The sequence below is a fragment of the Enterobacter sp. HK-058-C-ECC genome, assembly GCF_047531125.1.
GTDB lineage: Bacteria > Pseudomonadota > Gammaproteobacteria > Enterobacterales > Enterobacteriaceae > Enterobacter > Enterobacter quasiroggenkampii.
The window spans coordinates 1-56797 of sequence record NZ_JBLKCH010000006.1; the positions used below are offsets into that span (position 1 = coordinate 1).

A 56797-nucleotide genomic window follows, 5' to 3' on the forward strand; every position below is an offset into this window, starting at 1 on the left:
ATAATATATCGCTAAATACAAGTAGTAATATTTATTATTCCCAATTTTTAGCATCTGACTTACCCAAAAATGAAGAGCATGAAATAAATAAATCTATAATTATAAAGCTAGGTAAAGACATTCAAAGTGGTAAAAATGTTTTATGGGAAATAGAAAATACGTTATCTACCATGAATACTAATACTGGTATCATCGGTACAATGGGAACTGGGAAAACCCAGTTCACGAAGTCCTTAATCACGCAGCTAACAAATAATGATGTAGGTAACTGTCAATTATCAATCCTTATATTTGATTATAAATCAGATTATATAGATGATGAATTTGTTAATATTAATAAGGGTAGAAAGTACAAACCTTATCGTTTGCCGTATAATCCACTGAGTTTATATGGTGAAATTCCTTTGTTACCAGTACATACGGCACGTGTTTTTTCAGAGACTCTTGGCAAAGCCTTTAATCTGGGTGTTAAGCAACAACTTAAATTACGTAAAGTTATCGCCGAAGCATACGAAATGAGAGGTGTTAATAAAGCTGATCAGTCGACATGGTCTAATCTACCACCTACTTTATATGATATATGGGCACTGTATTTAGAAAAAGATCCTGAACAAGATTCTCTTTATGCTGCTTTGGAAACTTTGGCCGATCTTGAAGTGTTTGAGCCTGATGCAACCAAATGTTTATCACTTTTCGATTTTATATCAAATGTGACTATTATTGAGCTTGCTCAATACCCTTCTCAGATTCAAAGTTTAGTCGTAGCCCTAACTTTAGATCAATTTTATTCTCAGATGCAGAAAAGCCCTAAACCACAAGTTAAAGAAAATTTTCGACGATTATCAAAAATGATTTTAGTTGATGAGGCTGATAATTTCATGTCAGAAAATTATGATAGTCTTCGTAAAATTCTTAAAGAGGGTAGAGAGTACGGAGTTGGTATGATTCTCTCGACTCAAGATATAACTCATTTCCAAACGGGAGATAATGACTATTCTAATTATATATTAACGTGGTTTGTACATAAGGTTTCAAAAATTAAGAATCAAGATATTAAAGCAATATTTAATGTTGGCGATAAAATTAGTCAGGATTCTTTGATGGGAAGCATTAATACTCTTGAGACTCATCATTGTTTGTATGTAGATGGTAAAAAAGACATCATTAAGCTTAATGATTATGCTTTTTGGATGTTATTAAATGAGTTGTGATTAATTACTGATAGAGGTGAATGTTAGTTCACCTCTGCTGTGAATGTATTTATATATTTAATGCTAATTCTAAGAGACTACGGTAGTTTCTTAAACTAGATATTCCATCTTCAACATGAGCAGCCCATGCTCTGACGAAATTTTTTTCATCTATTTCTGGATAAATCATTTTCAATATAAGTTCCGTAGTCTGAAGTGTTTCACCTAGCCAAGTTATCTTATCTAAGATTAAGGCACCATCAAGTTTTCGATTGTCTCTATCTGCAAGGAAACGAAAATCACCTTCGACTGAGCGGAAAAAAGCTAAACGAGCCGCTACATTAGGTGTTATTCCAGTATAACTTTTTAGTCTCTTGAGTTGTTCTTCCGTTTGTCGACTAAGTTGCATTCTATTCGGGAGCATTAAATCACCTCCTTAGTTAATTCCCAGAAGTATCCTGGTTTAAGTGCAGATGACTTTGTCCGAGCATTAAACACGATCTCATATGCATGAGAAATATCATCTCTAAGCTGATCAACAAAATATCTTTCATCCACTTCTGTATCCGTCGAAAGCAACACAACTTGGTGGCTTGCATAAGGGAAGTAATGATTAATTAGTTTATCTCTATGTTGAGAGTCTAAACGCCCCAGTGGAGTATCAATTATTACAGGCAAATCTCGTCCGGATGTCTTCGCAAGAGCTTCAAGAATCGCTATCGCGTAAATTTGCTTCTCTCCTGCAGAGAGTAATTTACGGTTTATAACTTTGTTGTTCTCATCCACCAGTTCAACATCAAAGGTTTCTGGGTTGATATGCGCATTCAGCTGCAAATCTTCTTTTCTGGCTAACTTGCGGTAAGCAATTTCGAAGTTAGCAGAAAGGGTTTTTACTCGCGCCTGAGTTAATAATTCACTGTAGCGATCAAGCAAGCTGATCGTCTCTTGCGCATTATTGAACGCACTATTAAAGCTATGCTGGTTGCGCGCTGCGTCGTGAGTCTTTTGAACCAGGCGAGCGCATTCAAGTTGCTGTTGTTTGGTACTTTTTGCTTCTTCAAGCAATGAGCGATACTCCTGCCGCTTAGCTTCACGTTGACGATCTAGCTCTCGGAGTCTTTCAAAAATATCCATCAGCTGATCATCTTCCGGCGCTCGGGCGATGTTTGCTGCAGCTTGCTCTAACTGTTCTTCTACTTCTGCCAGCTGGTTACGATAAAGATCGAAGCGTTGCCAGGCTTTCTTACTATCCTGTTCGATGGCCTGCTGAATCATCCCTGCTTCACGTTCAGATATGTCAAACAGCAATTCACCTTTTGGTTTATCAGCAAGATATGTTTTAAGGTTATCTTCTATAGCCTCAGCAGCAATTTTACCTGTGCTTCCTGAACGGAAGGATATGTCGCTTTTGAGTTGCGTAAGGAATTGATTCAATTCCTTCTCGAAGCTATTTGCCTGTTTTATTTGCGTCTCAGCACTAATCTGTTTTAACAAAAGGCCCAGAGTTTTTGGAGCTAAAGCATACGGTAGTGAACTATCACACTCATGGCGAAGCGCTTTTTCCAGGCGTTCTTTTTCTTTTAAAAGCGTCTCGACCTTCTGTTTCTCCTGGGTTTTTGTTTGAGCAAAAGCACCCCCTTGTGCATTTAATAGGGTCTCGTTCTGCACGATTTCTTTGGAGATCAGGTCAATACGCAATTTAACGAAATCAGCCTTTTCAAGTATTTGCTCTGTCTTGAAGGAAAATTCTTTAATCTGTTTCTCAAGTTCGAGCAACTTTTGCTGTTGAGATTCAGCCAGTTGACCAGATTGTTGGCGCTTAACGAAAATCGTTAAATCGTTCCGGAGCTTCTCAATTAGATCCAGACCCAGCAGGCGACGCACTGCCGTACGGAGAATGTTTCCCGATTCGTCCTCAGCAAGTTCCGCAATTTTTTCACCATCGAAGAAAAACAGGTCGGCAATGCCGTGGGGGATTAATTCATTTAAAAAACCCTGGCACTGATCATAGCCAAGTCCTTCAATGAGTTTGCCATCCTGCTGTAAGGACAGTTTGTCTCGCTTACCTTTTTGCCAGGTGCGGGTAACGGTAAATTCAGCCTCCTGACCACCTTTGTTGTATGTAAAAATAAGCTCGACTGAGGCCTCATCGGGCTGTTCACCCAAAGTTGAGCCGTTGTGTACCAGGGCACTAAGCTCTTCCACATACTCTCGCTGTTGAGTAGTTGAACCAAATGCAAGCCTTCCGTAAAGGGCCAGGCGGATAGCAGAAAGTATTGATGTTTTACCTGCGCCGTTTAACCCACCGAATAAAACGATAGGGCGGGGGTTATCGTCGTTCTGTCGTTTTTTAGGGGCCAGATCGATAACATGGGTTCCATTGAATACCCGATAATTACGCAGTACCAGCTGTTTAATTAACACGTTCTTTTTCCTCACTGGTAAGCAGGCTTGGCTCGCTGACTTCGGCAATTCTCCGCTGCAGTATCTGCAGTTCAGCTTCTATGCTTGCCACTTCTTCCTGATGAACATCACGCTCATTACGTTTCTGCAAAGCTTCCTGCTGTTGTTTTATCTCTTCAAGACTTCCCCAGTCTTGCTTGAGGATCGTCCCTAGTTTGTCGAAGATCCCCTGTCGGCGGCTAAGGCCTTCCATCGAAACTTCGAGCTCAATTAATTTCATCACCATTTCAGGGACAACATCAAACCCTTGTGCAATTTGCTCAAGAAGTTCGGCATCGCTGGCGTCGAAACGTGATTGATCGTCTATAACCCAGTCTAGATCCTTGCCATAAACATCACGATAAATACCCGGCAATGTGTCGTACCAGTCGGGTTCATTAGGATCCTTCAGCCATTGCTGACGTATGGCATGCAGCTCAGGTTCTGTGATTAATGTAATGGAGTGACCTTGCGCGTTCATATCACGCTCAATCGTCAGCAAATCCTTTAACCATTCCTGGCGATACTTAAGCCAGTAAGGGCCCGGCACATGTTTACGCTCAGCGGTAAGTTCTTCGCCATCCTTCGCATACTGATAGCTCACTTTACCTGTGCGTCGTTTATAGTTGCGGTAAGTATCTTTATTTACAGGATCGGTTGTGAAAGCCAGCAGGTCGCGGTATTTCAAAAGTGGCGACATCCACTCTTCACCGTTCTGTATTAAGCTTTCCATCGCTTTATCTTTTGTGACCACAGTGCATGTCCAGCAACCAAAGCGTGAGTTACCGCAGGAAGGCGTGCTGTCATCAATAACTAGCGGGCATTCACCCTGAGCTGAGGAATCCATATAAAGAGTCCACAGCGGGCGGTTATTGCCACCCCAAGGGCTTTCCCACTCATCTATGTCATCAGGTGCATATCTGAATGCACCACGAAGCAATTTCCATACATCTTCTACATCCCAAGTATCAATTGGGGTGTAAATAAATGCATTAGACAGGGTGGTATGACGCGCAAGGCGCGAGCCGTCAATCTTATGCTTTGCAATAACCTGAGCACGTGATGCACTTTCACTGCTGCGCGATCCAAGAACGACAATAACTTCCTCAAACTGGCTGACCTTATCTTTGATAAAGTCGCTTACCGGGTTGATTTTCATGCGTTCTGTACACCAACGGAAACTACGAGTAGGCGCTGGATAGCCTTTACCAAGCAGGTTTACCCAGAATGTCTCGTTGGTTTTTGGGGTTACAGCATGTTGTGTGATCGGTAAGCCGTCGCGCTTAGCGCCAGCTTCAATCTGGAGCATCGTTTTTTTAATGAGATCTACTACAACCGGCGTCTCTACGAGCGTGTCAGAGGAAACGACAAACACATCCTTCGTACGCATCTCCGGCGGAAGACCCATCAACGCCAGGTAAACAAGGGTAATAACTGCTGACGAGTCTTTACCGCCACTGTAGCCAATCACCCAAGGGCGTTTATCTGCGCAGTAGACACGCTGAACTTCTGAGACAAAATCGGCGAGAGTACGCCCAGCAAATTGCTCTTCGTTTATGAAATCTTCATAGTCGGCCAGATCATAGGCCTGAGTTAATGTACTCATGATACAACCATCTGAGCTTCAAGCTCTTGTTCTTCAGGAGAAAGGGGGAGTGACAGCGCAATTTTTAAAGCGTTGCATGTTAGCTGAATGGCGGTACCGGTTTTGCTCAATTTTCCATGCTGCATTGCGCGCTTAATCATCTCAGGATTGCTTTTACGCCAGTCAAAGGTTTTTAGCTTCGTCAGTTTTTCCTGCCAGTGATCAGGTTCTTCAGCCAGTAGTGAACGGCCCAGAAGGCCCAAAGCCTGCAAACCGATACCATGGGCATGCACATAATCCTGGCGGAGCTGTGCCGGAGATACTTCTTTGCGTGCAGCAAGCTGCCAGTCTGGCATGACTTTGAAAATAGCCTGCCAGTATAGCGTAGCGATATGCGTATTGTCCTCAATGCTGCCTACTTTAGGGTCTTTACCAAGCAGGGCGCGTGTTGCCTGTTTAATGCTACTTAGCGTAAACAGTTTATTGGAAAGCAAACTGATACTCGATTTCTCAAGTTCAGTAAGTCCAATAAAGGGCTCGATAGACATAGCAAGATAGCGAGCAAGGTTCGAGCTTACGTCGCGATGATCGTACAGCGCGGATAATGATGGGCTGGGGCGTATTGCGTATTTATTTAAGTCAGCAAACATCTGCTGACTACGCCTTAAACCTTCATCAACAAAGAACAATACGGGGATGTTGTCCTGCCCTAATTCAGGACGCTCCGAAAGGGCATCCTCGATAGCCTTACGGCGATGTTGACCATCATTGATCAGAATTTGCGCATCCATCGGTACGCGAAGCGTTCCAAGATTGTTGGAGTTTTCGAACTCGTCAAACTGTACATCGACCGCAATGGATGCAGTTAATGCAGAGAATACGTAATCTTTAGGGTTTTCAAGTAAGTAACGCACCATCTCTGGGATGCGTGATTTATTCAAGATACGCTGAGCGCGCAGCTCCGGCGGCACGTCTGTCTCATCGAAACTGAAGATCTTCGGAATGATGCGCATAGGGCAAGTGGCGATATAGAATGGCCGTCCAGCCTGGACGCCCCTCACTGCGGGGAAAGAGTAGCAATAATCTGCATCAAAGTTAGCCATGTTCTAGTCCCTGTTTTAAAGACGCAATTACGTTATATTTTACGTAAAAAATTTCTTAGAAAGAAATTTTTATGATGATAAAACACGAATTGTTAAAGATTTACGTATGATTTGACGTAACTCTTTGCTGTGCTTGATTCTTCTTCCATGTAAGCTTCGGTCCGCAGATTTAAAGGTACGACGTGGCCCTATGAGTTCAGGATTGATGCCAATTGATCCTGCAAAGAAGAATTTTACTTTGTGTCACGGTCTCTTAAGAGCGTTAATCGTTGTGTAGGCGCTGAGACCGAAGGTGGCAAGCGAAATCTTGTTTCTTTTTGAGAGCAGCTAAAACGCAAGCTTTGTACCAAACCATTCTTCATATCTCCTTGTGGGAAGTTGACTAACGAGACACTACGTTATTCGTAGCTTCTTTGGAATCTATAAAAACTACGTTTTACGTAGTTTTGCGAGGATGATCGAGAATTTTTGAAATTCTTACGTAAAAAACAATCTAGTGTTTTCACTACGTAAAACGTAGTATCTTCCTTGGACATTAACTACGATTATCGTAGTTATGAAAACATCTAGTTCCCACAATCAGCTCTTCAGTCGACGCCTCAAAGAGGTGCGCTTAGACATGGCGTTATCGCAAAAAAACCTGGGTATTTTGGCTGGCATAGATGAGTTTGCAGCGAGCGCGCGTATCAACCGCTACGAGAAAGGGGTTCACCAGGCAAGCATTGAAGTCGTCCGGCATCTCGCTAAAGTTCTCGAAGTGCCTGTAGCATACTTCTACACAGAAGATGATGAACTGGCCTCTTTAGTCCGTCTTTGGCCGAAATTGGACTCGGAGAAGAAAAAAAACATCCTTCAGCAGCTCTAAACAAAAAAGAGTGCTTCGCTGTACTTTCTCTTCTCGAAAGGCTTTGCAGTGATTTAGAACCAAAACCTTGCATTAGAATCTTGCTTCAGTTCGTCTGATTTCATTTCCTGAATCCTCCTCGCAAATTCCAAATTTAACCCACGCCAAAACGCTGTATTTATATTCAGCCCTGTATAATGAGCACCAGGAATTACGCCGAACGGCAAAAGAAGTATTGACGAATATTTAACGAAAAATTCGCGATATGAAGGTGCTGCAACACCCCCATACCGCTAACCACAACCAACTAGACAGGAGTTGAAAATGGCTGCGACGAATTTTAAGCCAGAGTTTACCGTTTGCAAAACACAATCAGACGCTTTCACCGGCATGATTGAAAACCGCGAGCTGGTACGCAAAAACAGCGCCCGCCGTTTACACGGCAACCAGCTCAACGCGGCGCCCGTCCATCCGCGCGCGGAAACGCCGCAGGACAGTGCCGCCTGCTGCGAACTCTATTCCCGCATAGATATGAAATACCTTCTTTTGGGCGGCGAGTGGTTAACCCGTGCGGGCTTTATCGACGGCATGCCCGTAAAAATCCGCGCCATGAAAGACTGCATTGTGATTACGCCCCAGCATACAAGAGAATTATGGGGATGCCTGGAAGGTATGAGCGTGGTGAATATCAATAAGCAGAAAGTCGCGCAGTGGTTAAAAACATTTCCGGGCGCGTTAAATGACACCGGCGATATTCCGGTAATTAAGCGTAACGCCTGATAAATATCCCGGCCCTGCGCCGGGATTATTATTTAAGCTGCGTTTTAAAACACCGGCACCCCCAGCCCCTCCTTCACCTCCCTCAACGTCGCCTGCGTCACCCCCTGCGCCCGTTCCGTTCCGCGCTTCAGCATCGCCATCAGCTCCCCCTTGTCCTGCATGTACATCGCCCGCCGCTCCCGCATCGGTGCAATCAGTTCCTGCAAACACGCCTCCAGCTCGTTCTTACACGCCCGGTCGCCCAGCCCGCCCGCCTGATAGTGCGCCTTCATCGCCGCCACTTTCTCCTTGTCCGGATGAAACGCGTCGAGGTACGTAAACACCACGTTCCCCTCAATCTGCCCCGGGTCGCTCACCTTCAGGTGGTTCGGGTCGGTGTACATGGCGCTGACGGCACGATGAATCGTCTCTTCGCTGGCCGACAGGTGCAGCGTGTTGCCCAGCGATTTCGACATCTTGGCGCTGCCGTCGATGCCGGGCAGGCGGCTGGTGTCGCTCAGCATCGCCTTGCAGTGGCGCAGCACCGGAGCAGGTAGCAGGCTGTTCATCTTGTGCACAATCTCGTTGGTCTGCTCAATCATCGGCAGTTGGTCGTCGCCGACGGGCACGCACTCGGCCTTAAACGCAGTGATGTCCGCCGCCTGGCTGATGGGGTAGGCCATAAACCCGACCGGCAGCGAGCGGGCGAAGCCCTTCTGCGCAATCTCGTTTTTCACCGTCGGGTTACGCTCCACGCGGGCGACGGTGACGATGTTCATATACAGCATCGTCAGCTCGGCGAGGGCGGGCAGGGCGGATTGCAGGCAGATCGTGGTCTGGTTCGGGTCGATGCCGGCGGCGAGGTAGTCGGCCAGCACTTCGGGGATGTTGTCGCGGATCTTCTGCGGGTTGCTGCCGTTGTCGGTCAGCCCCTGCAGGTCGGCAATCAGCACAAATTGATTGTGCGTCTGCTGGAGCGCCACGCGCTGGCGCAGCGATCCGACGAAGTGGCCGAGGTGCAGCGGGCCGGTTGGGCGGTCGCCGGTGAGGATGGTTTGCTTGTTCATAAAGACTCCTTAACGTTGTAATGCCGAAAGGGGTCTTAGATGTGTGAAAGCCGCCTTTCGGCGGCTATCTGAAAATGGGGAAAACTACTCCGTGCCGCCTTTAAGAAGGCAGCCACCAGCGGTTTACGGTGAGGACGGCGTGGTTTATGTTCATCTCTTTACCGTATCACGTCCGGCGCGAAAAACAAAAGGGCACGTCATGCTGCAATCTCTCAATCATCTGACCCTCGCGGTCAGCGACCTGCAAAAAAGCGTCACCTTCTGGCACGAGCTGCTGGGGCTGACCCTGCACGCCCGCTGGAATACCGGGGCCTATCTTACCTGCGGCGATCTGTGGGTCTGCCTGTCGTACGACGAGGCGCGCCAGTACGTGCCGCCGCAGGAGAGCGACTACACCCACTACGCGTTTACCGTGGCGGAAGAGGATTTTGAACCGTTCTCGCAAAGGCTGGAGCAGGCGGGCGTCACCGTCTGGAAGCAGAACAAAAGCGAGGGAGCGTCGTTCTATTTTATCGACCCGGACGGGCACAAGCTGGAGCTGCACGTGGGCAGCCTCGCCGCGCGGCTGGCGGCGTGTCGCGAGAAGCCCTATGCGGGCATGGTGTTTACCTCAGACGAGGCTTGAGGCGCGCACCTTCAGCCTGCCCGCCAGCGTCACGTGCGTGGCGGCATCTTCCTGATTGCACAGGTACTCCACCGCAAGCCGTCCCAGCTCGCTGTAGGGCAGCTGGATACTGGTCAGCGGCGGGGTGAGCTGCTCGGAGATCTTCTGGTCGTCGTAGCCCGCCAGCAGCATGTCCTGCGGGATGCGCACGCCGTTCACCGCCAGCGCCTGATAGCAGCCGATCGCCAGCCAGTCGCTGGCGCAGAAGATGGCGTCCGGGCGCTCGGCCAGTTCCAGCAGGGAGGTGGTGGCGGTAAAGGACTCGCTGAACTGCCAGTTGGTCTGGCGCACCAGGCCGTCGTCGCACGCGAGTCCGGCCTGCTGCAGCGCGGCCTGGTAGCCCGCCAGACGCTGGCGGGAGGCCTCCATCCAGCTCTCCCCGGTGATGTGGGCGATGCGCGTGGCCCCGCAGGCGATGAGGTGTCTGGTAACCTGGAAAGCGTTGGCGTAATCGTCTGGGATAAACGACGGCAGCAGCGGCGAGCCGGGGTCGCGCTGGTTGAGCAGTACCAGCGGGATGCGGGTGCAGTCCTGGAAGGCCGTCATGTCCACCAGCGTGGTGACCGGAGAGGCAAGGATAATCCCGATGCAGTTGCGCTTCTCCAGCTGGCGGATGATGTTCAGCGCCAGCTCGATGTCGTCGCCGTAGTCGTAGACGGTGAGCAGGGTCTCGTTGCGCCACGCCGCTTCCCGCGCCTGGCTGATGGCGTCGATAAACGGGTCGAAGCTCTGCAGCGAGCTGACCAGCAGGGCGATCTCTTCCTGGTTGCGCGGGGCGTGAACGGCGGGGAGGCGGTCGTAGCCGAGCTCGGTGGCGACGCCAATCACCCGCTGGCGGGTGTCGTCGCTGAGCTTGATGTTGCGGGACTGGTTAAGCACCAGCGATACCGTCGCCTGCGACACCCCGGCCGCCCGCGCAATATCGTTCATCGTCACTTTTGTTTTTCGCTTCATCCGTCCTCTCCCTTTCGCGAATTCGCATCATACCCTAACCGCACGCTTACGCGCCGTCGATCACGTTTCTCATTCATCGAAGCGCGAACTTTGTGAGGGGCATCGCTTTTCTTCGTGCGGGAAATTGCGCATTTATCCCGCAACTAATATTTATTAGCTAAATATTATCAGTAAGAGGACGCGTAATGAAAGAGCAGTGGAGCAGGGAGCAGGCACAGGCGTGGTATCAGCAGAAGGGCTGGCTGTGCGGGTTTAACTATCTGCCGTCGACGGCGGTGAACTGGACCGATATCTGGCAGGCAGAAACCTTCGACGCCGGGACGATTGACCGCGAGCTGGGCTGGGCGGCGGAGGCGGGCTATAACACCCTGCGCATCAACCTGCCGTTTATCGTCTGGGAGCACGACCGCGACGGGCTGATGGCGCGCATCGACCGCTTTTTGACGATTGCCGACGATCACGGGTTCAGCACCATGCTGACCCTGATGGACGACTGCGGCTTCTCCGGCGACGAGCCGTACCTCGGCCCGCAAAAGCCGCCGGTGCCGGGCAAGCACAACAGCCAGGCGGCGGCGAGTCCGGGGCGTGACAAGGTGTGCGATCCGGACTGCTGGGCAGACATTGAGCGCTATATCCGCGACGTTGTCCGCCAGTTCCGCGACGATAAGCGCGTGCTGTTGTGGGATCTCTACAACGAGCCGGGCAACCGCGGCATTTTCGCGACCGGCACGCAGGAGGTGCAGTACGACGCGAAGCTGGAGACCTGCGCTCACGAGTTGATGAAGCTGGCGTTCCAGTGGGTGCGTGAAGAAGATCCAACCCAGCCGCTTACCGTCTGCGCGTGGCACCTGCCGCCGGAAGAGGAGGGCGAGACGTTCTTCCAGCATCCGCTTGACCAGACCGCGCTGGCGCTCTCGGACGTGGTGAGCTTCCACGCCTACACCCACACCGGGCGCATGACGGCGATTATCCAGCAGCTGCAAAAGCTCGGACGACCGCTGTTCTGTACCGAATGGCTGGCGCGCCACGTGGGCAGCACCATCGAGGAGCAGCTTCCGCTGATGTACGCGGCGAAGGTCGCACCGTATCAGTGGGGGCTGGTGCGCGGCAAAACCCAGACGTGGCTGCCGTGGCCGGTGGTGATGAAGGAGTCCACGGACTATTGCCGCCTCTGGTTCCACGACGTGTTTGAGGAGAACGGCATTCCGTTCTCGCGCCGTGAAATCGCCTTGATGCAGCAGCTGCGCAAGATCGCCCCACAGGCGCAGGACTAATAATATCGACCCGGCGGACCACCGCCGGGCAACCAGGCAGGCATATAACAATGGCAACGACAATGAAAATACCGTCTCGCGAGCTGTGGTCTTATTTTGGTTATGGTTTAGGTCAGTGTTTTAGCTTTGGTTTAGTGGGTTCGTTTATTAACTATTTTTACACCGACGTGCTGGGGATCTCGGCGCTGGCGGCGAGCACCATCTTCCTGATTGCCCGCGCGTGGGACGCGGTTCACGATCCGCTGTTTGCCAGCATTATGGACACCATTAACAGCCGGTTCGGCAAGTTTCGCCACTTTTTGCTGATCGCCCCGCTGCTGATCACCGGTGTCACGCTGCTGTCGTTCTATAAAATCGAAGCGGACATGACCACCAAAATCCTCTACGCCGGGGTGACCTACATCCTGTGGGGGACGCTGTACGCCATCTCTGATATCCCGTTCTGGTCGATGTCGTCGGTAATGACCAACGACTCCGGGCAGCGCACCCGCGCGGTGACGGCGGCGATGCTCGGGGTGAACGCCGGGATTGCCTGCGCCAACATCTTCTTCCCGAAGCTGGCAGCCTATTTCGCCCAGTACAGCAATGACAAAGGCTACTTTATGGCGGCGCTGGTGATGATGCTGGTGGGCCTGCCGCTGATGCTTAACGGCTTTATGCAGATCAAAGAGCGCGTGCCGCCGAGCCCGGAAAAGGTGACCATCCGCGACACCTTCCACAACCTGCGTCAGAACAAGCCGCTGTTTATCGTCCTGCTGTCGTTCTTTTTCTGCGTGTTCCACAACGTGGCGGGCGGTCTGTATATCTACTTCTTTATCAACAACCTGGGCGACGGCAGCCTGCAGATGGCGATTGGCGTGATGGGGATTGTCGCGGCGGTGCTGTGCCTCGTCGCCCCGATGCTGACGCGCCGGATGCAGAAGCGGAAGCTGTTTATGATCCTCTGCGGGCTGGACGTGGCGGTGCGCGTGGTGATGTGGTTTGTGGGCTATCAGCAGGTGACGATGCTGTTTATTCTGCTCGGCCTGAGCACGCTGTTCGTGATGATGACTAACATCCTCACCTCGTCGATGATTGCCGACACCATCGAGTACGCGGAGTACCACACCCACAAGCGCTGCGCGGCGATCACTTTCTCCGGGCAGACCTTTACCGGCAAGATGTCGGTGGCGGTGGGCGGCGGGTTAATCGGCGTGTTTCTGACGATGATCGGCTACGTGCCGCAGGCGCAAATCCAGAGCGAGAGCGTACTGTCGGGGCTGTTCTTCGGGATTTGCCTGCTGCCGGCGATAGGCTCGCTGATCCGCATGGGTTTTATGTCGCGCTTTACCTTTACCGAGGAGAAGCACGCGGAAATTTGTCGGCTGCTGGCGGAGCGACGGCACGGCATGGAGCAGGATGAGGTCGGAAAAGGGGAGTTAACTCGTTCGGTTTCGGTCAATTAATATCAACAGACGCTTGTTAAGCAGGCGTCTGTTTCACTTGTTAAAGACTCAATGCTTTAGGGAGGCAGAGTGTCGATTTCTGGATGCTGGTTCCGATGGCAAAGGGGACGACCCACAGACGTAGCGCATGGCCCTGCGGATTATGAAGTTCAAAGGGATGGGGGAGAGCATCACGAAAACAGTCGTATTCAGGATAGATGAGTAACATATCGCCACGGCTATCGAGATATTTCACCCCGTAGGCCTGCATCTGATACAGATCATGTTGTGAAATATTAAAGCCAGGTTTATGAGGCTTAATCTTCTTCCATTTCGTATCGCAGATAACTGCAGAATGCGTCGTGTCGTTATGCGGGCGAAGCCAGATATCTGGTTTTAGCCTGAACATATTCTTCGTATGGTAGCGAGCCAGGCTGTGTGCTTTGGCCTGAGTATCAATCCGATAATGTCGATGATGGTGATGCCGCATCCATGCGGCAACGAAGGATTCAAAAACCGCTTCCATTGGAAAGAGTAGCGATATGGCATTAGCCTCCCCCTGCATACAGTGAGGAGACTCGCCCAGCAATATTAGTTTCGCCCAGTTTAGTGCCTGCTCATAGTGATGCATATGCCTGTCAAGGCGGACCTGACTAAAAGCATACGCGACATCTACCACGGACGGAATGGCCTCAAAGGTTGATCGTAACGACTGAAGTTGCCTGGCGAGTTCAGCGTTGCGGGTCAGGCGGGAGACATTATCAATAGCCGTTTTCAGTAGGCGGTTTTCGGGCCGATCGACGCTGTATTCGTCATATTCCACCTGAAAACGATCGCGCCGAACGCTGTTTTTAGTTATCTGCGCTGAAATCAGTAATTTGCCTTTCATCCAGGCCAGATTATCCTGCTGGCGAAGGTAGTCCCGTTTAAGACCCTGTTGGAGGATCGACTGAACGCTGCTGATAAATTGTTGAATAAAAATATCCATCAATGGCATACGCGAGGTCTGAATGCTGGCGGATGTCGTTGCAATATGTCGGAAGGTTTTCAGAGTACGCAGCATCATCATCAGCTGTTCACGTGCGTTATCATTGCCCGTTTTCGGTAACACTTCAATAAACGCACCGCCCGGGAGCGCAATTACGCCTACGTAGTTTTTGACCTGCAGTGCCTGAACCCGACCAACAGATCGAAGGGTAAGCAGCCGGCCGTCATACTCTGCGTTATCACTTAAACAGCGTTGTACAAGCCATTGAAAAAGCGTATCCGGCAGTGCGATCGCATGCTCGACGCGGCCCCGATCGTTCTGGCTAATCACATGACCATGCTCAAAAATCGTCCAGTAACGGCCGGGTGTCATTCCTCGCTCTCCTGGCGAATGGATGCTGGGGCGTATATCTGGCGGTACGCAAGCGGATCATTCCACACTGGTTTCGACTCGCTGGAAAGGTGATAGCTAATACCTGCTTCCTGCAAATCCTCAGCTGCATCAGCACCGAACAACCGCAGGAAGTTCCCTTCACTGTTTATCGATGAAACGAACTGTAAGCTATCGTCCTCTTTCTGGTTGTCTCCAAGAACCAGGCGAATTTTTTGCCAGTCGTTGTAGAAATACTCCTCCAATAACGGGAGGATTTTGTTTTTCATAATGCGTTTAAGTAGATCGAAGGCGGCGTCTTCGTCATGTTTAACCTGGATAACCGGCATGAAAAAGGCGTGCCCCAGCGTATGTTCATTGTCATACAACGCTTGGATCCTTGCGTTCAAAGTTTCCAGCAGGCGTTCAAGCTCAATTCCCTTGATCGTCGTGCCTGCCAGTAGGCTGGTGTCTGGTAACATCGGAACGAACTCAAAGCGGCGGCGTAAAGCGGTATCAAGCGCCGTCAGGGAGCGATCTGCGGTATTCATCGTACCGACAAGGTAGAGATTATTGGGAACACTAAACGATGTACCAGAATAGGGAAGTGAAACGCTGAGTTCCTCTGCTTCGCCTGCACGCTTAGAAGTTTCAATCAGCGTGATGAGCTCGCCGAAAATTTTAGAAATATTGCCGCGGTTAATTTCGTCGATAATCAACACGAAATTTTGCCGTTTACCGCCTGTTGACTGCGTAGGTGTGGCCGGAATCTCACTCTTTTCGACCAGATACGCGAGGATCCCTCGTACATAAGAAACGTTATGGATTTTGGCATTGTTATCCTGATACCAAGCGCGAATGTCCTTGAGGTACGCATTATAGCCCTGACCCAGATCCTCTTTTTTACTGTGCTCCGGGAAAATCCCAAAAGCGGTTTCACTTTTGTAGGTCACACGGAACGGATTGCCGTTGTGGGTGCGGAGCGTAATGCTCTCTCCTTCCGAAAGCCGCTCCTGTAACTGCACGAGTGCGTTATCCAAAGTCCGCAGCGCACCTGCGTTGCCAAAGGCGGCGTCATCACAAATTTGTTTAAAAATTCCCGGCTTGATGTCGTAACGTACGTTGCCGTCATCGGTAGTCTCTGCCCGCAATCCTTCGATAAACTCTTCGTAGCCGAAGCTCTGATGAAAAGTAATAAAGCGGATTCGGTTTTCACCCATCAGGCGGTCATAAATTTTCTTTAGCTCGCGTCGGCGTTCACTCTCTTCTTTTCCATCCAGTCGGGCATATGCCTGAGGCTCGCAGGCGCGCACGGCAATATCGATGGTTTTATAGGTTTTACCTGTACCTGGAGGTCCATAAAGGATGCGGTTTTTGGGGAGCTGAAGATCGTGGGGTTCGGAGCCTTGTTCGTCTTCATCATCACCCGTGCTGTCAGGCGTCACCAGGGTATCATTTTTCTCAAGGATGAAATGTGCGTACAGATGCCAGAGCGACATATTTAGCGTGATGGAATCAATCTCAGATCCGATGGCCTGGTTTAATGCCTCTTTAAGCTCCATGTTGAGGTCAAACCAATCGCCCTCGCCAGACAGGCCCAAATCAAAGCGGTTGTTACAGTAGTTGTAGATCCGGAAAAATGCGTCAGTGTTGACGATATTGCTTATATGCTCTGGATACATAACGGCAAACGCACGATGACAAAGAGCCCAGTATACTTTTTTCAGGATCTTTTGGTCTTTGAGCGCCTTGAGTTGTCCAATCACCTGTTCATAGTTGGTACGTGTACATTCTCTAGACATCTGGCGAGAAAGCTCGCGTAGCTCCTCTATTGCGCCGTTAAATTCATTTATCGACATACCGCCTTGCTTGACACTGGCGACTCCATTGGAGCGATTGTACCAAAGCTCATAAAGCGTCTCGTCTGAGAAGTTGGGGCGTTCATTCTGAACTTGTTGACGGAGCGCGCGAAAAGACGGTCCCCACTCGGGGCTATAAGTATCGTTATTGGCCGTGTGAGAGGTGAAAAATGAGAGTACGTCGGTATGTTCCTGAACCATTACCTGCTCCAGAGCGAAAAGAGGAGAATATTTTCGTCATCTTATAAGAATTATCTGTGAAGCGTCACTGCCTGTTCAGGGGGGAATGAACGGGAATAGCTGACGCCTTCTGGCGTCAGCCCCGGGAACTTACAGCGACTTCACAAACGCCAGCAGATCTTCGTTGAGCTGGTCCTGGTGGGTCAGCGCGAAGCCGTGCGGCGCGTTGTCGTACACCTTCAGCGTGGCGTTTTTGATCATCTCTGCCGCCAGCTTGCCGGTGCTTTCAAACGGCACGATCTGGTCGTTGCTGCCGTGGATCACCAGCGTCGGCACATCGATTTTCGCCATATCCGGGCGGAAGTCGGTTTCGCCGAAGGCGGTCACGCAGTCGATGGTACCCTTCAGGGAGGCCAGCAGGGCGATGTTCAGCGTCTGCGTCAGGGCACCGGCGGAAACGGTCTGTCCGGCGTTGGTGCCGTAGAACGGGGTGGCGAAGTCGCTGATGAACTGGGCGCGATCTTTACGCAGTCCGTCGCGAATGCCGTCGAACACGCTCTGATCCACACCCTGCGGGAAGGTGCCGGATTTGCCGAAGATCGGCGTGACCGCGCCCAGCAGCGCCAGACCGGCCACACGCGCGCTGCCGTAGTTGTTGATGTAGCGGGTCACGTCGCCGCCGCCCATGGAGAAGCCCACCAGCGTCACGTCCTGCAGGTCCAGGGTGGTGATCAGGTCGTTGATGTCGGACGCAAAGGTGTCGTAGTCGTAACCGTTCCACGGCTGATCCGAGCGGCCAAAGCCGCGACGGTCAAAGGCGATGGCGCGGAAGCCGCGCTCGGCCAGGTAGTTCAGCTGGCTGTCCCACATGTCGCCGTCCAGCGGCCAGCCGTGGCTGAAGAGAACCGGTTTGCCCGCGCCGCCTTCTTTGTAGTAAATCTGCGTGCCGTCTTTTGCCTTAAACGTTGCCATAGTGTGTTCCTGTGCAGGTGATGGTTAGGGTTATACCGGCGCGACCAGATAACGAATTGCCGGTGATGTTGTGCCCTGATGAAAAGCCAGAACGCGGCTCTGCAGCAGGAGGTCATTCATGGTGTGGCGCTCCTGCTGGCGCAGATGCTCAATCCACGAGCCCATCAGGAAGGTCTCGATAAACAGGCCGGGGCGCTCGATATCCTCGTATACCGCCCAGCTCATCGCCCCGGCGCGGCGTCGCACCCGGCGCAGCTCGTGCACTGCCTGCAAAAACGCTTTCGCGTTGTGCGGGTCGATGATGTACTCGTGCGAGACCAGCACCGGGCCGCGCTCGTTCGGCAGGTCGATCTCCACGCCGTCCAGCGGCTGGCCGCTCAGGTCGAGGTTCAATTCCGGGTCTTTCTCCAGCTTCCAGCGGAACACGGTGGCGCTTGCCAGCACCATCCCCAGCGTGGCGACAACCAGCGCGGTCGGGGTGCCGAACCGGGAGGCAATCTGCCCCCAGATGGCGCTGCCCGTGGTCATCGAGCCGAAGAAGACCGTCAGGTAGACCGCCAGCGCGCGGGCCTTCACCCAGCGGGCGGCGCTGCGCTGCGCGCCGAGGTTCAGCGTCGAGAGCACCGCAATCCACGCGAAGCCGGTGAAGAACTCAAACAGGTTGAGCAGCCAGACGTGGCGCACAAACGCCAGCGCCAGCATGGTGAGGGCAAAGACCAGACTCGCGGCCACCATCAGGCGGTCAGCGTTCAGCCGCTGGCGCAGGCGCGGCAGCAGGATGGCCCCGGCAATCGCCCCCAGTCCAATGCACGCCAGCATCACGCCGTAGCCCGCCGGGCCCAGGCCCAGCTCGCGGCGCGCCACCAGCGGCAGCAGCGCCCAGCCTGCGCTGCCGAAAACGAAGAAGGCCACCGTACGCACCAGCACGTTGCGCAGCACCGGGGCGGCGTGCACGTAGCGGATGCCTGTGCGCACCGCAGAGAAGAAGTGCTCCGGCGGCAGACGCTGAATGGACGGGGCCGGACGCCAGCGCCACAGTACCCACGCCACGCCCACCACGGACAGCGCGTTCAGGGCAAACACCATCCACGGCCCGGCGAGCGACAGCAGGAAACCACCCAGGGCGGGGCCAATCGCCCGGCTGATGTTCACCCCGAGCGAGTTCAGCGCCACGGCGGCGCCCAGCTCCGGCTTGCTCACCAGATCGGGCACCACGGCCTGGAACGGCGGCGAGCTCATCGCCGCCCCCACGCTCAGCAGAAACGTCGCCACCAGCAGCACGGTTGGGGTGACGTGTCCGGTGAAGGAGAGCACCGTCAGCCCGGCGGCGGCGATGAACACCCACAGCTGGGAGAAGAGCAGGTATTTACGCCGGTCAACGATGTCCGCCATCACCCCGGACGGCAGGGCGAAGAGGAACATCGGCAGGCTGCTGGCCGCCTGCACCAGCGCGATATCCAGCGGGTCGGCGCTCAGGGTCAGCATGCTCCAGTTGATGCCGACGTCGCTCATCCATGAGCCGACGTTAGAGACCACCGTGGCGATCCACAGCATGCGGAACACCGGCTGGCTCAGCGGCTGCCAGGGTGAAACCGTCGGTGCGGGCGTCGTCTCGACGTGTGCGTCGCGAACGTCGTTAACCTGGGTCATGCGAACCTCTCCGTTGCCTTACGCTGCAGCCGCCACTGGCCCGGCCCGGTGAGGGCGAGAGTGGTGAAGATAATCAGCAGCAGCCAGCCAAATTGCCCTTCGGCAATCGACCAGTTCGGGTGGACCGCCAGCATCGCCACCAGCAGCACGGCGATAATCGGCAGGCACGCCAGGCGGGTGTAGACGCCCGCAATGATCAACAGCGGGCAGATCACCTCGGCGACAATCGCCGGGATCAGGCTGGCGTAAGGCCCGAAGCCGAACGGATCTTCAATGCGCGTCAGCTCTTCGCTGAAGTGCAGCACCTTCGGCAGGCCGTGCACGTACAGCAGCAGCAGGCTGCCGGTCAGGCGCAGGAAGAACAGCCCCAGGTCGATCCGGGGCGGCATAGTGGTGTTTTTCATCAGAATGCAAAGCAGCTGCAGCCCAGCGCCCCCCAGAAAGCGTTATCGTCGGACACCGGCATCGCTGACGTGCGGGCGAAGTCATGCTGGTGGCTGTGAACCCCGCACGGCCCGCTGCAGTGGTGGACGGCGCTCATACCCACGCGTGCGGCCTGCGGCGGCGCGCTGCGGTAGTGGCCCGGCACCTTGACCACCGGGGACCACTCGGGCAGGACCGGGATGGCCGGCGGCGCGAGCGGGCCAAAGCTGCCCGCGGCGTAGACGATGTCGCCGTTGACCACCGTGAGAACGGACTCGATGCCCTTGATCTCCTCTTCCGGCACGCGGAAGTAGTCTTTGCTCAGCACCGCCAGGTCGGCAAGCTGGCCGACTTTAATCTGCCCCTTCTGGTTCTGCTCGCTGGAGAACCACGCGCTGCCCTGGGTCCAGAGCATCAGGGCCGTATCGCGGTCCAGACGGGCGCTGTGATCGTACATCTGCATCCCGCCGACGGTGCGGCCGGAGACCAGCCAGTAGAGCGCTGTCCACGGGTTGTAGCTCGCCACGCGGGTGGCGTCCGTTCCCAGGCCCACCGGCACGCCGGTCTCGAGCATTTTCGCCACCGGCGGCGTATGGCGGGTGGCTTCGATGCCGTAACGCTCGGCAAAGTATTCCCCCTGGAAGGCCATGCGGTGCTGGACGGCAATGCCGCCGCCGAGCGCTTTGATGCGGTCGATGTTGGCCTGTGACACAGTTTCCGCATGGTCGAAGAACCAGTGCAGGCCGTTGAACGGAATGTCGCGGTTCACCTTCTCGAAGACGTCCAGCATGCGGCTGATGGATTCGTTATAAGTGGCGTGCAGGCGGAACGGCCAGCGGTGCTCCACCAGATGGCGTACCACGCGCTCCAGCTCGTCCTCCATGCCCGGCGCGAGATCCGGGCGCGGCTCGAGGAAATCTTCAAAATCGGCGGCGGAGAAGACCAGCATCTCGCCCGCGCCGTTGTGGCGGAAGAAGTCGCTGCCCTGGCCCGGCGTGAGCATGTCGGTCCATTTTTCAAAGTCTTCCAGCTCGTGGCCCGGGCGCTGGGTAAAGAGGTTGTAGGCGATGCGGATGGTCATCTGCTTTTTCTCGTGCAGCTCGGCGATCACCTCGTAATCTTCCGGGTAGTTCTGGAAGCCGCCGCCCGCGTCGATGGCGCTGGTCAGCCCCAGACGGTTAAGCTCGCGCATGAACTGACGCGTGGAGTTGACCTGCTGCTCCAGCGGCAGCTTCGGCCCTTTGGCCAGCGTGGCGTAGAGGATCATGGCGTTCGGACGGGCAATCAGCATCCCGGTCGGGTTGCCGTTGGCGTCGCGCTGGATCTCCCCGCCCGGCGGGTTTGGCGTGTCTTTGGTGTAGCCGACCACCTTCAGCGCGGCGCGGTTGAGCAGGGCGCGGTCGTACAGGTGCAGGATGAAGACCGGGGTATCCGGCGCGGCGTCGTTAATTTCGTCGAGGGTCGGCATGCGGCGCTCGGCAAACTGGAACTCGGTCCAGCCGCCCACCACGCGCACCCACTGCGGCGACGGGGTGCGCAGCGCCTGCTCTTTCAGCATCCGCAGGGCGTCGGCCAGGGAGGGCACGCCTTCCCAGCGCAGCTCGAGGTTGTAGTTCAGCCCGCCGCGGATCAGGTGCAGGTGCGAGTCGTTCAGGCCGGGGATGGCGGTGTGGCCTTTTAAGTCGACCACTTTGGTGCCGTCGCCGTGGTGCTGCATCACCTCGGCGACGGTACCCACTTCCAGAAATTTTCCGTCGCGCACGGCAACGGCTTCCGCGACAGGATTCTCGCGATCGACGGTGTGAAACTGGCCGTTAACCAGAATGAGATCGGCTTTACCTGGGGTATCCATAACTGCTCCTGACTGAGAGGGGAATGGTCAGGATTATGGGAACCGGTTTCGGCAAAGATCCAGTTATACAATAGGATAGGTATACCAAAGTATAACTATACCTAAGGTTAACTATACGAAGAGATAATTACGCGCGGAGAAGGAAAACCGCAGGATGAGGGTGACTTTATCGTCGCGGCGCTCGCGGCGATTTCTACCCTTAACCACTGGAAAATGCTATGACCTCTTCAAAGCTCGAAGTGTTAACCCCTGCGAACTGTCAGATCATCTTTATCGATCACCAGCCACAGATGGCGTTTGGCGTGCAGTCGATTGACCGCCAGGTGCTAAAAAACAACACCGTGGCGCTGGCGAAAGCGGCTAAGGTGTTCAACATCCCGACCATCATCACCACCGTAGAGACCGAAAGCTTCTCCGGCAATACCTATCCTGAGCTGCTGGACGTGTTCCCGGGTCAGGACATTCTGGAGCGTACCTCCATGAACTCCTGGGACGACCAGAAGGTGCGCGATGCGCTGAAGTCCAACGGCAAGAAGAAGGTCGTGGTGGCCGGTCTGTGGACCGAAGTGTGCAACAACAGCTTTGCCCTGTGCGCGATGCTGGAAGGCGACTACGAAATTTATATGGTGGCGGACGCGTCCGGCGGTACCTCCAAAGAAGCCCACGACTACGCGATGCAGCGCATGATCCAGGCGGGCGTGATCCCGGTGACCTGGCAGCAGGTGATGCTGGAGTGGCAGCGCGACTGGGCGCGTAAAGAGACCTACACCGCGGTAATGGACATCGTGCGCGAGCATTCCGGCGCGTACGGCATGGGCGTGGATTACGCCTACACCATGGTGCACAAAGCGCCGTCTCGCCAGAAGAGCGAGCACCGCACCTTAGCGCCGGTCCCGGCTCGCTAAGTCCCGTCGGCGGGCTGGTCCCTCATCCGGCTCGCCGCTGCCTCTTTCTCTGGAGTTCACGATGAGTACTGGGCTGATATCCCTTGCGGCAGGCGTGTTGATTGGCCTGATGTATGCCGTGCTGAAGGTGCGCTCCCCCGCGCCGCCCGCGCTGGCGCTGATTGGTCTGCTGGGGATGCTGGCGGGTGAACAGGCGACGCGCCATCTCTTATCCCGCGACGGCGCCCCACCTCCTCAGGTGACCGTTCCGCAGGCGGCATCGCAGACGGGAGCGTCATCATGAAAGCATGGATAATTTCGCTGGTGTGCGGCGTGGTTGCTGGGGTAATTTACGCTCTGCTCGACGTCCATTCCCCGGCACCGCCGGTTGTCGCCCTGCTTGGCCTGTTCGGCATGCTGGTGGGCGAACAGCTCATCCCGGTGGGACGACGTTTACTGAGTCGCGAACCGCTCACCCTCGCCTGGTTTCGTCACGAATGCGTACCGAAAATCAGCGGCACGGCGCCCCCTGCGCCCGCGAAGGACCCTCGCGACGTTAAATGACTGGTTAGAGGAATAACAGCATGACGCTGCCGTGGCGCATTGCCATCATTGATGACGAACGTTCCGTCCGCAGCGGGTTGAGTAATCTCCTGGAGTCGGAAGGCTATTCAACCGACACGTTTGATTCGGCAGAGGTATTTCTGAGCCATCCGCTTGCCCTGTCCGGCGCGGCGCTAGTGATCACCGATATCAAGCTCCGGGGTATGAGCGGCCTTGAGCTATTTGACAAGCTGCGGCTGCTGGCCGTACCGCCTCCGCCCGTGCTCTTTATCTCCGGTCATGCTGATGAAAATATGCAGCGGTACGCTCTCGGTCTGGGCGCCGCTGCTTTTTTGCGTAAGCCGATTAACATCGATATTCTGCTGGATCATATTCAGCGGGAGCTGGCCCGCCGACAATAAGGATCGCGGATGAACGAACACGAGCAGCCTGCATTCTGGCCCGCCCAGGGAAATCTTCACCAGGGGCGGGTTTTTGTCCTTAAAGAGGATGTGATTTTTACCGTGCTGGCGCAGGAGGGCGGAATCGCCTGGATGCACGCGCGACATCCTCATTCCGGCGGCTCGTTCATTATCGCCACCGCGGTCAGCGACGAAGAGGAAGAGCGGGCCACCCGGCTGCTGAAAAACGAGTTTGCGCTGCGTGACGCGCTGCAGGACAGCTGGGCCATTCGCGCCGTCGCGTCCACCCAGTACCGGGGACGCTTCGCGCTGGTGTACGCCCCGTTTTCGTTTGAGCTGCTGGCGCGGCGCGCGGGCAGGGCGATCTCGGGGATCGCGCGCTTTATCGAGCTGGCGATCCAGATCTGCGTTCCTCTGCGCCAGATGCATCTGCAAAACCTGATCCACGGCGATATCAAGCCTGGCAATATTTTTGTTCATCACGATGCCACCTGCCGTCTGGGCAGCTTTGGCCTTTCATGCAGCCTCTCCGGCGCCTTCGCGCAGACCCGGCTTGCCATTTCAGGCGGCACGCCGGCGTATATGTCCCCGGAGCACACCTCCCGCACCCAGCGCCCCGTCGATGGCCGCAGCGATCTCTACAGCCTCGGCGTGGTGCTGTATGAACTCCTGACCGGACGCCTGCCGTTTGAACGGGGGGAGGACGATCGGACCAACTGGGCGCACTACCATATTGCCTCGGCGCCGCTGGCTCCGGATGCGATACGCCCGGACGTGCCGGGAATGCTGTCGACCATCATCCTGAAGCTGCTGGAGAAGCACCCCGATAACCGCTACCAGACGGTTGACGGGCTGATTGCCGACCTCCGCCGCTGCCAGGCGACGTTGACCGGTGAGGGTGAGATCGTCGCCTTTACCCCCGGCCAGCAGGACCGCACACCGGCGATTCTTCTGGCAGACTCGCTGTTCGCGACGCATCAGCAGGCGAATGACGTCATTGCCGCGTTTGAGCGGGTGGGGCAGAACCGCGTGCCGGAGCTGGTGACCATCGGCGGGCCGTCGGGGATCGGCAAGTCCTCCATCATTGCGACGGCGTTAAAAACGCTCCAGCAGCGTACGGTGCTGCTGGCGGTGGGCAAAGTGGATCAGTTTTCACCGTCATTGCCCTACGGCGTATTAAGCTCCGCATTCCGCCCCCTGACCCTGCACCTGCTGGGCCTGCCAGCAGACGAGGTGGCGAAGTGGAAAATCCGTCTTTCTCGCGCCCTGGAAGGACACGAGGCGCTGGCCGTCAGCCTCGTGCCCGAGCTGGGCCTGCTGCTTGAGCGCAAGCCGCGCTTCCCGGCGGATACATTTTCCATTGATGCCCGGGCGCGCTTCAGCCATATGGTGCTGGCGCTGGTGAAAACCTTTGCCTCGCAGGGCTGCCCGCTGGTGCTGGTGCTCGACGATCTCCAGTGGAGCGACGCCGCCAGCCTGCATACGCTCAACTACCTGCTGGTGAACTGTGGCGCGATCCCGCTGCTGGTGGTTGTGGCTCACCGCGACATCGGTTCGTTGTCCGACCCCGCACTGCAACAGCAACTGGCGAGCCTGCCGGAGGCGGCACAGCACGCGAGCGAAATTGTCCCGCAGGCGCTCTCTGTCAAAGCCGTGTCCCGCTGGCTGGGGACGGTATTTCGCACCCGCAGCACGGCGACGACCGACCTCGCCACGCTGATCCATGAAAAGACCGGGGGCAACCCGCTCTTTGTACACGAATTTTTCCGCCGCATCGTCGATGACGGGTTGGTGGTGCACAACAAATATCAGGACAAGTGGCACTACGATCTGCAGGCCATCCGCGCCCGGCATTACACAGAAAACGTCGTCACTCTGGTGCTGGAGAAGCTGGAAGAGTTGCCCGACGAGACGCGTCGCCTGCTGGGCAGCCTTGCCTGCCTCGGCGGCACGGGCGAAATGGAGATGCTCTGCCGCGTGGTTGGTATATCGATGGCGGAAATGCGCTACGCGCTGCATCCGGCGGTCATGGCGCAGCTGATCGTGCTGACGGAGAAAGCGTACTCCTTCACCCACGACCGGGTGCAGGAGGCCGCCTTTGCGCTGCTGGATCGGCATGAGAAAAGCCATCTTCATCTGACCACCGCCAGCCTGCTGGCCGACGCCGCGCGGCAGGCGGCGGGGAACGAGCTGCTGTTTCGCGCCGTACATCACGTCACGGCCGCGCTGGACAGCATCCAGCCCGCCCCGCAGCGCCAGATGTTCCGCGAGCTGAGCCTGCTGGCCGCGCGACGCGCGAAACGCTCGGGGGATTATCTCTCGGCGCTGAGCTATATCCGGACTGCCCGAGCGCTGGGCAACGCCGGGACGGTGTCAGACTTTATGCTCGATATCGAAGAGGCGGGCTGCGAGTTTGCGCTGGGGCACCTGGCGCGCACCCGCGAGCTGTGTGACGCCATTCTCGGGTGCCCCGGCGGGCTGACCGAAAAGGCGCTGGCGGCCAATCTGCTGGTGGAAGTGTACATTCGCCAGTCGGACAGCCGTCTGGCGCTGGAGGCGGCGCTCTGCTGGCTGGGGGTCTTTGGTATTCAGATCGGCCGCTATCCGGAAGATGCCGACTGCGACGAGGCCTGGGAACACTTCTGTAACCGCGCGGGCGACGCGCCGCAAACCCTGTTTGCCCCGCTCTCGCGGATGGATAACCCGGAAACCGAAGCGGTGATGAACCTGCTCTACAGCGCCAGCATTTGCGCCAGCTTCATCTGTCCGCGCCTGCACTTTTTACTGCTTTGCCGCATGATGCACCTGACGCTCGACCACGGTATTACCGGCGCCTCCACCACGGCGATGGCCTGGTTTGGCGTGCTGATGGGCCACCGCTACGCCGAGTATCGCCTCGGCTTCCAGTACGGCACGCTGGCCCGCGAACTGGTCAATCGCCACGGCTACGACGCATTCGAAGCTAAAACCCTGCTGCCGCTCGACCAGCTCAGCGTCTGGACCCAGCCTTTATCGTTTACCATCGAGTGCGCGAAAGCCTGCTTTACCTCGGCGGTGACCCACGGGGATATGACGATGGCCTGCTTTGCGGCCTGCCACCAGGTCATTAATTTCCTCTCCCGGGGCGATCACCTGGACGGGGTGCTGACCAGCATCGATCGCGGCCTGGCGTTCGTGCGTAAAACCCACTTTCAGGACGTGGAGACCATTTTGATGGTCCAGCGCGGCTACGTTGAGTTCCTGCGCACGCCTGTTATCGGCACCTGGACCGCATCGCAGGTGCTGCCGGAGGCATTGCTGCCCGCGTCGCCGGAGCAGGCACCGGAGCAGACCTCCACCATGCTGTTCTGGTACTGGCTCTACCGCGGCATGGCCCACTTTACCTGCGGCGAGTATGCCGACGCGCAGGCGGATCTGGAGATGGCGGGGTGGTACGCGTGGTCTGCGCCGGGGCACATCCATCTGCTGGATTACCATCTTTACAGCGCGCTGGCGCTTTCCCGTCAGCTGACGCCGGAGACCTTCTCGGCGAACCACCGCCGCAACATTCACGCCCACTATGACAAAATCGCCCTCTGGGCGCGCATTAATCCCGGCACGTTCGCGGATAAAGAGGCGCTGATCTACGCCGAAATCGTGCGTCTGGACGGGATGAACAGCATCGCGCTTGAGCAGTACGAGAAGGCGGTCCGACTCTCCCGCGAGGGCGGGTTTAATCCGATTAATGCCCTGGCCCACGAGCTGGCGGGCCGCTTTGCGCTGGCCTGCGGCTATCCAACCGCCTCGGACGCACACTTCCGTGGCGCAATTGCCGCCTGGGGCCGGGCGGGCGCGCAGGCCAAGGTGCGCCAGCTGGAGCAGGATTTCCCGCATCTGCTGGCTTCAGGGCAGGCGAGCGCCTATGACACGGTGGCGTTCGCCCAGAACGAGACGATCCGCGATCTGCAGAGCGTCATCAAAGCCTCCCGCGCGCTGTCGGAAGAGATCAACCTCGAGCGCTTAATCGAAAACCTGATGACGATCCTCCTCGAACGCGCCGGGGCGCAGCGCGGCCTGCTGCTTCGCGTGAGCGATAACCTGATCCCGGAGATCGAGGCCAGCGCCTGGACCAGCACCGACGGCGTGCGGGTGCGGATCCTGAAAGACGTGCCGACGGCGACCGACATGCCCCTGTCGGTGCTGGCGGCGGTGATCCGCACCGGGCAGGAGATCCGCACCGGTAAGCCGGAGGAGTTTCACCCCTTCAGTCAGGATCCCTATCTGGTGACCTCGGGGGCGGCCGTCATGTGCGTCCCGATGTTCAAACAGGCGCGGCTGGTGGGCGTGCTCTACCTGGAAAACCGCCTGATGCCGGAGGTTTTCACCGCCGAGCATTCTCGCGTGGTGAGCCTGCTGGGGGCGCAGGCTGCGGTCTCCCTGGAGACGGCGCGGCTGTACGCCGAGCTGCTGGGAGAGAACATCCAGCGCCGTCGGGTGGAAAAAGAGCTGCGCGCCAGCCAGACCTCGCTGATGCTGGGCGAGCAGATCAGCCACACCGGCAGCTGGCGCTGGGAGCTGGAGCAGGATCTGATGTTTGTCTCGGAGGAGTACGCCCGCATCCTCGGCCTGCCCGAGCAGCAAAAGATGATCTCCATGGCGGAGTTTTTGACCTTCGTTCATGAAGACGATTACGCCCGCATCAGCACCATCGTCACGCAGAGCGTGCGCGAAGGGCTCTCCATGCGCGCGGAGTTTCGGGTGAAGCGTACCGACGGTTCAACGCGCTATATCCTCGGGATTGGCGATCCGGTGGGCGTGGGCAGCGAGGTGAACGAGTATTACGGCATCATCACCGATATCACCAGCCAGCGCGCCGCGGAGGATGCCATGCGGGTGGCGCAGGCGGATCTGGCGAGGGTGTCCCGCGCCACCACGGTCGGACAGCTGACCTCCTCCATCGCCCATGAGATCAACCAGCCGCTGATGTCGATCGTCTCTAACGCCGGAGCGAGCCTGCGCTGGCTCAGCCGGGAGCCGGCCCGGCTGGATAAAGTGCGGGAAGGGCTGGAAGAGATCGCCGCGGAAGGCGCGAGGGCGGGGGAGATCATTCGCAGCATCCAGTCCCTGACGCGCAAGCAGGATCCCACCTTCTCGCGCATCGATCTGCACTATCTGATCCACCATATCATCGCGCTCTCCCGCAGCGAGCTGGAGCAGCGACACATTAGCGTTGATTACCTGTTGAAGGCGCAGGACAGCTTTATCACCGGCGATAGCGTGCAGATCCAGCAGGTGCTGCTTAACCTGGTGATGAACGCCGTTGAGGCGATGGCCGATGTGAAGGATCGCGCCTGCACTATCACCCTCAGCACCAGCAACGCGGACGGGAAAGCGATCGTTGAGATCGCCGATACCGGGAGCGGCATTGAGCCCGAGCGGCTGGAGCAGATTTTTGACTCGTTCTACTCCACCAAGCCACAGGGAATGGGGATGGGGCTGACCATCAGCGCCAGCATCATTGAGCGCCACTGCGGGAAGCTGAGCGCGCGCCGCCGGGAGCCTTACGGCACGGTGTTTGCCTTTGCGCTGCCGCTGGCGGTACAGGAAGGGTAAACGTTACTCCGCAGGCTGGCTTTTGGTCAGGCGCTCAACGGCCCTGACCAGCTCTGCCACGGAGCGCACCTGCATTTTCTCCATTACGCGGCGGCGATGCACTTTCACCGTGATCTCACTGACGCCCAGCTCGGCGGCAATTTGCTTATTCAGCATGCCGCTTATCGCCAGCGTGAGCACCTCGTGTTCGCGCGGTGTGAGGGAGAGATGGCGCTGCTTCAGGGCGTAGTGCTCTTTATTGCGCTCGGCATTGTTTTCCGCCAGCTGCAGCGCGGACTCAATGGCGTCGATAAGCGCGGTGGATTCGACGGGCTTGGTGAGAAATTCGTAAGCGCCGCCTTTAATGGCGCGCACCGACATCGGAATGGTGCCGTGGCCGGTGAGAAAGATAATCGGGATTTCACGCCCGCTGTCCTTGAGGGCATCTGCCACCTCAAAACCCGAGATGGTGGGCATCTGCATATCGAGGACCACGCACGAGGGGAGCTCTTCAAAGCGGTGCTGAAGAAACGCTTCTGCCGATGAAAAGCCGATGGCGTTTAAGTCTGCGGATTCCAGCAGCCCGATTACGGACTGTCTGACTGCGTCATCGTCATCAACCACATACACAATGTGTTCCATTCACCGCCCCGGTGCTGATTTACATGTCGAGGATGCAAACAGCCCCCAGGAGTGACGTAAGGGACTGTTTATGCTGACTTTCATCTTAACACATTAATTATAATTATCATTTAACAATATGATAATCATATGAAGTATAGCGATCCGTGACCGGGCGAGTTCAGGAACGAAACGCTGATGTTATGCACCGACAAGCTCAATCCGGTTGCCGTCCGGGTCCGCGATCACCGCTTCATAGAAGCCGTCTCCGGTCATGCGCGGGACGCTGAGCAGCGTGCCGCTGGCCTGCGCCCGTTCGGCCATGTCGTCCACCTGCGCCTTGCTGCCGACGTTGATGGCAATATGCGCCCAGCCGATAAACTCCGGATGTGACGGGGCTGCGGGCAGGTCCGGCAGCGTCATCAGCTCGATGGTCGGTCCGTCATTCAGCGTAATAAAGTGTGATTCAAACCCGGGACGATTTTTACTGACGTAGCGTTCGTTGCTGCGGCCATTAAAAACCGTTTCCCAGAACTGAACCTGGGCGTTCAGGTTTCGGGTCCACAGTGCAACATGGGCAATATGCATAAGCTCCCTCGTGATTTGTCTGTGAGGACTTTGATCGGTAAAACAGGCTACACTCTGGTTTTGAGCGCGACAAGCTGAGGAAATAACAATGCACTACACACTGAAAGAAAGCGACAAGGAAAAAGCGGAAGGGTCAAACGGCGCGGGCGCTCTGCAGCAAAAACTGCTGGAGTCTCGTTCGATTGTGATCTCCGGTGAGATCAACCAGGAGCTGGCGCAGAAAGTGATCACCCAGATGATCCTGCTGCAAAGCGTCAGCAACGATCCGATCAAGCTGTACATCAACAGCCAGGGCGGCCACGTGGAAGCGGGCGACACCATCCACGACTTCATCAAATTCATTCGCCCGGAAGTGCACGTGATCGGCACCGGCTGGGTCGCGAGCGCCGGGATCACCATCTTCCTGGCTGCGAAAAAAGAGCACCGCTACTCGCTGCCAAATACCCGCTTCATGATCCACCAGCCGCTGGGCGGCGTGCGCGGTCAGGCGACCGATATTGAGATCGAAGCGCGCGAGATCATCCGCATGCTGGATCGCGTGAACAAGCTGATCGCCGACGCCACCGGCCAGCCGCTGGAAAAAGTGAAAAAAGACACCGACCGCAACTTCTGGATGTCTCCGGCAGAAGCGCTGGATTACGGCATCGTGGGTAAACTGATTACCCACTATGACGAGCTAAAGCTGGATTAATGCGTTATTGCGCCCGGAAACGGGCGCTAACCCAGACCTCATCGGTCCGTTTATCGGCGGGGTTTCAGCTCCAGCTGCGTTTGCGAGTCAATAGTCATCACCACTTTCCCCGCTTCTGTCGCTGCAATAGCAACCCCGGTAAAGTCCTGAAGTGTCAGTCTGGCGCCGTGCTTAAGCAGTTCTGCTGCACCGAGACCGACACAATACGCCCCGGCGGCGACGGCTGATGTCACTCCGCTAACGGAGTCTTCGAAAACCAGGGCATTCCTGGCGGGTATATTCAGACGCCGGGCTGCGACTAAGTAGGGATCCGGGAAGGGTTTACCTCGTTCAACATCATCGCGTTCAACAATAACCGACACAGACTGTGAAATATCAAGCATGGCCGCGACACGCTCTATTTTCTCCTTCCACCCACTCGTCACAATCCCCACCGTCACTCCTGCGCTATGCAGGGAAGCAATCAGTTTCGCCACGCCAGGAATGGGCGCATACTCAGCCGTATTTTCAACGTAGATAACATGGTTCTGAACGTTATTTTGTTCATGGAGGGGAAGGTGACCAAATAGCGCGCGGATAGTATGATGACCTGGCTGGCCATGAATATGCTGCACAATATCTTCATTGGAAATATCTATTCCATACATGGCTGCAGCTTCTGTCCATGCTCGTTCTATGACGGGGTTTGAATCAATTAACACGCCGTCCATATCAAAAAGAACGGCTGAAAGAGGGATATGTTCGTTACACATTCGTGACTCCCTGGTTGTAATTATTCATATTGAAAATGAATTCGTAATATATGTTTATGTTGTGAATGACTAACAGGTTTGACTTTATGCGGCAATATCATGGACTAATGCCTGGCGTTTTTATAATTCCATTTTTTCCGGGTTCTATAAATGAAAGGAATTGATATTAAATTAATACGGGCGTTTATTACTCTGGCGGACAAGGGCAATTACCAGCACGCTGCTCAGGCGCTGTTTATCACTCAGCCTGCGTTATCGAAGCAGATAAAAATGCTGGAAGAGGTGATGAAGGGGACCCTCTTTATCCGCGGCAGAAAGGGCGCGACGCTCACCGCGTTTGGTCATCATCTGTTGTCGAATGCAAACGCCATTTTATCTGCCCATGACGAACTGTTGAAGCAGGCTAAAATATTTCAAAAAACTTGTTACAAAACGCTCAGGGTGGGATTGGGTATTTCTTCTTTTCATCATGTACCGATATGGATAAACCATTTTCGACGAACAGTTACCGATTGTGAGGTGGTTATAAAAGAAATGGCCTCGAGTCTTCAGTGCCACATGCTGACGGAGGGAGAGCTGGATATAGGCTTCATCAGGATGCCGGTGACAGGGGCGCTGACGGGAAGAGCGTTGTTTGAGGAGAAACTTGTTCTGGCTGTGCCGGGTGATAAAAGAATAGACGCCATGAATATGACTGACGTCTTATCGTCCTTGCCATTATTACAATTATCCCCGGATGTTATGCCCTGTCTGGCTGAACAAACTGCACTCTGGCAAAAAAATACGAAAACAACCGCGCTTCCTGGACCCATGGCTGACGATATTCCTACCTTGCTGGCATTAGTGGCGGGCGGCAATGGGACTGCCTTAGTGCCCGAGAGTGTCAGACATTTTTTACCGCCAGGCGTGAGGCTTATCACGCTGGAGACAGATCCTGTCGGCTGGGATATTGGTATGGCCTGGAATCCAAAAATAACCCATCCGCAGCGGGATGAATTTTTACGTCTGGTTGAAGAAACTTCGACATTTGACCCACGACAAGGCGGTTTGATGCGCAGTCTTCCATAATCGCGCCTGTTTCCCTTCTCATTGGTGCTACCCATGGCGTATCAACTGAACCTGAACTGGCCGGAATTTCTTGAGAAATACTGGCAAAAGCAACCCGTTGTGCTGAAAAATGCCTTCCCGAATTTTGTCGACCCGATTACCCCGGACGAGCTGGCGGGTCTGGCGATGGAGCCGGAGGTCGATAGCCGTCTGGTGAGCCATTTCAACGGTAAATGGCAGGCCAGCAATGGTCCGTTCGAGCACTTTGACGATCTGGGCGAAACCGGCTGGTCGCTGCTGGCGCAAGCGGTGAACCACTGGCATATGCCCGCGGCGGAGCTGGTGCGTCCGTTCCGCGTTCTGCCGGACTGGCGTCTGGACGATCTGATGATCTCCTTCTCCGTGCCGGGCGGCGGCGTGGGTCCGCATATCGATCAGTACGATGTGTTTATCATTCAGGGGATGGGCAGCCGCCGCTGGCGCGTGGGTGACAAGCTGCCGATGCGTCAGTTCTGCCCGCATCCGGCGCTGCTGCATGTGGATCCGTTCGAGCCGATCATCGACGAAGATCTGGCCCCGGGCGATATTCTCTATATTCCGCCTGGATTCCCTCACGACGGTTTTACCCATGAAACGGCGCTTAACTACTCCGTCGGCTTCCGTGGGCCAAACGGCCGCGATCTGATCAGCAGCTTCGCCGATTATGCGCTGGAAAACGATCTGGGCGGCGAGCACTACAGCGATCCGGATCTGACCTGCCGCGAACACCCGGGCCGCGTGGAGCAGTACGAGCTCGATCGCATTCGTCAGATGATGATCGACATGATCGGCAAGCCCGATGATTTCACAAAATGGTTCGGCAGCTTTGTCTCCACGCCGCGCCACGAGCTGGATATTGCCGCCGCCGAGCCGCCGTACGCGCCGGAAGAGGTGCTGGACGCGCTGCAGGGCGGCGAAACGCTGTCTCGCCTGAGCGGCCTGCGCGTGCTGAACATCAACGGCAGCTTCTTCATCAACAGCGAACAGCTGGAGACGGTAGACGCGAAGGCGGCGGATGCGCTGTGCCGCTACACCGAACTCGGTCAGGCCGAGCTGGGCGATGCGCTGAAAAACCCGGCGTTTGTCGAGGAGCTCACCGGGCTGATTAACCAGGGGTACTGGTACTTCGACGAGTAGTGACGTTTACCGTCAATACGGCCTTAGCTTTCGGGTTAAGGCCGTTTTTTCTGCTTTCCGCTGACATGTTCTGTCATTACCTGCGGTTATTCTTGTACTACCTAAAAAGAGAAGGGTTTTCATTGCAGTTTTTTCTGCAAATGCCGTTAACACCTATCAGGCACCCTTAAAAATTACGTAATTTAAACTTAAAATAGCCTTCGGCTGGTAAGAGATAATGGGAAAATACAGAACAGATCAAGACCTGGAGCTACTTCGCTACTCAGACAACGAGATGCTGGAAGTATTGGTTAACTATCTCACCACGGATAAAGACGGGTCGACGCGTTACACTGAGTCCTTAACGGGTGAGAAAGCATTTCAGGATGCAGGTAAAAACTATAAGCAGGTCTGGCAACTCATCGGGGCGGAGCTACAACATTTCGGTGGCGATACCTTTGTTAACCTCTTCCGTGGTAACGGCGTGCTTTATAAAGAAATCCTGACGGACGTATGCAAGAAACTCTCCGTTAAAGCCGATTTCTCTGCGGATACTGTCGATATTGAGCAGGCCCTTCTCGCAAAATTATTCACTGACTCCTGGGATAAAATGAATGAGGAAGAGCGCCGCAACATCCGCCGCGAACTCAAAATTGACGGGAATCTTGCTAGTGGTGCGGCACTGACGGCAATCATCACCGCAATCCGTATGGGCGGATTTATGTCCTACCAGGTGGCGATGATCGTAGCGAATGCCGTTGCGAAAGCGGTGCTGGGCAGGGGACTGGCGCTGGCCGCCAATGCGGGACTGGTACGCGCGATTGGGATTTTTGCCGGTCCGATCGGCATGGCCATTACCGCGTTACTAACTATCCCGGCCATCAGCGGCCCGGCGTTTCGCGTTACGCTGCCTGCCGTGGTGCAAATTGCTGCCATGCGCCAGCAAATGCTAAACAAAGTTGGAGATTTCTTTTGATGAAGGAAACGTTGCTTACTATCGACTGGGTGAATGTGTACAAAGAGGTTAAAAGCGCGCTGGAAACCGGGCACGTCATTATTCGTGATGGCGTAGCGTACTGGCACGCCATGTCCGGTAAAAGCGGGATCGCTCAACACCTTCCGCTAAAAGAGGTGGTGCTGGAAACGGCCTCCATTGGCGACATCAAACAACTTACACAAATGGCACAGACCGTTCAGCTGGCTGCAGTCGGTGTCTCCACGGGGATCATCGTGGGGGCAATGGTGGTACAAACCATGTATTTGTCGAAAAAAATTGATCAACTGCAGCAGAGCATGGATCTGATCTCCGAAGATGTGCACGCGCAGAATGTTATTTTCTACATGGATAAACTGTCTCGCTACTTTGGCGTCGTGGAGTCTGCTCGCGTTATGTTGCTGGATCGCACGCTGGTGGATGAGACGCATGACGTTGCGGCACACCTCATTGTCCGAATGGGCAATGAACGCAACGAGGTTCTCTCGTTTATTGATAACTTGCTCTCCTTTGCCGATAAACTCAGCGACAGGCATTTAGAACAGGTTCTGGATTTCATTACTCTCATGCTCGATCTGGTGCCAAAAGCGATCTACATCGAGAGTCAACTTTGCGATCGCTACGGGAAATTCAGGCTGGCAGAGCACCTGATGCGCGAAAACTCACGCCGCTATGCTGCCACGCTGGAACATTACCGCCAGTGGTGTAATAGCAAAGTTAAGGAGAGCATCAGCGGTCGCGTTGAGCCACAGTCACTTGCCTTTACCCGTAAGCAGGAAGATTTGCGTCTGTTATTTAAATCGGAAGATAACGCGCTACTGCTCCAGGAGCTGGTTTCCATCGCCCCCCTTCCTCTTAAAGCGTAATCATGGTGATGCCTGGAACCTTTTCCAGGTATTCTTCATATTTCTTGAACCATATTTTTTTCTGACACATTTTGTCAGTCCCATCCTCTATTTTCTTTTCACTGACCAATATTGGTAGGTCTGCTCGAAACGGTAGGAAATATCATTGGAGTTTTCGACGCTCTTGCCGTTAACCAATATTGCACCAGCAACTTAATTCAAATTTCCCACAGCCCATAATGAGGTAATACATGTCTCTGGGACGAATTCGACCGCAATTTACGCAGGGCCTGGAGAAAGCAGCCGGTGAAGAAAATAAGGCGTTTGCATCAGCGGTTATTCCCCGTTTTACGCTAGAAAACGATGTGGCGCTGACGACGCAGGTCATTGCCCAGCTTGATGAAGCCAGAGCCAAAATTGACCACTTCCATAAAATTTACGTGGAATGGGAATTCGCAGCGGTCGACCCTACGGGGAACGGGATCGTGCTGAATTTTTTTGGCCCACCAGGAACCGGCAAAACCCTGACGGCAGAGGCGCTGGCGGGTTCGCTTAAGCGCAAGATTATGGTTGTCAGTATTGCCGATCTCGAAAGCAAATTTATGGGGGAAACCGCGAAAAATATCGCTGCTCTTTTCCGTCAGGCCACGGAGGAAGAGGCCGTGTTGTTCTTTGATGAAGCAGACACCCTTTTGGGTAAACGTCTCTCATCTGTTACTCAGGGCATTGATAATGAAGTAAACGCGATGCGTTCCACCTTATTGATTGAGCTGGAAAAGCATACCGGTATCGTCATCTTTGCTACCAACTTCGTCAAAAACTACGACAGCGCATTCCTCAGCCGTATCTCTCACCATGTTGGTTTTACGTTACCCGGCAGCCAAGAGCGTTTTCGCATCTGGGAAAAATTGCTCGTGCGCGCTATTCCGCTTGCCGATGCACGGGAAACGATGCTGGAAAGCGCCGTGTCTCTCTCCGAAGGGCTCTCTGGCCGAGATATCCGGAATGCCATGCGCCTGGCTCTACCTAAAGCCGTATTGGAATCAGAACAAAAACTTACGCTTAAGCATCTTGAAAGTGCACTTGCGCAAATTCGTGATGCTTACGGCGCGATATCGAACGCGGCATCTTTCGTTCCACCACACATTAACACAGCAAAAAAAATGCTCGGTTTGAGCTAAGGGTTGAATCATGGGTTTATGGAGTCGTATTTGCTCTGCAGTCTCGTACGTACGTGATGTCGCTTCATCCGTCGTCAGCAAAGCAAAAGAAATGGCCGGAAAAGCGATCGGTTTCATGGCAGAAAAAGCGGAAGGTTTTGTTGGCAAAGTCAGCCAGATGTGGCAACGCATTAAGCCGCATATCGGCACGGGACGTAAAATTCTTCAGATGCTAGGCGGTTTTATCACATTGCCATGGGTAAAGAGCGCGCTGGCAGGGCTGGATCGCGCGCTGGCATGGCTGGAAAAACTTGATAAACAACCGCTGGTAAAAAAGCTGCAGAAAGCCCTGGAGTGGGTCATTAACTGGTGTAAAAACGCCCACCAGAAACAAATGGAGGAGCAGGAGCTTGAAGAGGCTCGCCATCATGCTCAGGCTATGGCTGAAGCGGAAGGTGAGTTGAGTGGTGAGGAGAAAGAGGCTGTGTCGGCTTTCGCACTGGTGAACAGCTATCTTATCGCAAAAGCAGAAGTGGATTTCGCCGTGAAGCGAGATACGCTGGAGGACTTCGAGTATTTCCTGCGCCTGCGTGCAGTGCAAAAGCTGCTCGCCTTCTATGAAACCCGTATGCAGGCCGTGAAGTCCATCAGCGATGTCGATGCGGATATGCACTTTATGGTTTATGCCGCGAACGCGCTGATCCAGCAGGAGGCAGAGTTTAGTGATGCCGATACTCTGCGTCTGGATAACCTCACTCAGAGACTATTCGGCAAGCCGATTATCCCGTTTGTCTTCGAAGAGATGATTATTGCATGGGAGAAAAGCCGTCAGCTTCTGGAAGAAGAGTGGGAGAAGAAAAACAGCGCGCTTTCGAAAGATCGTTTGCTGCATAACCGTCTGGTGCGCGCGCTAAAATACGAAGAACTTGAACCGGCTGAAGTGGGCGTGCTGAACGATCTTAAAATCACCCTGCCGCGTGATACGGCCGATCTGGAACAATTAGGCGACGATCTACTGGCGCGCCATAGCTACGTCAACGCGGCGGAAGGCTTTCTACAGATGCTCGAAAAAGAAGAACAGCAGCTGATTGCGGAAGGCAAAGCATATCTGCTCGATCAGGGGGCGATTGTGGGTGCACTGCTGATCGACTGCTCGCAAAACGATCGCGCCTGGTCTTCTCTTTCCAGGCAGGAACAGAGCTTAATTACCGATTTCGCCAACATATTTGCTGCCGATTGCCAGAAACGTACTGAAGCGGGTCTGCTCGTCGAGGTGGTTGCATGAATCTGCTAACTGAAATTGGCCACTTTTTGATCCCAGGCTTTGATGCGCTGCAGATGGGCTTTTTCGGCGTAATGCTGCTGGCAGTAATCTACACCTGGCTCTCCGTCAGGCGCAATGCACAGGAAGCGCGCTGGCAGCAGGCCTGGGAGCAAAGTGGATTACAGGCTGCTCAGCCGGGGGTGAGTGCAGAAATGGGATCGGCCGCTGAGCTGAGCCAATCACTGGCGACCAAAGCTGAGAAAATAGCCGCCATTATGCCGGGTATGCTGTTGATCCTTGGTCTGTTGGGAACCTTTCTTGGGCTGGGGCTGGCGCTCGATAAAGCTTCCGGCATTTTGCATAACGCGGGAAACAGCATTGGTGCAATGGACTCCTCCATGCGCGACCTGATGGAGATGATGCAGGGGCTGGGCACGAAATTCAAAACCTCAACCTGGGGGATTATTGCCTTTATCGCCCTCAAAATCTGGGAGTCGAAAAATGGCTATGAAGAGCGCCGTCTCAACTGGTGTATGGCCAAACTGCAGCACTCCCTGACCGAAGAATATACTCTGCAGGCGGAGGAAAACGCTTCCCGACAGCAGCAGCGAGAAGCTGGACGTAACGCGGCTACCGAGCGTCTGGTGGAGGCGATGGCGCTGCAAACTGTCGCGTTGCGCGAGGAGTTCAGTCAGCAGGCAAAACGCAGTGAAGAGCAGGAAGCGCAGCGTCATCAATACCATCTGGCGGCGTTAAAAGAGATCGCAGATATTAATAATCAGTCGCGCAATCTGCTGGAAACTTACACCCGTAAAAGTGAAGAGAACCTGGTGGCACTGCAGCAGGCGGCGACTACTATGAGTGATGCTTCGCAGCAAGTCTCTGGCTCGGCGATGAGCCTGGAAAAAGTGGTTACCGCGCTGGGTGCCGAACTTAGTGAGCTCATGACCGGCATTAAGCAAGAGCTGTCGCAAGTAGTGAATGAGATGAATGCCGACTTCACTCGCAACGTGCAGCAGATGAGCGATAAGCTGGCGGAGTCTACTCATCAGCTCAGTACGACAATGGGCCAGATAGAAACCTCCCTTAACGGTGCTATCGCCAGCATGGATGCGTCTTTCCGCGGCAACATGACGCAGATGGCCAACCAGCTGGAATCCGCTACTTCGCAGATCAGCGAGTCGGTTAACAACATGTCTTCGAAGATCGATTCAACCATGACCACGGTGAAAGAGAGAACCGAAGCCGCGGCGAAAATTCAACGTCAGGCGATGGATGAATTCTCCGAAACTAGCATGACGCTGAATGAACAAGTCACCTCTATGACAAACTATATTCAGCGTGTCACGAAGGAGATCGCTCTCGGTCTGGCCGCCGTTTCCGAAGGCAACCGTAAGATGGAGCACTACATCACGCGCTTTAACGAGGCCTTCGATCTGCTGGGTACATTGCCGGAAACCGTTAAACAGATCACTACTCAGGTGTCTGTATTGTGCACCCGCATCGATAAGTTGCTCCCGGCTCAACAGCTTGTCGCCGAACGTGTTGAGGTCTGATATTGCCGATGAAAGATAAACCGAATGAGTGGATTTCTATTTCCGATCTAATGGCAGGGGTCATGGCCGTGGTGATGCTGATGCTGGTGTTATCGGTACTGCAAAACAAAGTGGCTGACATAAAACGCGAACAGGAGAAAAACAGCGGCCAGGCAGCCGCGCAACAGAAACTGAATGCCATGATGCACAGCATGCAGCAGGAGATGGTGGATCAGGGGGATGCTGCGCTGGTGGGGTTTGATATAGCCAGCGGAAAAATTACGCTGCGCGATAAAATCTTCGCCCGCGGTAGTGCCTGTATCACCGTTCAGGCAAGAGATGCACTTGCTCGTCTGGCACCACGGATTCAGGCGTTCGTGAGCGGTTCGACGAACACTCAGGTTTTTGTTGAGGGGCACACGGATAACATCAGCGTGAATAACCCTGTGGTCGATTACACCAGGTTCTGTACCGTGTATGACGATAACTACACGCTCTCGGCTGCCAGAGCCCGTGAAGCACGTAAATTGTTAATTGCGAACCTCAACGATCAGCAATCGCATCGTGTGATTGTGGCCGGTTTTGGCGACTCTCAGCCGCTAAAAGGGATTTCACCCAGCGATGAGCGTAATCGCCGCGTTGAGGTGCAGTTCCTGACGCACGCGCCGTCACGTCAGGAGCAGGGCAGCGCTCTGTAACTCAGCGGCTGGTTGAGTAATGGCATTTAAACCAGCCCGCTATAGGGGCTTACTGAACCGTTGGAGAGGGCGGGGTGAGGGCATCAGGCCGCACTAACCCTCCTCCATCGCAATCACAATCGCTTCACCCATCTTCTTCAACGCCTCGCGATGTTTCTCCGTTGGCGGCAGCGCCACGTTGATCCGCAGGCAGTTACGGTACTTCCCTGATGCGGAAAACAGCGACCCGGCCGCGGCCTGGATCTTCAGCCGGCACAGCTGCTTGCTGACGCACACCATATCGACCTTCTCCGGCAGCTCAATCCACAGCAGGAAGCTGCCCTGCGGGCGCGTGACGCAAATCTCTGCCGGAAAATACTGTCGCACCCAGCAGGTGTAGGTTTCCATATTTTGCTGATAAATCTGGCGCATACGGCGCACGTGGCGATGGTAATGACCGTCGCGAATAAACGCCGCCACCGCCATCTGCGTGCCCGGCACGTTAAATCCGCCGGCGGCGTATTTCATGTGCATTACCCGGTCGTAGTAGCGTCCCGGCACAATCCAGCCGACGCGCAGGCCCGGCGCCACGGTTTTGGTAAACGAACTGCAGAGGATCACGCGGCCGTCGATATCCATCGAATGAATGGTGCGCGGGCGCGGGTACTCTGCCGCCAGTTCGCCGTAAATATCATCCTCGACAATCACGATATCGTGCCGCTGGGCGAGGGCCAGCACCTGCTTTTTCCGCGCCTCCGGCATGATAAACCCGAGCGGGTTATTGCAGTTGGGCACCAGGATCACCGCCTTGATTGGCCACTGCTCCATTGCCAGCTCTAGCGCTTCGATGCTGATCCCGGTTTCAGAGTCGGTGGGAATTTCAATCGCCTTGATGTCAAACCCGCGCAGCATCTGCATGGTGCCGTGAAACGACGGCGATTCCACCGCCACGATATCCCCCGGTTTGCATACCGACAGCAGGGCAATCGACAGCGCGCCGTGGCAGCCGTTAGTGATCACTATGTCGCTTGCCGAGACGGTGGAGCCGCCGTCCAGCATCAGACGGGCGATCTGCTCGCGCAGCTCCAGGCGCCCGTCAAGCACGTCATAGCTCAGCATCTCGCCAGGGTTATGCTGCGCGATGCGGCTCATCTCGCGCCACAGGGGCTTCAGGCTCGGCTGGTTAATGTCCGGCGAACCGCCGCCGAAGGAGATCATCTCTTTGTCGGCGCGGGCGTCCAGCAGCATCATCACCTCATCCCACTGGGTAACGTCCACGGGGCGCTGCACCGGGCGCGTCATCGCCGGGACGGGCGGCTGGGCTTTGCGCGGTGAGACAAAATAGCCGGAGCGCGGTTGAGGCGTGATCAGCTGGAGGTTTTCGAGGATCTGGTAGGCCTGCTGTATGGTGCTGATGCTCACGCCGTGCTCCTGACTCAGCGTGCGCACCGACGGCAGACGTTCGCCGCTGCGATACAGCCCTTGCTCAATGCGTTCAGCCAGAAGATTGGCCAGATGTTGGTAGCGTGTCATGCTGTATCCTTTGTTTTCACCATACAGATTATAAAACCAGTACAGATTGCTGCGAAAATTGCCATGCAGATACTGTTTTAGCGGATCTGTATGTTAAACAAAAGTTGTTTTTGCATCTGTATTGCACGGGTGGATTTCCGGGATGATAACCCTACTGACACAGTGAGGAGAGCATCATGGAATTCTACGAGAATCGTTCAAAACGTCCGTTTATTGTGTTTGTCTGGATCGCAAAAACGCTGCGTAACTGGTATCGCATCAACCGCACACGCCGCATCCTGAGCCAGATGAGCGACGAACAACTCAAGGACGTTGGGTTATCGCGTTATGATGTGTGAGCCGTATCATCGCCCGGTGGCGCTACGCTTACCGGGCCTACGGGATCGAGTAGGCCGGGTAAGGCGAAGCCGCCACCCGGCGATGGTTAGCGCAACAGCGCAAACGTCTGCCGCTTCGGCCTTTCCAGCAGCTCAACCGCCTCTTCATACGAGCGCACGTTGTTATAGCCCATCACCAGCCCGTAACGTTTGCCCGACCCGCGATACCACTCCGAGAGCGCATTGACCTGCAGCTGCTGTTCCTGCCAGCAGCGCGCCACTTCCCGGTCACGGCTTCCTTTGGTCAGGAACGCCACGATATGCATCCCACCGTCGTTTTGCTCGGTGAAAAACAGATCGCCATACACCTCCTGCAGGGCGGCAATCATCCAGTCGCGGCGGGTCTGATACAGCGCGCGCATCTTTTTCAGATGACGGAAAAAATGCCCTTCGTTGAGAAACGCGGTGAGGATCTTTTGCGTCAGCACCGGCTGGCCGCTGGTGGTGATGTCCGCGCAGTCGGTAAAGGCTCCGACGGTGCTGGCGGGCATCACCACGTAGCCCATGCGCAGCGACGGCATGATGGTTTTACTGAAGGTGCCCATAAAAATCACCCGGTCGTGATGGTCGAGGCTTTTCAGCGACGGCAGCACCTTGCGGGTGTAGTGAAACTCCCCGTCGTAATCGTCTTCGATAATCCACGCCTCGTTCTGGCTGGCCCAGTCGAGCAACTGCTGTTTACGCGGCAGGGAGAGCGTGACCGCCAGCGGGCTCTGGTGCGACGGGGTGACGATGGCAAATCGGGCGTCGCGATGGTGACGCAGCAGGTAGTCCGTGTCGATGCCGCAGCGATCGACCGGCACGGTGTGCAGGCGCGGCACGATCCGCTTGAGCAGCTGCTGGCCCATAAAATAGCCCGGATCTTCAAACACCACCTTGTCGCTGCGGCTGGCGAGGGTGTCGAGGATCAGCCGCAGGCTGCCGCTGTAGCCACTGGTGATCAGCACCTGTTCAGCGGTGCAGGAGAGCCCGCGTGAGATGTTGAGGTAGCTGGCGATGGCCTGGCGCAGCGGATACCAGCCCAGAACGGGCGGGTTGAGCATCTCCTCCTGTCGCATAGCCCGCGTCGCCTGGCCCGCCAGCAGCAGCCATTTTTTATACGGGAAGCTGTCGAGGGCGGGGATGCCGGGACGCAGAAACCCGGCCCGCTCGCGCTGGCTGATGAGCGAGGCCGGAAGTGCTCCGGTGGGCTGCTCCGCAGGGGCAGTCTTATACGGCAACAGTAAGTCCGGGTTAACCCGCGTGCCGCGCGCGCCCTGGCTCACCAGATACCCTTCACCCGTCAGAATGGCGTACGCCGTTTCAACGGTTTTACGCGCCACCTTCAGCTCTTCCGCCAGCACGCGGATGGCAGGCACCCTGTCGCCCGGCTTCAGCACGCCGCGCATGATGTTGTCACGGTAGCGGGAATAAATCTCGTGATAGCCCGGCTTCATGTCCTACCTCATTTCACGCTTTTTGTATCTTTTTACTATGTCATGAACGGCGTAGATTTGCCTCATCGCACGGCACATGCCGCACAAAAAGAGGAAAGACCATGAGCACTCGCGTTAACCACCATAAAGTTACACCTGCCCTCGCCAACGCGCTGTCTGCCCTGAGCATGGAGGTGGCAAAAACCTCCATCGATCCGGCGCTGAAGCACCTGATCGACATTCGCGTGTCGCAGCTGAACGGCTGTACGTTCTGTCTGGATATGCACTCAAAAGAGGCGAAAATCGCCGGCGAGCGCGAACTGCGCCTGTACCATCTGGCGGCCTGGCGCGAGTCCCCGCTGTTCAGCGCCCGTGAAAAAGCCGCGCTGGCCTTCACCGAAGCGCTGACCCAGATTGGCGTTCATGGGGTGAGTGACGCGCTGTACCGCAGCGTGGCGGAGCACTTCTCGGACGTGGAGATTTCAGAGCTGAACTTCGCTATCGTGGCGATCAACGCCTGGAACCGTCTGGGGATTACCTCCCGCATGGCGCCCGGTTCGCTGGATGCGGCGTACGGGCTGAATAAAGCTAACCTGGAATAATTCCGCGCTCGCGGATCATCGCCACCAGCGCCCGCAACCCCGGCGGGACGTGGCGATGGCCGGGATAGTACAGGCGCAGCCCGGCAAACGGCTGCGTCCAGTCGTTTAAGACGCTCACCAGCTCCCCGCTTTTCAGCTCGTCCCGAATATAGAGTTCCGGTAAAAATCCCACCCCTAATCCCGCTTTCACGGCGCGGATGGAGGCAAAAAGATCGGACGTCGCAAAGCGCGGCGGCACGGCAAGCGCGTACGTTTCCCCCCGACGGGCCAGCTCCCAGCGGTAGATCCCACCGTGAGCCATACGCATGCCGATCCCCTGATGTGAAAGCAGATCGTCCGGCGTCTCGGGTATGCCGTGAAGGGCGAAATAGTCCGGCGTGGCGGTAACGAGCTGGCGGATCTCACCGGTCAGCGGCACGGCGATCATGTCCTGCGGAACGGACTCTTCGAGGCGGATCCCTGCGTCATAGCCTTCGGCAACGATGTCGATCATCCTTGCTTCACTCACCGTTTCCACGCGCATTTTCGGGTAGCGGATCATGTAGTCGATCAGCAGCTGGTCCAGAAACAGGGTGCCGATATGATTCGGCACGTTTAGCCGTAGCGTGCCGGCAGGTTCCCCGGTGTCACTGTGGATCGCCTCCCCGGCGAGACGGATCTCCTGCAGGGCGGGGCCGATACGCGCCACGTAGCGCTGTCCGGCGTCGGTAAGCGCTACGCTGCGGGTGGTGCGGTTGAAAAGTCGCGTCTCAAGGCGGCTCTCCAGCCCGGCGATGGCGTTGCTGACCGCCGTGGCGGACATCCCCAGCTCCTGCGCCGCACCGCGAAAGCTGCCGCGCCGCACTACCGCCATCACCACTTCCAGCTCTGTCAGACCTGAACGATGCATAGATTATCCTGAAAATCGAAACAACCCTTGTAGCATAGCGTGGATTATCGCAACGGAGAAGCCGTGCCAGACTGTGCTCACACAGCCTGAGGAGGGTGATATGCACACTATCGAACAGATCTTTATTAACGGCGAGTTTGTTACCCCGCACGGTACCGAGTGGTTTGATTTGTACAACCCGGCGACGGCGCAGGTCATCGGCCAGGTTCGCCTGGCGGATGAGGTTGATGCTGAACGCGCTATCGCGGCGGCGAAAGCGGCGTTTCCGGCGTGGTCGCAGACCACAAAGCAGGAACGCATCGCCGCGCTGAAGCGCATGCACGCCGCCGTGGCCGCCCGTCACGATGCGCTGCTGGACGCCATTGTCGAGGAGTACGGCGCGCCCGCCTCGCGCTCGGCATGGATGGCAAGCTATCCGGCAGAGGTGATTGCTCAGGCCATCGAGGCGCTTGAGGCGTTTGAGTTTGTCATCCCCGCAGGTGCCGCAACAGTGCAGATGACGCCGCTTGGCGTGGCCGGGCTGATTACGCCGTGGAACAGCGATGCCGGGTTTATCTGCGGCAAACTGGCGGCCGCGCTCGCCGCGGGCTGCACGGCGGTGATCAAGCCGAGCGAAATGAGCGCCCTGCAAACGCAGATTGTCACTGAAGCGCTGCGCGACGCCGCGCTGCCGCCGGGCGTGTTTAACATCGTCACCGGACGCGGCGAGACGGTCGGCGAAACGATTAGCCGTCATCCGGACGTGGCAAAAATCTCGTTCACCGGTTCCACGAATACCGGCAAGGCGATCCTGCGCAACGCGGCGGAAAGCTTTAAGCGCGTGACGCTGGAGTTGGGCGGTAAATCGCCGACGATCCTGCTGGATGATGTGGATCTGGCGCAGGCGATCCCGCTGGTGATCCAGGCCGGGTTTATGAACAGCGGGCAGGCGTGCGTGGCTGGGACGCGCATTCTTGTGCCTTACTCGCGTAAGGAGGAGATCGAAACCGCGCTGGCGCAAGCCGTGGCGGCGGTGAAATCCGGTGACCCGCGCAACAGCACGACAGACGTCGGCCCGATGGTCAGCGAGAAGCAGTGGCTGCGGGTGCAGGGCTATATCCGTAAAGGCCTCGAAGAGGGGGCACGCCTGCTGGCGGGCGGTGAAGGACGACCGGACGGCACGCAGGACGGCTGGTTCGTGCGTCCGACGCTGTTTGCCGACGTGAACAACCGGATGACCATTGCCCGCGACGAGATTTTCGGTCCGGTGCTGTGCGTGATCCCCTATTGTGACGAGGCGGAGGCGATCGCCATTGCCAACGACACCGACTACGGCCTGAGCGCGATGGTGCTGGGCGGCGATGTGGACCGCGCACGACGCGTGGCGCAGCAGATTGTTTCCGGCCGCGTGCTGGTGAACACCCTGGCTCATGAACCGAAAGCGCCGTTCGGCGGGTTTAAGCACTCCGGTTTGGGGCGCGAGATGGGCGAGTGGGGAATTCGGGCGTTTATGGAGCCGAGGTCGATGGTGGGCTAAAATCCGCCCGGTGGCGCTACGCTAACCGGGCCTACATGAGCCCGTAGGCCGGATAAGCGCAGCGCCATCCGGCACAACACTTCGCTCCTTGCCGAAGCATTGTGCTTTTCCCTCCTGCATTCTCTCCCCAACATCACAACGGAGAGAAAACCATGATCGCAGTCCTTTTCGAAGCCAAAGCCGCGCCTGCCCATCAGGCGCGCTATCTTCAGCTTGCCGCAGAGCTTAAGCCGCTGCTGGCGGACATCGACGGCTTTATTGATATCGAACGGTTCCAGAGCCTGACCACCGACGGCAAAATCCTCTCCCTTTCCTGGTGGCGGGATGAAGAGGCCGTCCGCCGCTGGAAGCAGAACGTCTTTCATCAGGCGGCGCAGGCCGAAGGGCGGGAGTCAATTTTTGCGTACTACCGCATTCGGGTGGCGCAGGTCGTGCGGGAATATACCTCTGAAACCGGAGGGCATGCCGATGTATGACGTTCATGTCATTTTTCGCGATATCCCGGGTGAACTGGCGCGCTTTGGGCAGCTGCTGGGCCGCAACGGCGTGGGGCTGGAGGGCGGTGGCGTATTTGGTACAGATGCCCATTTCCTGGTGGAAGACGGGGAAAAAGCGCGACGCGTGCTGCTCGACGCCGGGTTTACCGTACAGGCGGTGCGACAGCCGGTGATCAGAAAGCTTAAGCAGGAACGCCCTGGCGAGCTGGGCGAGATCGCAGCGGCGCTGGCGGCACGCGGTGTGTCTATCCTGACTCAGTACAGCGACCATGCGAATCACCTTATTCTGCTGACGGATGATGATAAGCTGGCCGCAGAGATCACCGAACCCTGGGCGGCCCATGCTTAAGACGAGTTTACCCCCTGACAACAGCGCGATGCTGGAAAAGGCGATTGCCGCTGTAGCGGCTGCAATGGCCGATCCGTCGCGCGTGAAGATGCTCTGTGCGCTAATGGACGGGCGGGCGTGGACGGCCACTGAACTGAGCGCGGCGGCAGATGTCGCACCGTCGACCGCCAGCGGGCATCTCGCCCGGCTGCTTGAAGGGCAACTGATAACCTGCCTGTCGCAAGGGCGGCATCGCTATTATCGTCTTGCCGGGCACGACGTGGCGGCGCTGGTGGAGCAGATGATGGGGCTTTCGTGGAGCCGCATTACCCCGCCGGAAACCAGCGCGCCGAAAGCCATGCGTGAAGCCCGGACCTGCTATGACCATCTCGCAGGCGCGGTGGCGGTGCAGATTTATGATTTCATGCAGGCGGAAGGCTGGCTGGAGGCTGACGGTTCAGCGTTGACACTCTATGGCCGGGAGCAGTTCCTGACGCTCGGCATTTCGTTAAGCGCGCATCCGCGCCGGAAGGCCTGCTGCGCCTGCCTGGACTGGAGCGAGCGGCGGTTTCACCTGGGCGGAGAAGCCGGCGCGTTGCTGCTCGATCATCTGGAAAATAAAGGCTGGATCCAGCGGGTGGCGGGGTATCGGGAGGTGATGGTGACGGCGTCGGGGAAGGCCGCTGTAAAGAGACTTTTTAGCCGCTAAAAACGCCCGGTGGCGCTGCGCTTACCGGGCCTACGCGTACATCGCCTCCAGTAAAACCTTTCGCAATTCCTGCGCTTTCGCCTCTCGTTTCTTGATAGTTACCCTGATAACTATTATCTTGACCGCGTGTGACGAGAGGTTTCCCCATGAGTGAAGAAGAACTGTTCTGCCGCAGACCGATGGGCATGCGGATGGCGATGATCGTGCGCCAGTGGCGTGCCGTCATCGACGAGGCCATTCTCGATACCGGGTTAACCCAGTCGAGCTGGACGGTGATGATGCAGCTTCATCAGCTCGGGGATAACGTCTCAATGAGTGAGCTGGCGGAGGTGCAGGGCATTGAACTGCCGCCGCTGATGCGCACCCTGACACAGCTGGAAAAGCAGGGGTACCTGCTGCGCGCTGTATCGCCTTATGACAAGCGCATCCGGCTTCTGACGCTGACGCCTGAGGGAAAAGCCCTGTTACAAAGGCTCACTCAGGTCATTGAGACGTATCAGGCGCGCGTATCGCAAAACATCGCGCCGGAACATCTCGACATTTTCAGCGCCACGTTGAATCAAATCGCCTGCAATTTGCGGACAATCCGCGAAGAAGATAACAAGACCGAAAAATAATGACCCCTGAACAAAAGTTTGCCCGCTGGGTAAGGGTGAGTATTGCCTCTTTCCTGCTGATGTTTGTCTACTTTATCGTCGCGGATATCTGGATCCCGCTGACGCCGGACTCCACCGTGATGCGCGTGGTGACGCCGGTGTCTCCGCGCGTCTCCGGTTACGTGGCGGCGGTACATGTCCACAACAACAGCCAGGTGAAGAGAGGCGATCTGCTGTTTGAGCTCGATGACACGCCGTTTCGCAATAAGGTGGAAGCGGCGCAAATTGCGCTCGAGCAGGCACGCCTGTCCAACGAACAGCTGGATGCGCAGATCGCCGCCGCGCAGGCCAGCCTGAAAACCGCCGTGCTGACCGCGCGTAACGACAAAGTGACTTTTGATCGCTACCAGAAGCTGAGCAAGCTGCAGAACGTCTCGCAGGCGGATCTGGATAAAGTCCGCACGACCTGGCAGAGCAGCGAACAGTCCGTCAGCTCCATCCAGGCCAATATCCAGAACCTGCGTATCCAGCGCGGCGAGCGGGACGAGCACCGCAACGTGACGCTGCAAAAATACCGTAACGCGCTGGATGAAGCAGAGCTGAACCTCGGCTGGACGAAGGTCTACGCCCAGGCGGACGGCACGGTCAGTAACCTGCAGTTGAGCCCCGGCTTCTACGCTTCATCCGGTTCCGCCGCGCTGGCGCTGGTGAACAACCAGACCGATATCGTGGCCGATTTCCGTGAGAAGAGCCTGCGCCATACCCATCAGGGCACCGATGCGGCCGTGGTGTTTGACGCCTTCCCGGGACACGTTTTCCGCGCCCACGTCACCAGCAGCGACGCGGGGATCCTGGCAGGTCAGGAGGCCGTTAACGGCCAACTCTCCGAGCCGGAAACCTCCAACCGCTGGGTGCGCGACGCCCAGCGCATGCGCATTCACGTGACGCTGGACGAGGCGCTGCCGAAGCATCTGCCGACCGGCGCCCGCGCGACCGTGCAGCTCTACAACAGCGAAGGGCCGTTTGCGCGCTTCTTCTCCGGGATGCAGATCCACCTGGTAAGCCTGCTTCACTATGTCTATTAGTACCCTGGCGCGGGTCTTTACCCCGCACGGCAACATCGTCTACACGGCAAACGACTTTCGCCAGACCCTGCGCATCGTCTTTGCCGGGATGATTGCGCTCAGCATCTCCAGTTTCTACAACACCAGCTACGGCGTGTTTTTCGTGGTCTATCCGATCATGCTGCTCTCGCTGGTGCCGGTGTTTAACCGCCACGTGGCGAAGCAGTTTATCTTCAGCGCATCGCTCAACTGCGTCGAAATGGTGATTATCATCGGCTATCTGTCGCAATGGCCGGTCATCATGACGCTGGTGGTCTTTGCCCTGTATGTGATGCGCTTTCGCTTTATGAGTAAAGGCCCACTGTTTCTGTTCGGTTCGATGGGCGTGGTTTGCCAGAGCGTGATGCTCAACTTTATGAGCTACCCCACCACCAACTGGCACACGCTGCTGTTTTCCAACATCGAAGCGAGTGTAATGGCGGTGTGCCTGAGCGCGCTGATGAACTATCTCCTGCCGGACGTGGAGCCCCGTAAGCCGCCGCCGCTGATTGAGAAAGACGACGCCCGCGTGCGCCACGAGTCGTTGCTCTCCGGCACCGTCGCGACGCTGATATTCGTCGTTTTTCAGATCAGCGATTTAAGCGATTCGCTTTCGGCGCTGATGGCAGGGATTTTGATCCTGTTCCCGATGCACTATCGCGGCGCGGTGATGAGCTCCATCTGGCGCGTGGTCGGCGTGGTGCTGGGCTGTCTCTATATTCTGGTGGTGCAGTTGATCCTCTACGATCACAGCAGCCATATGCTGCTGATGATGCCGCTGATCGGCCTTGGGCTGGCGTTTGGTGCGCGACTCCACGTGATGGAGAAGGTGGGGGCGGGCGTGGGCTTCTCCAGCATCACCACCATCGGGATAATGTTCGGGCAGAACATGCACCCGGACACTGACCTGGTGTTCAGCGATCTGTACCGCATCACCTCCGTTACCTTTTCGCTGGTGGCGACGCTGACGATGGTCTTTCTGGTGCACCTGATCCTGAACCGCTTCGAGGCGACGCGCTACGTCATCGCGCCGCCCAAAGCGGATTAATGTCCCAGCACGGTAGGCAGCTGCGAGAGTAAAAACAGGATCAGGCCAATCGTCCCGCCCACCAGGGTGCCGTTGACGCGGATAAACTGCAGATCCTTGCCAATGTTCAGCTCAATCTGGCGGGACATGTCTTTGGCATCCCAGCTTTTCACCGTGTCGCTGATGTGGCGTGTCAGGAACGCGGCAAAATCCGGCGCGAGGCGGTGCGCGGCCTGCTCCAGATGCTCGTTCAGCGAGGCCTGCAGGTTCGCATCGTTCGTCAGCGTTTCACCGAACCACAGCCCGGCGTTGGCGATGCGCTGCTTCACGCGCGAGTCCTCACTCTGCATATCCGCCTTCAGCCACTGGCGCAGATCGGCCCACATCTCGCCCAGATAGCGGTTAAACGCCTCATCGTTTTTCAGGTAATGCTTGATGTTGTCGGCTTTGGCCGCCATGTCCGGATCGTTTTTCAGGTTGTCGATAAGCTTCAGCGTGGCGCGGTCAAACGCCTGGCGGATCTGGTGCGTGCGGTCGTGGCTGATATCGTCCAGCAGCGTGTTGACCGCGTTCGATACCATCTCCGCACTCTGATCGCCCAGCCACTCCGTGGGCAGCACCATCGCTTTGCGCGGGTGCTCGGTTTTGAGCCAGTGGACGATCTGGTCGGCGATAAAGTCCCGCGTGCTTTCCCGCTGAATCAGGGTAATCAGTCGGTTGATGATGGTGTCGAGCAGCACCTGATGGCGGTTGTTTTTGGTCATGCTCTCCAGCATCACGGCGCTGGTTTCGGTGAAATCGACCTTGTCGATGGCCTTATGCACCGCGCGTTTGAGCAGGCGCTGAATGCGCCCGTCGTCGGTCAGCTCGAGAAAACCGCTCATCACCTGCATCAGATGCAGCCCGACACGCTGGGCGTTGTCAGCCTTGCTGAACCAGGCACCAATCATCTGGGCAGGCTCATAGCGGCGGATCAACGCCACCAGCGACTGGGTATCCAGAAATTTCTCCTGCACGAACTGGCCGAGATTGTCGCCGATCCGGTCTTTATTGCGCGGGATGATCGCCGTATGGCGGGAGATAAAGGGAATCGGCACCCGGCGGAACAGCGCGACGACCGCAAACCAGTCAGCCAGCGCGCCGACCATTGCCGCTTCGGCAATGGCCTTGACGCCACGCACCCAGAAGGTCTGCGGCAGGAACAGGGTGGTGATAAAGGCCGCGGCGGCAACCAGCAGCAGCGACAGCGCCAGCAGCTTGGCGCGTTTGAGTTCAGCGATTTTTTCCATGGGTTAAGGATAGAGGGATACGGGGTGAATGTGCAAAGCAGGGAACGTTATGTCATTCCCGCTTCTGGAATCTACCTTCCGGAATTAAACACCTTTTTACATATTTGGTTTAATCATTGTGCAATTTGTATATGCTTTTTTGTATATACAATCAGGGAAGGGTACACTATGCCAATGGAGTATGAGTGGGATAGCAATAAGGCGAAAAGTAACCTGCAAAAACATGGCATACGTTTTGAGGATGCGGTTATGGTTTTCGACGATCCTTATCATTTGTCTGTTCAGGATCGCTATGAAAACGGGGAATTTCGCTGGCAAACCATCGGCCTTGTGCAAGGCCTTCTTGTTATTTTGGTCGCACATACGGTACGTTTTGAAAGCGGAGGAGAAATCATCCGTATCATTAGCGCACGAAAGGCGGACCGTAAAGAGAGGAGCCGTTATGAGCATCGTTAAACATAAACGAGGTAGTGCGCCTGAGGTAAGCGCTCGTCGTGTGGCTGAGCTCAAAGCATTAGCTGAAAAACCAGATGCGGAGATTGATTACAGCGATATTCCTGCCACGGACGATGAACAGTGGTCTGGGGCGGTGCGAGGGAAGTTCTATCGACCACTCAAAACTCAGGCATCTGTACGCATTGACGCCGATGTGATGGAGTGGCTTAAACGGCCTGGGAAAGGTTATCAGACGCGGCTCAATGCCATTTTGCGTGAAGCAATGCTGCGCGATCAAAACAAAAAATAAATAGTGGGCAGCCAAACGCTGCCCGCTATCTCAGCGTATATTTTCCAGCAGCCGCCACAGCACCCACCCGCCAAACCCTATCAGCACCACCCCCGCCGTGCGCTCTATCAGCCACAGCGCACGGCTGAGCTTCTGTTGCACCGACGATAGCCCCATCATCGACACCAGTGCCAGATCCCACGCCAGCACCACCGTCACCATCCAGACGCCGCACGTTGCCTGCTGAAGCAGCGTCACGTCCGGCCCCAGTAGCGCCGTCATCAGCGCCAGATAGAACAGCGCGTTCTTCGGATTAAGCAGCGCCGAGCCGAGCCCCAGCAGGATCTGCTTGCGCAGCGAGGGGCAGCGTTGACGGGTTTCATTCAGCCTCATCGCCTGCGGTTGGCTGCGCACCAGATGCGAGCCGATCCACAGCAGATACAGCGCCCCGCAAAGCTCTATCAGAGTAAACAGCCATGCAAACTGGCGCAGCGCACTCCAGCCGATAATCACCAGAACAATATAAAGCGCGTTACCTGCAGCGATGCCGACGCACAATCCGGCGCTGCCGCGCAGTCGGTAGCGCGCCGCGTAGCCCACCAGCAGGAAAAAATCCGGACCCGGGCTCAACAGCGCAACAAAATGCGCCAGCGCCAGGGCGAGAAAAGCAGAAGGGAAGAACAGTTCCATAGCAACCTCGGTTAACAATCTGAGGTCAGGCTACGGTGATATCAGCGTTATTTATTGTCAGATATTGATCGGCCCGTCGCGTACTGGCGCGGCGTGGCGGCGGTATAGCTGACGAAGGTCTTATGAAAATGGCTCTGGTCGGCAAACCCGCTCTGGTAGCCGACGTCGGCGATGTCGTCCCCGGCACGTAGCCGCGCTTTGGCGAACTCCACGCGGGAGATGTTGAGGAAGCTGCCCGGCGTCAGACCGGTGTCCTGCCGGAAGGTGCGGATCAGCGTCTCCTTGCGCAGCGAGAATCGTTGGGCAAGTTCGTCAAGCGAAGGCGGTGCGGCCAGGTCGGCAAGAAACGCCTGCCGCACCTGCTGACTGGTTGAGCGAAGCGCATCTGCGTTTTCCACGCAGCGGGGCAGGGCTGAAAGCAGCCTGTCCACGGATACAGGCGACATCATCTCAACAATATCCAGGTAGCGCTTAAACAGCGTAGGGTCGCGAATCACCTGTAACGCCAGAGGAATATCGGTGTCGATATAGAGCATATGGTAGCTGCGCGGTTGCCCGGCGACGGGGTTGCAGCTGTGCGGCGCACAGGCCGGGATCACGATGAGGTCCCCGGGGTTAAGGATGTATTCTTTGTCATGACAAATGCAGCAGGTCTGGCCTTCCATAATCGCGCCGATAGAGAGCTGAGGGTGACTGTGGCGTTTGTACGCCTGCGTGCTCTGCCACGTGCTGCGCAGCTCAAGGCCTGAGGCGCGGTGAAAAGTCTGCCGGATGTGTCGGGTATCGGTCATAAGCCCTCCTTCTGGACGTTTTTTATACCACGTCAGCGAACCGTCTGGCAGCGCTTCATTAAGAACCTTCCGGATATACCCAACTTTACGTCCACGGCCAGTCATGTTGACTACCCTTAATACCCTAAGCGGTAAAACAAGGAGATTCGACATGGCTTATCAGACAGTAAATCCTGCCACTAACCAGCTCATCAAAGAATACCCCTCACATACCGACGCGGATATCGACGCGGCGCTGAAGGCGGCCGATGCGCTTTACCATTCGGACTGGGCGAAAGGCGACATCAATCAGCGCCTGCCGGTGCTGCATAAGCTTGCCGATCTGATCGACGAGCGCACCGAGGAGCTGGCGAAAATTGCCAGTCAGGAGATGGGTAAGCTCATCGAACAGAGCCGCGGCGAAGTGAAGCTGTGCGCGCAGATCGCCCGCTATTATGCCGACAACGCGAAGCAGTTCCTGGCTCCGGTGAAGTATCAATCCGAACTCGGCGAAGCGTGGGTGGAGCACCACCCCATCGGCGTGCTGATGGCCGTTGAGCCGTGGAACTTCCCGTATTACCAGCTGATGCGCGTCCTGGCGCCAAACCTGGCGGCGGGTAACCCCGTTATCGCCAAGCATGCCAGCATCGTGCCGCACTGCGCCGAGACCTTTGCCCACCTGGTGCGCGAGGCGGGGGCGCCGGAAGGCGCATGGACTAACCTGTTTATCTCGTCCGAGCAGGTGGCGAACATCATTGCCGACGATCGCGTGCAGGGTGCCGCATTAACCGGCTCCGAAAAAGCCGGCAGCGTGGTGGCCGCGCAGGCGGCGAAGCACATTAAGAAATCCACCCTTGAACTGGGCGGTAACGACGTCTTCGTGGTGCTGGACGACGCGGACCTGGACAAAGCCGTCAAGACTGGCGTGAATGCGCGTCTCAACAACGCCGGGCAGGTCTGTACCGCGGCGAAGCGCTTTATCCTGCATGAAAAGATCGCGGATGCCTTCCTGAGCAAATTCACCGAGGCGTTTAAGCAGGTGAAGATTGGCGATCCGCTGGACGAAAGCACCACGCTGGGGCCGCTGTCGTCGAAAGATGCGCTAGAAACGTTGACCAAACAGGTTAACGAGGCGGTGAAAAACGGCGCGACGCTGCACTATGGCGGCAAGCCGGTGCAGCGCGACGGGAGCTTTTTTGAACCGACGATCCTGACGAACATCTCGCGCGACAACCCGGCGTACTTTGAAGAGTTCTTCGGCCCGGTAGCACAGATGTACGTGGTGAAAAACGACGACGAGGCAGTCGCGCTGGCGAACGACTCCCACTACGGCCTGGGCGGGGCGGTATTCAGCCAGGATATCGAGCGCGCGAAGAAAATGGCGTCACGGATCGAGACCGGGATGGTGTACATCAACTGGCTTACCGATACCGCGCCAGAGCTGCCGTTCGGCGGCGTGAAGCGCTCCGGTTACGGACGCGAGCTGTCGGATCTGGGGATCAAAGAGTTTGTGAACCAGAAGCTGGTGGTGGTGCGTCAGTAAGAGGTCATAAAAAACCTGCCAGCCGGCAGGTTTACTATGAACAATGTCATCGCCTTTCTTGCCGGGTGGCGCTGCGCTTACCCGGCCTACAATGTGCAACAATTTTAATATATTGCCCCTTTCATTGTAGGCCCGTGCAAGCGTAGCGCCGCCGGGCGAAATGCACACACAGGCTTAGAAGGACACTCCACCGCCTACATATGCGCCGTCAATCAGCGTGTGGTTCGGACGACCGTCTTTACCATCAACGCTCACGTGGCGGTAGCCCACTTTCAGGGTCACCGGCGCGATCGGCGTCCAGCTTACGCCACCATTGGCTTCCACGTAGTTTTTCACGCTGTTGTTCAGCCCTTCTGGCGCCACGTAGCCTTCACCGTACACGTGGATGCTGTCGGTCAGGGCAACGTTTACGCCACCACCGATGGGGAACGCCACGCCGTTATCGCCTTTTTTCGGGCCGATGTAGATGGCTTTGGCACCCGCATTCAGCATTACCGGGCCCACTTCCAGGTTGTAGCCTGCGCCCACGCCGCCGGTCTGGGTGCCGTCATCGGTGTTTTTAAGCCAGTTGCTTTCGGCATACAGGCCGGATGAGGATTTCCCCATTTCGAGGTTGAGGTTGGTAAAGTTTTTACCCTGCTCAATGCTGCCGCCCATTGCCAGAGCGGAACCCGAGAGGGCGGTCAGAGCAGAAAGAAGAAGGATATTCAGTTTTTTCATGTTTTATGCCTCGTCATTAAATTCATCTGGAGGCACCTTAACAAGCGATGTTTATGACTGCAAATGTGATGAGGATCGCTGTTTTATGCTGGAATTGTTAACTTTTTTATTTGAAATGTTG

The 56797-nt window shown here is 56.0% G+C and carries 54 protein-coding genes; 32 read left to right on the forward strand and 22 right to left on the reverse strand.

The features are described from left to right. Positions 1-1211 (forward strand): ATP-binding protein (locus ACMWJS_RS13130; protein ID WP_414747167.1); only part of this gene is annotated, 1211 nt, incomplete at its 5' end. Positions 1212-1260: 49 nt separating this feature from the next. On the opposite strand, the gene dndE is transcribed toward ACMWJS_RS13130, so the two are convergent. Genes dndE through dndB form a run of 4 tightly spaced genes read right to left on the reverse strand, consistent with a single transcriptional unit; the run spans position 1261 to position 6320 of the window. Continuing rightward, positions 1261-1614 (reverse strand): DNA sulfur modification protein DndE, encoded by a 354-nt coding sequence (dndE, locus tag ACMWJS_RS13135; RefSeq protein WP_414747168.1) that lies wholly within the window; start codon positions 1612-1614, stop codon positions 1261-1263. Next, positions 1614-3614, reverse strand: coding sequence for a DNA sulfur modification protein DndD (dndD, locus tag ACMWJS_RS13140; protein ID WP_414747169.1), 2001 nt, complete (start codon positions 3612-3614; stop codon positions 1614-1616). The genes dndE and dndD overlap by 1 nt, the downstream gene beginning before the upstream one ends. Further along, positions 3604-5238, reverse strand: a complete 1635-nt coding sequence (gene dndC / locus ACMWJS_RS13145; protein WP_248228007.1) for a DNA phosphorothioation system sulfurtransferase DndC — start codon at positions 5236-5238, stop codon at positions 3604-3606. Before dndC ends, dndD begins: the two co-directional genes overlap by 11 nt. After that, entirely contained in the window at positions 5235-6320 is a 1086-nt protein-coding gene (gene dndB / locus ACMWJS_RS13150) for a DNA sulfur modification protein DndB (RefSeq protein ID WP_414747170.1), read from the reverse strand. The genes dndC and dndB overlap by 4 nt, the downstream gene beginning before the upstream one ends. A gap of 556 nt (positions 6321-6876) precedes the next feature. On the opposite strand from dndB, the gene ACMWJS_RS13155 reads away from it, so the two are divergent. Both ACMWJS_RS13155 and ACMWJS_RS13160 read left to right on the forward strand, forming a co-directional pair. Beyond that, positions 6877-7185: a helix-turn-helix domain-containing protein gene (locus ACMWJS_RS13155; RefSeq protein ID WP_024908750.1), complete on the forward strand. Its 309-nt coding sequence runs from the start codon at positions 6877-6879 to the stop codon at positions 7183-7185. 303 nt (positions 7186-7488) lie between these two features. Next, the gene (locus ACMWJS_RS13160) at positions 7489-7944 is read left to right on the forward strand and encodes a SymE family type I addiction module toxin (RefSeq protein WP_232945768.1); all 456 of its coding nucleotides are present in this window, start codon (positions 7489-7491) and stop codon (positions 7942-7944) included. A 44-nt stretch (positions 7945-7988) separates the two neighbouring features. Here the strand turns inward: ACMWJS_RS13160 and trpS are convergent, their stop codons facing one another. After that, a complete protein-coding gene (gene trpS, locus ACMWJS_RS13165; RefSeq protein WP_414747171.1) occupies positions 7989-8990 on the reverse strand; it encodes a tryptophan--tRNA ligase in 1002 nt (333 codons plus the stop codon). Positions 8991-9189: 199 nt separating this feature from the next. Between trpS and fosA the strand changes: the two genes are divergently transcribed. Continuing rightward, complete coding sequence (gene fosA, locus ACMWJS_RS13170; RefSeq protein WP_414747172.1) at positions 9190-9615, forward strand: FosA/FosA2 family fosfomycin resistance glutathione transferase; 426 nt, start codon at positions 9190-9192, stop codon at positions 9613-9615. Here the strand turns inward: fosA and ACMWJS_RS13175 are convergent. Continuing rightward, entirely contained in the window at positions 9601-10608 is a 1008-nt protein-coding gene (locus ACMWJS_RS13175) for a LacI family DNA-binding transcriptional regulator (RefSeq protein WP_414747173.1), read from the reverse strand. The two genes, fosA and ACMWJS_RS13175, sit on opposite strands and share 15 nt — an antisense overlap. Positions 10609-10793: 185 nt before the next feature. Between ACMWJS_RS13175 and ACMWJS_RS13180 the strand changes: the two genes are divergently transcribed. Further along, on the forward strand, positions 10794-11882 hold the full coding sequence (locus ACMWJS_RS13180; RefSeq protein ID WP_414747174.1) for a cellulase family glycosylhydrolase: 1089 nt from the start codon (positions 10794-10796) through the stop codon (positions 11880-11882). A 50-nt stretch (positions 11883-11932) separates the two neighbouring features. Next, entirely contained in the window at positions 11933-13327 is a 1395-nt protein-coding gene (locus ACMWJS_RS13185) for an MFS transporter (protein WP_414747175.1), read from the forward strand. A 40-nt stretch (positions 13328-13367) separates the two neighbouring features. Here ACMWJS_RS13185 and ACMWJS_RS13190 read toward each other — a convergent pair whose 3' ends face one another. The 6 genes from ACMWJS_RS13190 to ACMWJS_RS13215 all read right to left on the reverse strand — a co-directional run bounded on the left by ACMWJS_RS13190 (position 13368) and on the right by ACMWJS_RS13215 (position 21599). Beyond that, a complete protein-coding gene (locus tag ACMWJS_RS13190) occupies positions 13368-14666 on the reverse strand; it encodes an McrC family protein (RefSeq protein ID WP_414747176.1) in 1299 nt (432 codons plus the stop codon). Further along, positions 14663-16723, reverse strand: coding sequence for an McrB family protein (locus ACMWJS_RS13195; protein ID WP_414747177.1), 2061 nt, complete (start codon positions 16721-16723; stop codon positions 14663-14665). The genes ACMWJS_RS13190 and ACMWJS_RS13195 overlap by 4 nt, the downstream gene beginning before the upstream one ends. 129 nt (positions 16724-16852) lie before the next feature. After that, positions 16853-17674 (reverse strand): alpha/beta fold hydrolase, encoded by an 822-nt coding sequence (locus ACMWJS_RS13200; protein WP_167214157.1) that lies wholly within the window; start codon positions 17672-17674, stop codon positions 16853-16855. A gap of 30 nt (positions 17675-17704) precedes the next feature. Next, positions 17705-19324, reverse strand: coding sequence for an MFS transporter (locus tag ACMWJS_RS13205; protein WP_414747178.1), 1620 nt, complete (start codon positions 19322-19324; stop codon positions 17705-17707). Beyond that, positions 19321-19728, reverse strand: coding sequence for a DoxX family protein (locus tag ACMWJS_RS13210; RefSeq protein ID WP_032649971.1), 408 nt, complete (start codon positions 19726-19728; stop codon positions 19321-19323). The genes ACMWJS_RS13205 and ACMWJS_RS13210 overlap by 4 nt, the downstream gene beginning before the upstream one ends. Beyond that, positions 19728-21599, reverse strand: coding sequence for an amidohydrolase (locus tag ACMWJS_RS13215; RefSeq protein WP_414747179.1), 1872 nt, complete (start codon positions 21597-21599; stop codon positions 19728-19730). Before ACMWJS_RS13215 ends, ACMWJS_RS13210 begins: the two co-directional genes overlap by 1 nt. A 218-nt stretch (positions 21600-21817) precedes the next feature. Between ACMWJS_RS13215 and ACMWJS_RS13220 the strand changes: the two genes are divergently transcribed. The 5 genes from ACMWJS_RS13220 to ACMWJS_RS13240 all read left to right on the forward strand — a co-directional run bounded on the left by ACMWJS_RS13220 (position 21818) and on the right by ACMWJS_RS13240 (position 29040). Further along, a complete protein-coding gene (locus tag ACMWJS_RS13220) occupies positions 21818-22504 on the forward strand; it encodes a hydrolase (RefSeq protein WP_302224642.1) in 687 nt (228 codons plus the stop codon). 61 nt (positions 22505-22565) lie between these two features. Next, positions 22566-22787 carry a DUF1427 family protein gene (locus tag ACMWJS_RS13225; RefSeq protein ID WP_024909508.1) on the forward strand — a complete coding sequence of 74 codons (222 nt, stop codon included), beginning with the start codon at positions 22566-22568 and terminating at the stop codon, positions 22785-22787. Next, entirely contained in the window at positions 22784-23047 is a 264-nt protein-coding gene (locus tag ACMWJS_RS13230; protein WP_024909507.1) for a XapX domain-containing protein, read from the forward strand. Before ACMWJS_RS13225 ends, ACMWJS_RS13230 begins: the two co-directional genes overlap by 4 nt. A gap of 20 nt (positions 23048-23067) precedes the next feature. Continuing rightward, entirely contained in the window at positions 23068-23448 is a 381-nt protein-coding gene (locus tag ACMWJS_RS13235; RefSeq protein ID WP_008501346.1) for a response regulator transcription factor, read from the forward strand. A 9-nt stretch (positions 23449-23457) separates the two neighbouring features. Then, positions 23458-29040 (forward strand): ATP-binding protein, encoded by a 5583-nt coding sequence (locus ACMWJS_RS13240; RefSeq protein WP_414747180.1) that lies wholly within the window; start codon positions 23458-23460, stop codon positions 29038-29040. Positions 29041-29043: 3 nt separating this feature from the next. On the opposite strand, the gene ACMWJS_RS13245 is transcribed toward ACMWJS_RS13240, so the two are convergent. Together ACMWJS_RS13245 and ACMWJS_RS13250 are read right to left on the reverse strand one after the other, a co-directional pair. Further along, positions 29044-29661: a response regulator transcription factor gene (locus ACMWJS_RS13245; RefSeq protein WP_048028672.1), complete on the reverse strand. Its 618-nt coding sequence runs from the start codon at positions 29659-29661 to the stop codon at positions 29044-29046. Positions 29662-29841: 180 nt separating this feature from the next. After that, positions 29842-30228 carry a VOC family protein gene (locus ACMWJS_RS13250; protein WP_252077621.1) on the reverse strand — a complete coding sequence of 129 codons (387 nt, stop codon included), beginning with the start codon at positions 30226-30228 and terminating at the stop codon, positions 29842-29844. Between the two features lie 88 nt (positions 30229-30316). Here ACMWJS_RS13250 and ACMWJS_RS13255 point away from each other — a divergent pair, with 88 nt between their 5' ends. Beyond that, positions 30317-30919 carry an ATP-dependent Clp protease proteolytic subunit gene (locus tag ACMWJS_RS13255; protein WP_024909504.1) on the forward strand — a complete coding sequence of 201 codons (603 nt, stop codon included), beginning with the start codon at positions 30317-30319 and terminating at the stop codon, positions 30917-30919. A gap of 50 nt (positions 30920-30969) precedes the next feature. Here the strand turns inward: ACMWJS_RS13255 and ACMWJS_RS13260 are convergent, their stop codons facing one another. Then, positions 30970-31671, reverse strand: a complete 702-nt coding sequence (locus ACMWJS_RS13260; RefSeq protein ID WP_262765698.1) for an HAD family hydrolase — start codon at positions 31669-31671, stop codon at positions 30970-30972. A 150-nt stretch (positions 31672-31821) separates the two neighbouring features. Here ACMWJS_RS13260 and ACMWJS_RS13265 point away from each other — a divergent pair, with 150 nt between their 5' ends. The 8 genes from ACMWJS_RS13265 to ACMWJS_RS13300 all read left to right on the forward strand — a co-directional run bounded on the left by ACMWJS_RS13265 (position 31822) and on the right by ACMWJS_RS13300 (position 40369). Next, a complete protein-coding gene (locus tag ACMWJS_RS13265; protein WP_334755755.1) occupies positions 31822-32739 on the forward strand; it encodes a LysR family transcriptional regulator in 918 nt (305 codons plus the stop codon). 33 nt (positions 32740-32772) lie between these two features. Further along, positions 32773-33894, forward strand: coding sequence for a cupin domain-containing protein (locus ACMWJS_RS13270; RefSeq protein WP_023326636.1), 1122 nt, complete (start codon positions 32773-32775; stop codon positions 33892-33894). A gap of 217 nt (positions 33895-34111) precedes the next feature. After that, positions 34112-34849 (forward strand): DUF3944 domain-containing protein, encoded by a 738-nt coding sequence (locus ACMWJS_RS13275; RefSeq protein ID WP_045908088.1) that lies wholly within the window; start codon positions 34112-34114, stop codon positions 34847-34849. Further along, the gene (locus tag ACMWJS_RS13280) at positions 34849-35733 is read left to right on the forward strand and encodes a hypothetical protein (protein WP_045908089.1); all 885 of its coding nucleotides are present in this window, start codon (positions 34849-34851) and stop codon (positions 35731-35733) included. Before ACMWJS_RS13275 ends, ACMWJS_RS13280 begins: the two co-directional genes overlap by 1 nt. Positions 35734-35963: 230 nt before the next feature. Beyond that, entirely contained in the window at positions 35964-36893 is a 930-nt protein-coding gene (locus ACMWJS_RS13285) for an ATP-binding protein (RefSeq protein ID WP_045908090.1), read from the forward strand. A 10-nt stretch (positions 36894-36903) separates the two neighbouring features. Beyond that, positions 36904-38157 carry a hypothetical protein gene (locus ACMWJS_RS13290; RefSeq protein WP_334755753.1) on the forward strand — a complete coding sequence of 418 codons (1254 nt, stop codon included), beginning with the start codon at positions 36904-36906 and terminating at the stop codon, positions 38155-38157. Further along, positions 38154-39692, forward strand: coding sequence for a hypothetical protein (locus ACMWJS_RS13295; RefSeq protein ID WP_045908092.1), 1539 nt, complete (start codon positions 38154-38156; stop codon positions 39690-39692). The genes ACMWJS_RS13290 and ACMWJS_RS13295 overlap by 4 nt, the downstream gene beginning before the upstream one ends. 8 nt (positions 39693-39700) lie before the next feature. Continuing rightward, positions 39701-40369: a flagellar motor protein MotB gene (locus ACMWJS_RS13300; RefSeq protein ID WP_334755752.1), complete on the forward strand. Its 669-nt coding sequence runs from the start codon at positions 39701-39703 to the stop codon at positions 40367-40369. A gap of 93 nt (positions 40370-40462) precedes the next feature. Here the strand turns inward: ACMWJS_RS13300 and ACMWJS_RS13305 are convergent, their stop codons facing one another. Beyond that, positions 40463-41881, reverse strand: a complete 1419-nt coding sequence (locus tag ACMWJS_RS13305; protein ID WP_334755751.1) for a PLP-dependent aminotransferase family protein — start codon at positions 41879-41881, stop codon at positions 40463-40465. A 176-nt stretch (positions 41882-42057) separates the two neighbouring features. Between ACMWJS_RS13305 and ACMWJS_RS13310 the strand changes: the two genes are divergently transcribed. Further along, a complete protein-coding gene (locus tag ACMWJS_RS13310) occupies positions 42058-42219 on the forward strand; it encodes a DUF1127 domain-containing protein (protein WP_022650337.1) in 162 nt (53 codons plus the stop codon). Positions 42220-42305: 86 nt separating this feature from the next. On the opposite strand, the gene ACMWJS_RS13315 is transcribed toward ACMWJS_RS13310, so the two are convergent. Continuing rightward, on the reverse strand, positions 42306-43694 hold the full coding sequence (locus ACMWJS_RS13315) for a PLP-dependent aminotransferase family protein (RefSeq protein WP_414747181.1): 1389 nt from the start codon (positions 43692-43694) through the stop codon (positions 42306-42308). 101 nt (positions 43695-43795) lie between these two features. On the opposite strand from ACMWJS_RS13315, the gene ACMWJS_RS13320 reads away from it, so the two are divergent. Further along, on the forward strand, positions 43796-44275 hold the full coding sequence (locus ACMWJS_RS13320) for a carboxymuconolactone decarboxylase family protein (RefSeq protein ID WP_014882392.1): 480 nt from the start codon (positions 43796-43798) through the stop codon (positions 44273-44275). Here the strand turns inward: ACMWJS_RS13320 and ACMWJS_RS13325 are convergent. After that, on the reverse strand, positions 44262-45164 hold the full coding sequence (locus ACMWJS_RS13325) for a LysR family transcriptional regulator (RefSeq protein ID WP_414747182.1): 903 nt from the start codon (positions 45162-45164) through the stop codon (positions 44262-44264). The two genes, ACMWJS_RS13320 and ACMWJS_RS13325, sit on opposite strands and share 14 nt — an antisense overlap. A gap of 100 nt (positions 45165-45264) precedes the next feature. Here ACMWJS_RS13325 and ACMWJS_RS13330 point away from each other — a divergent pair, with 100 nt between their 5' ends. From ACMWJS_RS13330 to ACMWJS_RS13360, 7 genes are all read left to right on the forward strand, one after another. Next, on the forward strand, positions 45265-46680 hold the full coding sequence (locus ACMWJS_RS13330; RefSeq protein WP_414747183.1) for an aldehyde dehydrogenase family protein: 1416 nt from the start codon (positions 45265-45267) through the stop codon (positions 46678-46680). 152 nt (positions 46681-46832) lie between these two features. Continuing rightward, positions 46833-47156 carry an antibiotic biosynthesis monooxygenase family protein gene (locus tag ACMWJS_RS13335; protein ID WP_023618387.1) on the forward strand — a complete coding sequence of 108 codons (324 nt, stop codon included), beginning with the start codon at positions 46833-46835 and terminating at the stop codon, positions 47154-47156. Continuing rightward, complete coding sequence (locus tag ACMWJS_RS13340; RefSeq protein WP_414747184.1) at positions 47149-47526, forward strand: amino acid-binding protein; 378 nt, start codon at positions 47149-47151, stop codon at positions 47524-47526. The genes ACMWJS_RS13335 and ACMWJS_RS13340 overlap by 8 nt, the downstream gene beginning before the upstream one ends. Continuing rightward, complete coding sequence (locus tag ACMWJS_RS13345) at positions 47519-48214, forward strand: ArsR/SmtB family transcription factor (protein WP_414747185.1); 696 nt, start codon at positions 47519-47521, stop codon at positions 48212-48214. Before ACMWJS_RS13340 ends, ACMWJS_RS13345 begins: the two co-directional genes overlap by 8 nt. A gap of 146 nt (positions 48215-48360) precedes the next feature. Further along, complete coding sequence (locus ACMWJS_RS13350) at positions 48361-48831, forward strand: MarR family winged helix-turn-helix transcriptional regulator (RefSeq protein ID WP_024908312.1); 471 nt, start codon at positions 48361-48363, stop codon at positions 48829-48831. Then, entirely contained in the window at positions 48828-49895 is a 1068-nt protein-coding gene (locus ACMWJS_RS13355; protein ID WP_414747233.1) for an HlyD family secretion protein, read from the forward strand. Before ACMWJS_RS13350 ends, ACMWJS_RS13355 begins: the two co-directional genes overlap by 4 nt. Further along, on the forward strand, positions 49885-50961 hold the full coding sequence (locus ACMWJS_RS13360; protein WP_196365453.1) for a DUF2955 domain-containing protein: 1077 nt from the start codon (positions 49885-49887) through the stop codon (positions 50959-50961). The genes ACMWJS_RS13355 and ACMWJS_RS13360 overlap by 11 nt, the downstream gene beginning before the upstream one ends. Here ACMWJS_RS13360 and ACMWJS_RS13365 read toward each other — a convergent pair. Further along, positions 50958-52229, reverse strand: coding sequence for a DUF445 domain-containing protein (locus tag ACMWJS_RS13365; protein ID WP_248222539.1), 1272 nt, complete (start codon positions 52227-52229; stop codon positions 50958-50960). The two genes, ACMWJS_RS13360 and ACMWJS_RS13365, sit on opposite strands and share 4 nt — an antisense overlap. A 168-nt stretch (positions 52230-52397) precedes the next feature. On the opposite strand from ACMWJS_RS13365, the gene ACMWJS_RS13370 reads away from it, so the two are divergent. Together ACMWJS_RS13370 and ACMWJS_RS13375 are read left to right on the forward strand one after the other, a co-directional pair. After that, positions 52398-52685 carry a BrnT family toxin gene (locus ACMWJS_RS13370; protein WP_048377779.1) on the forward strand — a complete coding sequence of 96 codons (288 nt, stop codon included), beginning with the start codon at positions 52398-52400 and terminating at the stop codon, positions 52683-52685. Continuing rightward, a complete protein-coding gene (locus ACMWJS_RS13375) occupies positions 52672-52974 on the forward strand; it encodes a BrnA antitoxin family protein (RefSeq protein WP_023293359.1) in 303 nt (100 codons plus the stop codon). Before ACMWJS_RS13370 ends, ACMWJS_RS13375 begins: the two co-directional genes overlap by 14 nt. 30 nt (positions 52975-53004) lie before the next feature. On the opposite strand, the gene ACMWJS_RS13380 is transcribed toward ACMWJS_RS13375, so the two are convergent. Together ACMWJS_RS13380 and ACMWJS_RS13385 are read right to left on the reverse strand one after the other, a co-directional pair. Continuing rightward, entirely contained in the window at positions 53005-53643 is a 639-nt protein-coding gene (locus ACMWJS_RS13380) for a LysE family translocator (protein ID WP_334755746.1), read from the reverse strand. A gap of 47 nt (positions 53644-53690) precedes the next feature. Next, a complete protein-coding gene (locus ACMWJS_RS13385) occupies positions 53691-54434 on the reverse strand; it encodes a helix-turn-helix domain-containing protein (RefSeq protein ID WP_414747186.1) in 744 nt (247 codons plus the stop codon). Between the two features lie 151 nt (positions 54435-54585). Here ACMWJS_RS13385 and ACMWJS_RS13390 point away from each other — a divergent pair, with 151 nt between their 5' ends. Next, positions 54586-55956 (forward strand): NAD-dependent succinate-semialdehyde dehydrogenase, encoded by a 1371-nt coding sequence (locus ACMWJS_RS13390; RefSeq protein WP_414747187.1) that lies wholly within the window; start codon positions 54586-54588, stop codon positions 55954-55956. 174 nt (positions 55957-56130) lie between these two features. Here the strand turns inward: ACMWJS_RS13390 and ACMWJS_RS13395 are convergent, their stop codons facing one another. Continuing rightward, positions 56131-56676 (reverse strand): YfaZ family outer membrane protein, encoded by a 546-nt coding sequence (locus tag ACMWJS_RS13395; protein WP_024908300.1) that lies wholly within the window; start codon positions 56674-56676, stop codon positions 56131-56133. Between the last annotated feature and the right edge of the window lie 121 nt (positions 56677-56797).

Coding starts and splice junctions, on each gene's coding strand:
- dndB (WP_414747170.1), bottom strand. CDS start 6,320: ATGGCTAACTTTGATGCAGATTATTGCTACTCTTTCCCCGCAGTGAGG.
- ACMWJS_RS13180 (WP_414747174.1), top strand. CDS start 10,794: ATGAAAGAGCAGTGGAGCAGGGAGCAGGCACAGGCGTGGTATCAGCAG.
- ACMWJS_RS13275 (WP_045908088.1), top strand. CDS start 34,112: ATGGGAAAATACAGAACAGATCAAGACCTGGAGCTACTTCGCTACTCA.
- ACMWJS_RS13305 (WP_334755751.1), bottom strand. CDS start 41,881: ATGACACGCTACCAACATCTGGCCAATCTTCTGGCTGAACGCATTGAG.
- ACMWJS_RS13190 (WP_414747176.1), bottom strand. CDS start 14,666: ATGACACCCGGCCGTTACTGGACGATTTTTGAGCATGGTCATGTGATT.
- trpS (WP_414747171.1), bottom strand. CDS start 8,990: ATGAACAAGCAAACCATCCTCACCGGCGACCGCCCAACCGGCCCGCTG.
- ACMWJS_RS13200 (WP_167214157.1), bottom strand. CDS start 17,674: ATGGCAACGTTTAAGGCAAAAGACGGCACGCAGATTTACTACAAAGAA.
- fosA (WP_414747172.1), top strand. CDS start 9,190: ATGCTGCAATCTCTCAATCATCTGACCCTCGCGGTCAGCGACCTGCAA.
- ACMWJS_RS13175 (WP_414747173.1), bottom strand. CDS start 10,608: ATGAAGCGAAAAACAAAAGTGACGATGAACGATATTGCGCGGGCGGCC.
- ACMWJS_RS13335 (WP_023618387.1), top strand. CDS start 46,833: ATGATCGCAGTCCTTTTCGAAGCCAAAGCCGCGCCTGCCCATCAGGCG.
- ACMWJS_RS13210 (WP_032649971.1), bottom strand. CDS start 19,728: ATGAAAAACACCACTATGCCGCCCCGGATCGACCTGGGGCTGTTCTTC.
- ACMWJS_RS13325 (WP_414747182.1), bottom strand. CDS start 45,164: ATGCATCGTTCAGGTCTGACAGAGCTGGAAGTGGTGATGGCGGTAGTG.
- ACMWJS_RS13360 (WP_196365453.1), top strand. CDS start 49,885: ATGTCTATTAGTACCCTGGCGCGGGTCTTTACCCCGCACGGCAACATC.
- dndC (WP_248228007.1), bottom strand. CDS start 5,238: ATGAGTACATTAACTCAGGCCTATGATCTGGCCGACTATGAAGATTTC.
- ACMWJS_RS13300 (WP_334755752.1), top strand. CDS start 39,701: ATGAAAGATAAACCGAATGAGTGGATTTCTATTTCCGATCTAATGGCA.
- ACMWJS_RS13235 (WP_008501346.1), top strand. CDS start 23,068: ATGACGCTGCCGTGGCGCATTGCCATCATTGATGACGAACGTTCCGTC.
- ACMWJS_RS13330 (WP_414747183.1), top strand. CDS start 45,265: ATGCACACTATCGAACAGATCTTTATTAACGGCGAGTTTGTTACCCCG.
- ACMWJS_RS13240 (WP_414747180.1), top strand. CDS start 23,458: ATGAACGAACACGAGCAGCCTGCATTCTGGCCCGCCCAGGGAAATCTT.
- ACMWJS_RS13185 (WP_414747175.1), top strand. CDS start 11,933: ATGGCAACGACAATGAAAATACCGTCTCGCGAGCTGTGGTCTTATTTT.
- ACMWJS_RS13350 (WP_024908312.1), top strand. CDS start 48,361: ATGAGTGAAGAAGAACTGTTCTGCCGCAGACCGATGGGCATGCGGATG.
- ACMWJS_RS13245 (WP_048028672.1), bottom strand. CDS start 29,661: ATGGAACACATTGTGTATGTGGTTGATGACGATGACGCAGTCAGACAG.
- ACMWJS_RS13380 (WP_334755746.1), bottom strand. CDS start 53,643: ATGGAACTGTTCTTCCCTTCTGCTTTTCTCGCCCTGGCGCTGGCGCAT.
- ACMWJS_RS13340 (WP_414747184.1), top strand. CDS start 47,149: ATGTATGACGTTCATGTCATTTTTCGCGATATCCCGGGTGAACTGGCG.
- ACMWJS_RS13395 (WP_024908300.1), bottom strand. CDS start 56,676: ATGAAAAAACTGAATATCCTTCTTCTTTCTGCTCTGACCGCCCTCTCG.
- ACMWJS_RS13265 (WP_334755755.1), top strand. CDS start 31,822: ATGAAAGGAATTGATATTAAATTAATACGGGCGTTTATTACTCTGGCG.
- ACMWJS_RS13285 (WP_045908090.1), top strand. CDS start 35,964: ATGTCTCTGGGACGAATTCGACCGCAATTTACGCAGGGCCTGGAGAAA.
- ACMWJS_RS13385 (WP_414747186.1), bottom strand. CDS start 54,434: ATGACCGATACCCGACACATCCGGCAGACTTTTCACCGCGCCTCAGGC.
- ACMWJS_RS13280 (WP_045908089.1), top strand. CDS start 34,849: ATGAAGGAAACGTTGCTTACTATCGACTGGGTGAATGTGTACAAAGAG.
- ACMWJS_RS13375 (WP_023293359.1), top strand. CDS start 52,672: ATGAGCATCGTTAAACATAAACGAGGTAGTGCGCCTGAGGTAAGCGCT.
- dndE (WP_414747168.1), bottom strand. CDS start 1,614: ATGCTCCCGAATAGAATGCAACTTAGTCGACAAACGGAAGAACAACTC.
- ACMWJS_RS13260 (WP_262765698.1), bottom strand. CDS start 31,671: ATGTGTAACGAACATATCCCTCTTTCAGCCGTTCTTTTTGATATGGAC.
- ACMWJS_RS13205 (WP_414747178.1), bottom strand. CDS start 19,324: ATGACCCAGGTTAACGACGTTCGCGACGCACACGTCGAGACGACGCCC.
- ACMWJS_RS13320 (WP_014882392.1), top strand. CDS start 43,796: ATGAGCACTCGCGTTAACCACCATAAAGTTACACCTGCCCTCGCCAAC.
- ACMWJS_RS13295 (WP_045908092.1), top strand. CDS start 38,154: ATGAATCTGCTAACTGAAATTGGCCACTTTTTGATCCCAGGCTTTGAT.
- ACMWJS_RS13290 (WP_334755753.1), top strand. CDS start 36,904: ATGGGTTTATGGAGTCGTATTTGCTCTGCAGTCTCGTACGTACGTGAT.
- ACMWJS_RS13160 (WP_232945768.1), top strand. CDS start 7,489: ATGGCTGCGACGAATTTTAAGCCAGAGTTTACCGTTTGCAAAACACAA.
- ACMWJS_RS13195 (WP_414747177.1), bottom strand. CDS start 16,723: ATGGTTCAGGAACATACCGACGTACTCTCATTTTTCACCTCTCACACG.
- ACMWJS_RS13220 (WP_302224642.1), top strand. CDS start 21,818: ATGACCTCTTCAAAGCTCGAAGTGTTAACCCCTGCGAACTGTCAGATC.
- ACMWJS_RS13270 (WP_023326636.1), top strand. CDS start 32,773: ATGGCGTATCAACTGAACCTGAACTGGCCGGAATTTCTTGAGAAATAC.
- ACMWJS_RS13250 (WP_252077621.1), bottom strand. CDS start 30,228: ATGCATATTGCCCATGTTGCACTGTGGACCCGAAACCTGAACGCCCAG.
- ACMWJS_RS13230 (WP_024909507.1), top strand. CDS start 22,784: ATGAAAGCATGGATAATTTCGCTGGTGTGCGGCGTGGTTGCTGGGGTA.
- ACMWJS_RS13255 (WP_024909504.1), top strand. CDS start 30,317: ATGCACTACACACTGAAAGAAAGCGACAAGGAAAAAGCGGAAGGGTCA.
- ACMWJS_RS13345 (WP_414747185.1), top strand. CDS start 47,519: ATGCTTAAGACGAGTTTACCCCCTGACAACAGCGCGATGCTGGAAAAG.
- ACMWJS_RS13215 (WP_414747179.1), bottom strand. CDS start 21,599: ATGGATACCCCAGGTAAAGCCGATCTCATTCTGGTTAACGGCCAGTTT.
- ACMWJS_RS13370 (WP_048377779.1), top strand. CDS start 52,398: ATGCCAATGGAGTATGAGTGGGATAGCAATAAGGCGAAAAGTAACCTG.
- ACMWJS_RS13225 (WP_024909508.1), top strand. CDS start 22,566: ATGAGTACTGGGCTGATATCCCTTGCGGCAGGCGTGTTGATTGGCCTG.
- ACMWJS_RS13390 (WP_414747187.1), top strand. CDS start 54,586: ATGGCTTATCAGACAGTAAATCCTGCCACTAACCAGCTCATCAAAGAA.
- ACMWJS_RS13315 (WP_414747181.1), bottom strand. CDS start 43,694: ATGAAGCCGGGCTATCACGAGATTTATTCCCGCTACCGTGACAACATC.
- ACMWJS_RS13310 (WP_022650337.1), top strand. CDS start 42,058: ATGGAATTCTACGAGAATCGTTCAAAACGTCCGTTTATTGTGTTTGTC.
- ACMWJS_RS13365 (WP_248222539.1), bottom strand. CDS start 52,229: ATGGAAAAAATCGCTGAACTCAAACGCGCCAAGCTGCTGGCGCTGTCG.
- ACMWJS_RS13155 (WP_024908750.1), top strand. CDS start 6,877: ATGAAAACATCTAGTTCCCACAATCAGCTCTTCAGTCGACGCCTCAAA.